Origin of the sequence: Actibacterium atlanticum (assembly GCF_000671395.1) — a bacterium.
GTDB lineage: Bacteria > Pseudomonadota > Alphaproteobacteria > Rhodobacterales > Rhodobacteraceae > Actibacterium_D > Actibacterium_D atlanticum.
This window is the reverse complement of record NZ_AQQY01000002.1, coordinates 223,626-278,031: the sequence shown is the minus strand read 5'-3', so window position 1 is coordinate 278,031 and position 54,406 is coordinate 223,626. Positions and strand designations below refer to the sequence as shown.

Sequence of the window (54,406 nt, the reverse complement as noted above, 5' to 3'; positions counted from 1 at the left end):
TGATTGCGCAGCCAGCTTGCTGCAACCGCCTGATCTCCGCCGACAATCGCGTCAAGCGAGCGGAATATCCGCACAAAATAAGCGGCCATATTGCGGTTCAGCGGGCGGTCAGGAAGCACAGCCCCATGTTTGGCAACAGCCGATATCTTGGCTTCGGACAACCCTAGGATTGCCGCAAGCTCTACCTGACTCACATCCATCAAACTGGCCGCACGCATCACCGCCTTTGTCAGCACGGCATTGGGATCAGGCTGATCTCCACGATCCGAGTTAAACTGGGTGCGCATGAGAAACCTCCCAGAGTTCGGGTTCACCTCATAGGGTGAATATCATACTTAATTGTGAATTTTTCAAGCATTATCTTCACTTGCGAACAAGCATATGATTCAACCCTCCTCAATCCCCATCTCGCCCAGCTTGCGCTTGGTATCGCCCCAGCGCGGTTTGGCCTCGCCGTCGCGCATCACCTCTTCGGGGCGCAGGATGTAGTCGGTGGTGTCTGGCCCGTCGATCAGCTTGGCCAGCCGCATGTGCATGAACGCCCGCAGAACACGGTTCATGCGCGGCTGATAGCCCGGCCCCAGCGCTTTGAAAAACTTCACCACATCCGCGTCCAAGGCAATCGTCACGCGGGTGCGTTTCACATCGCGCTTATCATCGTCATTGCAAATCTGATGCCATTCACTCGGCAACGCCCCCAGCAGGCCCAGACGGCTGTGCAGGTCATGCTCGATCATGTTCAGCGCATCGACGCCGTAACTCCAATGCAGCCGCTCGGTCTTGGTCATCTTGTCGGGTTCTACCTGTCGCATCATGGGCTCCTTTCACCGCCCAATCTGCCGCCCAATGGTTAACGCCCGGGTGCACAATCGTGCGCATGGGTTGTGCATCGGATGTGCATCGCTTGTGCATGCCCTGCCGCAACGTAAATTCGGGCGCCGCTTGACCCCTGCGCAGCTTTGCCCTCCCCTCAAACCATTAACGGGTGGAGGGGATTTTCATGACGCAGGCAGCTATCACCGGCAGCGGGGTGTTCACCCCCGATCAGGTCATCACCAATGATGAGCTGGTCACCGCCTTCAACGCCTACGCCGACCGGGTAAACGCTGAAAATGCCGAGGCCATCGCGTCGGGCGCGGCGCAGCCCGTCCCGCAGTCTTCGACCGAATTCATCATCAAGGCCTCGGGCATAGAACAGCGATATGTGCTTGATAAAAAAGGGATTCTTGACCCGGACATCATGCACCCCGTGCTGGCCGAGCGCCCCGATGACACCCCCAGCGTGATGGCCGAAATGGGCGTGAAAGCCTGCCAGACAGCGCTGGATCAAGCCGGAGTGAACGCCGATCAAGTGGATGCCGTGCTGGTCGCCGCGTCAAACCATGAACGCGCTTACCCGGCGATTGCCGTTGAAATTCAACAACTTCTGGGCTGCGGCGGGTTTGGGTTTGACATGAATGTCGCCTGTTCCTCGGCGACATTCGGCATTCAGGCCGCCGCAGACATGATCAAATCCGGCAGCATTTCCAAAGCCTTAGTCGTGAACCCCGAGATTTGCAGCGCCCATCTGGAATGGCGTGATCGTGACTGTCATTTCATCTTTGGCGACGTCTGCACCGCCGTGTTGCTGGAACGGGTCGCAGACGCAAAGGGCGCTCATTTCGCGATCAGATCGACCCGCTGCGCCACGCAGTTTTCCAATAACATACGGAACAATAACGGCTTTTTGCGCCGCACCCGCCCCGGCGGGATGGAGGATCGCCGTGACATGCAGTTCATGCAAAACGGCCGCAAGGTTTTCAAAGAGGTTCTGCCGTTGGTGTCCGACCACATCCTGACCCACATGAAATCCGAAAACGTCCAAGCCGTTGATCTAAAACGGCTCTGGCTGCATCAGGCCAACAAGACCATGAACGATTTCATCGGCAAAAAGGTGCTTGGCCGCGCGCCGGAACCGGGCCAACAACCCAATATCCTGCAAGACTATGCCAACACCTCTTCCGCAGGGTCGATCATCGCTTTTTCCAAGTATTCCAGCGATTTGGCATCCGGAGACCTGGGGCTGATCTGTTCTTTCGGGGCTGGATATTCTGTTGGCTCTGTCATCCTTGAACGCCGCAGCTGATCCGCGACGCCCGCACAAGACACCTTTGGTAAAGCTTTTGCGCAGAGATTGAAGGCTCCGCATCAACGCTTTGGGCGATGTCAGCCAGACTCTTCTTCAAGGTGAAGTTTCATATCCAACAACACCTCTTGCAGGGCTACGGTTTCACGCAACAGGCGTTTGGCCTCGTTGATGGTGATGATCCCGTCCTCGATCGACTGGCTGTATTCCGACATCAACATGGCAAACCGCTGTGACAACGCCACGACGTCGGAATTGACCCCGCCTGACGAGTCGTCGTTTTTTGACGCCTGCTTGTAAGACAGTGTGATGCCTTTAAGCTCGGCCAATGCCGTCGTGACATAGGGGAAACTCGCCTCTTGCTCTAGCGCCGCAACCGCGTCCACCGGCATGAAACGGTCCGAATGTTCCTCGGCGTCCGAATAGTACCGACCAAGGGTCGCTTTGGAACGACCGGTCAGTTTGCAGGCGGCTTCGATACCCACATCCTTTACCAGCGCCTCGCTATGCTTCTTCAAATAGCTTCCGACCCCTGCCATACTTTTCCACCTGTTAACTCAGTCTTCATTTATGGGCGGGGAATGCCCGCACCCTTTTCCCATTAATAGGGAAAAACACTTTTGTCATATATTAATCAATCCCGTTGCGGCGGGATTGGTGCGAGTAACCGGCCTTTCCCTAACGTCGGTTCGAGTAAAGGCTGCCCCATGGCCCCCCGGGGGAGGGTGCTACTCCGGCCTTGATCGGAAACGTGGCGGCAGCCTTGCCTTGAGCATTATTAGGTGATGTTTATAAGTCTTACAGGCCTGGTCGTTCCCTTCTGCGGGGGCGGTTGGGCCTGTTTTCCGTTTGGCCCTTGAATGCCGCGCTGTGCAGCGGGATAAGCGTATATGGCCAAGCTTTACTTCCATTATTCGACAATGAATGCAGGGAAATCGACAATCCTGCTACAAGCCGCGCATAACTATCGCGAACGCGGAATGGAGCCGTTTCTAATGACGGCGCGGCTGGACAACCGGGCTGGCAAGGGGCGCATCGCCTCCAGAATCGGCATCGGCGATACCGCAGCATTGTTTCAAGAAGATGATGATCTGTTTGCGATCCTCCGCCGCAGATTAGACCAAGGTCCCTGTGCTTGCGTATTTATCGACGAAGCACAATTTTTAAGCAAAGATCAGGTTTGGCAGCTTGCCCGCGCGGTGGATGACCTAAGGGTACCCGTGATGTGTTACGGGCTGCGGGTCGATTTTCGGGGGGAATTGTTTCCCGGTTCGGCCGCCCTTTTGGCGCTGGCAGATGAAATGCGCGAAGTACGCACGATCTGTCATTGCGGTAAGAAGGCCACGATGGTGGTGCGGCTTGGTGAAGATGGCAAAGCGTTGCGTGATGGGGCGCAGGTGCAGATTGGCGGCAATGAAACCTATGTGTCGCTGTGCCGCCGCCACTGGCGTCAAGAGATGGACCGCTAGACCGCGTTCGGCAGGGCCTCGCCCGCCAGATAAGCCCGGATATTATCGACAGCCATCAGGCCCATCGCGGTGCGTACCTCCAGCGCGGCCGTGCCCAGATGCGGCAGCAACGTGACGTTCTGCATCTGGATCAGCGCATCGGGCACCTTGGGTTCAAACTCATACACGTCCAGCCCCGCCCCTCTGATCTGGCCGCTTTGCAACGCGGTGATCAAGGCAGATTCATCCACCACATCGCCACGCGAAATATTCACGAAATGCGCCGATGGCTGCATCGCGGCAAAAACATCTGCCCCGATCAGGTGATGGGTTTGCGTGCCCCCGGGCACAGCCACCACCACCACGTCCGCCTGAGCGGCCACATCATTGATGCTGTCCAGTTGCGTTGCAGGAAGATCTACCGATTTGGCTGAGCGATTAAAGAACACGACATCCATGCCAAACCCAAAATGACAGCGCCGCGCGATGGCTTGCCCGATCCTGCCCATGCCAATGATTCCCACGGTTTTGCCTGACACATGCTGCCCCAGCATCTGGGTCGGGTGCCAGCCTTCCCATTTTCCAGCGCGCAGGGTTCGTTCACCCTCGCCCACGCGGCGGCATGACATCAGGATCAACGTCATCGCGATATCCGCCGTGGCATCTGTGACGGCGCCCGGCGTGTTGGTAACAGCGATGCCTTTCGCCGCGCAGGCCGCCGCGTCGATGTGGTTATAGCCAACCCCGAAATTCGCCAGAAGTCGGGTGCGGGGCTGATCGACAGAGCCCAGGATATCCGCGCTGAACATATCGCCCAACGTCGGCAGGATCACGTCATACCCGATTAACGCGGCGCGCAGTTCATCGCCGGTCATCGGCAGGGTCTGGGGCCGCACGGCCACGTCCCCCAAAGCGCGGGCGGCGTCGATTACGGGGTCCGGTAAGGGGCGCGAGATCAGGATGCGGGTCATCAGAACATCTTCCCGCCAAGCGGCACATCCAGATCGGGGCGCAACAGCACCACTTCGCCATCCTCATCAGGCAGGCCCAGAACCAACACTTCCGACATGACCGGGCCTATCTGGCGGGGCGGGAAGTTCACCACGGCCAGCACCTCTTTTCCGACCAGCTGATCCAGATCGTAATGTTTGGTGATTTGCGCCGACGATTTCTTTTCGCCGATCTCGGGGCCAAAGTTAATCCACAGCTTATAGGCCGGTTTGCGGGCTTCGGGGAAGGGCTCGGCCCGGATGATCCGACCGACGCGGATATCCACTTTGGCGAAGTCATCAAAGCTGATCTGGCTCATCTCGCAAGCTCCCTGCCCCTATCTGCCGCAGCTTTGACCGCGCGGCTCAGCAGATCGGGAAAACCGGTGTCAGGGTTCATCAACACCTCAAGCGCGGCGGCGGTTGTGCCTCCGGGCGAGGTGACATTGACCCGCAGTTGCGCAGGGTCGTCGTCGGCGTCTTCGGCCAGTTGCCCAGCCCCGCCAACCGTGGCCTTGGCCAGTTTCATCGCCAGATCAGCGGGCAGGCCCTGCGCGACGCCAGCAGCGGCAAGCGTTTCGATCAGGTGAAAGACATAGGCAGGCCCCGAGCCTGAAACCGCCGTCACCGCATCCATCTGGTCTTCGCCATCCAGTCGCACGGTTTGCCCGACCGCCGACAGCAGGTCTTCGGCCAGATCCAGCGCATCTTCTCCCGCCTGCGCATTGCCCACGATTGCAGTGATGCCACGTGCAATTGCAGCCGGGGTGTTAGGCATGGCGCGGATGATCGGAGTTTCAGGCCCCAGCATGTCTTCGAACAAAGCAATCGGTGTGCCGGCGGCGACTGAAATGAACAGCGTTGCGCCATCGCCGTATCTGGCGACGTCCGGCAGCGCTTCGCGCATCATTTGCGGCTTTACAGCAACCAAAAGGATGGCGGGGCTGTCGGGCAAACCGTCGTTCAAATGCAAGCCCTGCGTCGTCAGCCCTTGCAGCCAATCCGACGGATAGGGATCAATCACCCAAACCGACGAGGCCGGCACGCCCTGCGCCAGCCAGCCCTGCAACATGGCTGATCCCATCTTACCGCAGCCCAGAAGCCCCAGACCGCGGCGATGTACGTCTTGCATATTCATGGTGAACCCCGTTGTTGATCCGGGGGGCAGGTTAGGCGCGCCCGTAGGCCTCTGCAATGGCAACCTGCATGGCTTCCTCGGGGGATTGATCCGTCCAGGACACCAGTTGGAAAGCGGGGTAGTAGCGCTCGGATGCCCCCACAGCGGCGCCGATCAAACGATCGATCTGTTCGGCGGTGGTGACCTGCCCGCCCGCCATGACCAGACCATAGCGGTAAACCATCAATCGCTGTTCATGCCAGTAGGTGAACGCCCCGGTCCAGCATTGGTCGTTGGCACGGTTCAGCGCCTCGTAAAGTTGGGGAAGCTTGTCTTCGGGCGGGTCCATTTCAAAGGTCGAGATCATCCGAAGCGTTTCATCATAGGCCGACCAGGCCAGGGTGATGGAATAAGTCCGCCACTGGCCCTCTACGGCCATGGCGATCTGATCATCATGCACCCGGTCGAACTCCCAATCATGGTGCTCGGCGATGTGTTCAACGATGTCGATAGGGTGCAATTCTTCGGTGTGAAGGAATTCTTCTGAAAGTGACATGCCCGGCCTCTTTTGTTGTAGCCACGCGGGATGGCAGCCCCACAAGGCTTAGGTGCCTGCTCTAGGTGCGGCGTGTTTCGCCCAACACCCTTACTAGATATGGTGTTACGAAAGGGCGGACCTGTAAAGGGCTAATTTCGAGTTATCAACAGGAAGAGGGGTTTAGCGCGCATTGACGCGCAACAAGTCAGCAACCGGCCAGACGTGTTGAAAAAGGGATGTGAGCATCTGCTAACCGCGCAAAATCGCGTCGCCCATCCAGACCAACCGGCCCAGCAAGCGGGGCTCGGACGCCTTTGTAGAAAAGGCGCGTGCGGGGCGCGCATCCCCCCAGGAAATCACGATCATCTCAGGGTCTTGCCAAGTGATGCGCGCCAGCGCCAACTGCCCGGCCTCAATCAGCCCCCAGATGTGATTGCTGCCGTCACGGGCCGCTTCGCAATCCAACAAAGCGAACCGCTCCCGCCCGTCCCAAGGGGCAATCACCACCGAAAGATGCTCTGGCCGCAGTTCGTTTTCGGTAAGCCAAGCTGCGGACAAGCCCACCGGCGCCATGCCACGTTTGCCACTAGCGGGGTGCCAAGGAAACGGCAGCATCGCACCGGCCTGCCCGGCGGCAGGCTGTTCAAAACTGGTGGAGGATTGAGAAGGTGCGTCTTCGGCCATACCAAACAACTTCTGCCCCGAAGCCGGACCGAATGAGACCGGCACCGAGAGATACTCAAACAATGCGATCAACCGATCAAAGCTGGGCATACGCCCGGCGCGGATGTCGCGAATCAAACCGTCGTGGCCGACAACGTCCATAGAGGCGCGCCGTGCAGACACGCCTTTCTTTGCAAGCCCATCTTCGACGAGCTCACGTATTCTATTGGCCATCGCCGCAGATCGCGCTGGATTTAGCATCATTTCGGCGCACAATGACACGCCGCTCACGACAAATAAATCAGCTAAGGCCCATAAGGCATATTTTCCTTGTCGTTTCAAGATAAATATGCCTTAAGTTGCGCAGATCAAATACAAGATCGCGCATTACGACAGCACCACTCATTGAACAATGTTCATACAGCGAGTAGCAAATTGAACAAAAAAGATAATTCCAAAACCGAGAGCAATGTTATTACGCCCTTGTGGCCGAACACTGCTGCAACCCAGACCGATGTCGAAACGGATCATCTCAGCGATTTGCGTCAAATTCTGCGCGCCGCAGAGCTGGCCCATTTTGCAATGCACAACGCCCAGAACGCGGCCGAAAGAGACAGCGCCACGATCCGTTACTCGCGTACTCTGGAGTCGATGTTCAAACAGCTCAGCGCGCTAAGCCGCGCTGGCGGACTAAGCGCCGGGGAATTTTCGCTGCGCTAATTGGATGCGTTAAGCCTGTTACTTGGCTTCCAGCGCCTCAATCCGGGCTTTCAACGCTTCATTTTCTTCGCGCGCCTTCTGTGCCATGGCCCGCACCGCGTCAAACTCTTCACGGGTTACGAAATCACGATCTGCCAACCAGCGCTCGATCATCGAATTGAACGCGGTCTCGGCTTCGTCCTTGGCGCCTTGCGCCACGCCCATCGCATTGGTCATCAGCTGCGACATGTCATCGAAAAATTTGTTGCGACTCTGCATTTGCGCCTCCGGCGTTACATTTGATCCCTATATGGGCTGCAAGCGACGTAAGCTCAAGGTTGACTTGCGCCGCGCCCAACAGGCAAGAGGCAGATATGCAAGCAATCTGGTCCTACCCCGATATCAGCCCTGAAATCTTCTCGATCTCGCTTTTCGGGTTCGAATTTGCCCTGCGGTGGTACGCGATGGCGTATATCGTTGCGCTGATCGTGGGCTGGCGTCTGGTGGTGCGCCTGATGAAGACGCCGCGCCTTTGGCCCGGACAGACGGCACCGATGACGCCCGAGCAGGTCGAGGAACTTCTGACTTGGGTGATCTTTGGCGTGATCCTGGGCGGGCGACTGGGCTTTGTGCTGTTCTATAAACCGATGCACTACCTGCAGAACCCGTTGGAAATCCCGATACTGTGGCAGGGCGGGATGGCGTTTCACGGCGGGCTGTTGGGTGTGATGCTGGCGCTGATCTGGTTCTGTCGAAAACACGGGATCATACTATTGTCAGCCGCCGATGCTTTGGCTGTGGCGACGCCGTTGGGGCTGTTCTTTGGTCGAATGGCCAACTTTATCAATGGCGAACTTTGGGGGCGCGCCACGGACGTACCCTGGGCGATGATCTTTCCCACCGATCCAATGGGTCTGCCCCGCCATCCCTCACAGCTTTATGAAGCGGCGCTCGAAGGTCTTGTGCTGATGGTGGTGATCCTGTGGCTGGTCTTTGGGCGGCATTGGTTAAAACGCCCCGGGCAAATCACCGGTGTGTTTTTCGCAGGCTACGGTTTGGCGCGCATATTTGTAGAGCTGTTCCGGCAAGCCGATGCACAGTTCGTAACGCCGGACAATCCGGCGGGATGGGTCATCCACTCGGGCGGTGTAGGGCTATCACAGGGTCAGTTACTGTCTCTGCCCATGGTCGCCTTTGGCGTCGCCCTGATCGTGATCGCGCGCCGCAAAGCATGACGGAACTGGCTGACATTCTGAAACGCCGGATCGCGGCGCAGGGGCCGATCAGCCTGTCGGATTATATGGCCGAGTGCCTGCTGCATCCCGATCACGGCTATTACGCCACGCGTGATCCGTTCGGGCGGGGGGGGGATTTCATCACCGCCCCCGAGATCAGCCAGATGTTTGGCGAGATGATCGGGCTTTGGCTGGCGCAGTGCTGGATGGATCAGGGCTGCCCCACCCCCTTTACGCTGGCCGAGCCCGGGCCGGGCCGTGGCACTTTGATGGCGGACATCCTGCGTGTAACGGCTAAGGTGCCCGGCTTTCTAAAGGCGGCCAACGTGCATCTGATCGAAGCCTCTGAAACCCTTGCTGGCATCCAACAAGAACGTCTCGGCGACCACAACGTCACTTGGAGCGATACGATAGACGCTTTGCCACAGGCCCCATTGTTCCTTGTTGCAAACGAGTTCTTCGATGCCCTGCCCATCCGCCAGTTCCAACGCGACGAAAAAGGCTGGCGCGAAGTTCAGGTAGCGTTGAAAGATGGCGCGCTGTCGATGGGTTTGTCGGCGCCCGCGCCCATTGCCGCGCTAGATCACCGGCTGGGGGATACAAACCCGGGCGACATCGTCGAATTTTGCCCGGCCGCCGCCCCGATCACCGCGCAGATCAGCGCCCGAATCGCCGCCCATGGCGGCGCAGCACTGATCTTGGATTACGGCGATTGGCGGTCTTTGGGTGATACGTTTCAGGCATTGCGCGATCACAAACCTGTGGACGCATTGGCAGAGCCGGGTCTTGCGGATCTGACCGCCCATGTCGAGTTTGAAGCCGTCGCAAAGGCGGCGGTGGGCCTGCAAGTGCCGCAGATGACGGCTCAGGGTGTATTTCTGGAACGCCTTGGCATCACCGCACGCGCACAGGCCTTGGCCCAAAAGCTGCGCGGGGAAGCGCTGGAAAATCACATTTCCGCACATCGCCGCTTGACCCATCCCCAGGAAATGGGAACGCTCTTCAAAACGCTGGCGCTGTTGCCCAAAGGCGCGCCTACACCACCCGGATTTGCTTCATGAGCCTTGAAATACTGACAAGCGATGAGTTGCTGCCTCTTAGGCATGGATTTTTCACCCGCCGTGGCGGGGCGTCTTCGGGGGTGTTCTCGGGGCTGAATTGCGGTGCCGGATCGTCGGACCTGTCCGAGGTGGTTCGGATCAACCGTGCCCGCGTAGCGGCCGCGATGGAGGTGGCCCCAGACGCGTTGATCGGGGTGCATCAGGTGCATTCCGGTGATGCGGTAGTCGTTCAGGCGCCGGGCCAAAGCGGTAAAACCGCAGATGCGGTTGTGACCGACAAGCCCGGTCTGGCGCTGACCATCCTGACGGCCGATTGTCAGCCCGTGCTGTTTGCTGATGCCCGGGCGGGCGTGATTGGCGCGGCCCATGCCGGTTGGCGCGGCGCGTTGGATGGTGTTCTGGAAGCGACGTTGGACGCAATGGAGGGGCTGGGCGCCCAGCGCGCCGATACCGTTGCCGTGATCGGGCCCTGTATCAGTCAGGGCGCTTATGAGGTTGGGCAGGAATTCCTTGAGGCCTTCTTGGCAGAAGACCCCGACCACCAACAGTTCTTTGCGAACGGCGCCCGTGACGACAAATACCAGTTCGACCTGCCGTCTTTCGGTTTGCACCGGCTACGCCAAGCGGGTGTTGGGGCGGCCTCTTGGATCAACCATTGCACCTATCACGACCCTGACCGGTTCTATTCTTATCGTCGCACGACCCATGCGGGCGAAGCAGACTATGGTCGGCTGATCTCGGCGATCCGGCTGTAAGGCCATATTTCTTTCACGCCTTGACCCCAAAATGACACATTCCCGGCCACAGACCCGCCCCATTGCGTAATCAATATGGGTCCAACGCCAGTTATGGCACGAGGACAGAAACAATCGCGCAAGCCCAAAGGGCGCGCAGGTCAGGAGAGAGCAGATGAAAAGCAATCGTCGTTGGATGAAGTGGGTTCTGGAAGAAACCGCCAAAGAGACACCCGACCTGCCGTGGACCCGCAGCCAAAAGCAGCGCCGTCGCGAACCGGCCCCGAAACTGCGCGTTGTGGCACGGGCCTGACCCACGCCCACCGCCGACTATTTATACAGCCCCCGCACCCTGTGCGGGGGTTTTTGATTCGGACCGGTGAGAATCAGAATAAGGCGGGATTAACCGCCGTTTCGGAAACAGTGATCTGACACGCCCCGCATTGCGGGCGATCCAAGCGCCAAATCCAGCAAAATTTTGACAGGATCAGACAAATTGAGGCAAATTCAGTCTCAACAAGTTCGTCTGCGTATCCGGTGGGGGCCGTTGCAGATGTGACAGCCTCAAGGACTGTTCGCATGTCGTACCCTCGCCTTCCCGACGCCAGCCTCGCGTCGGATACCCGGGCCTCCAAGCCCACTCTCTCGACGGTTAGTCCAGACCGGCAATCTCTGCGCGCCACGCCTCTGACGCGCAAATATGAGATTGCCGGTCTGACACCTTCCGGCCATCGGATCGACACCACGGTGACGGCCCCGGCCACCCCAGATTTTGAAACTGCTTTCGCCTCCTATGCGCGCGGCACTTTGATCCCGACAGAATACGGCCCGACCGCTGTTGAGGATCTAGAACCCGGCATGGAGATCGAAACCGTAGATAATGGCCTGCAAAAGCTGCTTTGGATCGGCTCTATGCAGGTGTTCCCCGATATGCCCGGCCTGAACAATGACGACAGTCGCCTGATCCGCATTTCAGCAGACACCTTTGGTATCGGGCGTCCGATGCCCGACCTGATGCTGGGACCGCGCGCAAGGATGCTGTTCAAACATCAGGGCTGTACCACGATGTTTGGCACGCCCTCGGCCTTTGCCCCGGCACGCGCATTTGTGGATGGAGTGAACCTGATCGACATACGCCCGGTCACGCCGGTGCGCACCTATCATCTGGCGTTTTACGGGCAGCAAACCCTGCGCGCCAATGGTGTTGAAACCGAAAGCTTCCATCCCGGCGAAAGCGCCGATCAAATGATGGATCGCGCCAGCTGGGATGTGTTCACGGGACTGTTTCCGCATGTGCGCAATATGGCCGACTTTGGCCCGATGCCCCTGCCCCGGATTACGGCGTTTGAATTTGAGGGAATGCGCGCGGCTTAAGCGCTCTGCGCAATCCGCGCTTCCAGCACATCGAACGGCACGCCCGGCTCGTCCTTGGCGCCACGGATCACAAGCGAGGTCTTTACGCTTGCCACATTTTCGGCGGCGGTCAGTTCTTCGGTCAGGAAGGTCTGGAAAGTCGACAAATCCGGCGCCGCGCATTTCAGGATGAAATCCACCTCGCCGTTCAGCATGTGGCATTCACGCACAAGAGGCCATCCCCGGCACCGCTCTTCGAACGCTGACAGATCAGCCTCGGCCTGACTTTGCAGACCGACCATGGCGAACACCTGAACCTCAAAGCCCAGCTCGCGGGCATCGACATCAGCGTGATAGCCCCGGATAAACCCAGATTCTTCCAAGGTGCGAACACGGCGCAAACACGGTGGGGCGGAAATCCCCACACGTCTGGCCAGCTCTACGTTGGTCATTCGCCCATCGGCCTGTAATTCGGCCAAGATCATGCGATCAATCGGATCGAGTTTCGAACCCGGCATCCCTGTCTCCGTTTTTTGCGGATACTACGCCGGGCAATATCCGAGCGCAATAATATTTCGCGGTGGCGCAACTTTTTTAAGTATTCTAAAAACGCGACGCAATGCCCTGCGCAGGGCACTTCTTCGTGATGTGATCTCTCTCTTTAATGCCGCAGGCGACGGGGCTATATGCTCTGGGGATAAAAAACGGAAAGGGGCGGTCATGGGTGACACGCGGCATACCAAACTACTGATCATCGGGTCCGGCCCGGCAGGCTACACGGCGGCGGTATACGGCTCGCGCGCGATGCTGGAGCCCATTCTGGTCCAGGGTATTCAACCCGGTGGACAGCTGACCATTACCACCGAGGTCGAAAACTGGCCCGGCGAAGTCGAAATCCAAGGCCCCGACCTGATGGTCAACATGGAAAAGCACGCCCGAGAAGTCGGAACTGAAATCATCGGGGATCACATCAGTGATCTGGACCTGTCCAAACGCCCCTTTACCGCCAAAGGCGACAGCGGCACGACTTACACGGCCGATGCGGTGATTTTGGCGACCGGCGCACAGGCGCGTTGGCTGGGCATGGAATCGGAAGAAGCGTTCAAAGGTTTCGGCGTGTCGGCCTGTGCCACCTGTGACGGGTTCTTTTACCGTGGTCAGGAAGTGGTCGTCGTGGGGGGCGGCAACACTGCGGTCGAAGAGGCCCTGTTCCTGACAAATTTCGCCTCCAAGGTTACGCTTATCCACCGCCGCGACAGCCTGCGTTCAGAGAAGATCCTGCAAGACCGGATTTTCAAGAATGAAAAGGTTGAGATCCTTTGGGATCATCAGCTGGACGAGGTGTTCGGCACGGACATGCCAAAAGGCGTCGAAGGCGTGCGCGCCAAGAACGTCAAAACCGGCGAAATAACCGAAGTGCCCTGTAAGGGTGTGTTCATCGCGATCGGCCACGCGCCGTCCTCGGAACTGGTGAAAGATCAGCTTGAGACCCATATGGGGGGTTATGTGGTGACCAAGCCGGACAGCACTGAAACCTCAATCCCGGGAGTCTTCGCTGCGGGTGATCTGACCGATCACAAATATCGTCAGGCCGTCACCAGCGCTGGCATGGGCTGCATGGCCGCGCTTGAAGCAGAACGCTTTCTGGCTGGCGCCGAGGACTGAGGCCCGCCGCCAGGCATCCGATAGTGAACAATGATCCCGATCGCGTTTAGACTTTGAGTAGACACTCAATCATGCCCGAGCGCGTCGGGATCGACAGACCATTCTCATCCGTATCCGTGGAATCGTTGAAACCTTGCACGATCTCGATCTCGCCGGACCGGTTGGGTTGTGTCGAACACATCTTTTCGACGCGCGACAAGATTTCGCTATCGCCAGCCAGCGATGGGTTCCACTGAATGATCAGCACACCGACCCCGTTAAAGGATTCGATCCCGGTCACCTTGCGGATACCGATCTGATCATTGGGGTTGGGAAACAGCTTTTGAACTTCGTAGGTGTCGTCAGCTGCGACAGGTGTCGGCGCTGCTGCGAACAAGGCAAATGCACCAACCATGAAAGATGAACATAGTTTTTTCATTTTGATAGGTCCTGTAAGTTCCTAATGGCGTCAGGTTTCTCTCTTTGAAAAACACGTCACTTGATACTTTCACAACAATGTTCAAACCGGTTGTTGACGCGCGACAGGTTTCCCCGGTCGACACTCAAACAACGCAGCCCAAACAGGCCTTCGAACAATTCTGAAGTGTTTAGCGGCACATCATGGCACTGGAGAGTTCAAAATAAGGGCATTGTGAGGGAAATATTTCCAGTTATGGGCGTTTTCGCGTTCTTTATGCCGCAGTTGCAAAACAAGCCGCCCGAGCAGTTGAAATTGCGCCCGAGACGGTTTACGCCGCCTTCAAGCATGCACTTCAGGGGGAAGCATGCTATTTGAATGACCCAAAATCGAGTTACGACATGTCCATGCCAAACCTCGCTCCCATCCCGGAGCTCTATGTTTCCCACGAAAGCGCGCTGAAACTTAAGGACGAAGCTGGCAATCTGCCTAGCTGGGACCTGACACCGCGCCAAATTTGTGACCTTGAGTTGCTTATGAATGGCGGTTTCAACCCGCTGAAAGGCTTTTTGACCGAAGAAGATTACGACGGCGTTGTTGAAAACATGCGTCTGGCCGACGGTTCGCTGTGGCCGATGCCCATCACTCTGGACGTTTCGGAAGAGTTCGCCGAAGGCCTGGAGCCCGGTCAGGACATCGCCCTGCGCGACCAGGAAGGCGTTCTGCTGGCCATCATGTCGGTTACCGACAACTGGGTGCCGAACAAAGCCAAAGAAGCTGAAAAAGTCTTCGGTGCAGACGATCTGGCCCACCCGGCTGTGAACTACCTGCACAACCACGCTGGCAAAGTGTATCTGGGTGGCCCCGTCACCGGTATCCAGCAGCCCGTGCACTATGATTTCCGCGCCCGCCGCGACACTCCCAACGAGCTGCGCGCCTATTTCCGCAAGCTGGGCTGGCGCAAAGTGGTTGCGTTCCAAACCCGCAACCCGCTGCACCGTGCGCACCAGGAACTGACCTTCCGCGCTGCGAAAGACGCGCAGGCGAACCTGCTTATCCACCCCGTTGTCGGCATGACCAAGCCGGGCGACGTGGATCACTTCACCCGCGTGCGCTGCTACGAGGCCGTTCTGGACAAGTACCCGCAGTCGACCACAACCATGTCGCTGCTGCCGCTGGCCATGCGCATGGCTGGCCCGCGCGAAGCTGTTTGGCACGGTCTGATCCGTAAGAACTTTGGCTGCTCGCACATCATCATCGGCCGCGACCACGCAGGCCCGGGTAAAAACTCGGCAGGCGAAGATTTCTATGGCGCCTACGACGCGCAGGATCTGTTCCGCGAAAACGCCGAGGAAATGGGCATCGAAATGGTCGACTTCAAGCACATGGTTTATGTGCAGGAGCGCGCCCAATACGAACCTGCCGACGAGATCGCCGATAAGGACGAAGTCACCATCCTGAACATCTCGGGTACAGAACTGCGCCGCCGTCTGGCCGAAGGTCTGGAAATCCCCGAGTGGTTCTCCTTCCCCGAAGTTGTGAAAGAGCTGCGTCGCACCAAGCCGCCGCGCGCCCAACAGGGTTTCACCGTGTTTTTCACTGGTTTCTCGGGTTCGGGCAAATCGACCATCGCCAACGCGCTGATGGTCAAGCTGATGGAAATGGGCGGTCGCCCGACCACTCTGCTGGATGGCGACGTTGTGCGTAAGCACCTGTCCTCCGAGCTGGGCTTCAGCAAAGAGCACCGCGACCTGAACATTCAGCGTATCGGTTATGTGGCCTCTGAGATCACCAAGAACGGTGGTATCGCCATCTGTGCCCCGATCGCGCCCTATGCTGCGACCCGCCGCACCGTGCGTGAGATGATCGAACAGTATGGCGCTTTCGTCGAGGTCCACGTTGCGACCACCATCGAGGAATGCGAGCGCCGTGACCGCAAAGGCCTGTATAAACTGGCCCGCGAAGGCAAGATCAAAGAGTTCACCGGCATCTCGGATCCCTATGACGTGCCTGAGAACCCCGAACTGCGCGTTGAAACCGAGAATGTCGACGTCGACAACTGCGCACATCAGGTTCTGCTGAAGCTGGAAGCGCTGGGCCTGATCGGCCTGCAGTAAACAGCTGACAGTTAAAATCTTAAAACGCCCGGTCCCGGCCGGGCGTTTTCTATTGCGAAGCGACGGCTTCGTCGCCGTGTTTGGCCTGCCCCAAGTCCCATTTGATCGCCAAATCGCTGAGATGTTTCAGCACCTCGCGCAGCTCCTGCCCGCGCGGACTAAGCGCATAGGACACCTCGGGCGGAATCGTTGGCTTGTAGTCTCGGTTGACGATCCCCGCGTCTTCCAGCTTGCGCAGGCGATCCGTCAACAGACGTGATGAAACCCCGGGCACCAGCCGCTTTAATTCACCAAATCGCAACGTGCCATGGGTCGACAGGCGCCACAGGATGAACGTTGTCCAAGGCCCTGAAATAACGCGCAAAAGCCCGTCCATCGGGCAGGATATCGGTGCTTCTGAAAACTTCATTCGGCCATTCCTCATTTGGTTACTTTAAAATACCTACTTTTATAAAATAATCAAATCGCTACCTGTATCTTCAGATAACAAATTTGGAGAAAATCAATGCCAACCTCCCGCAAAGTTGCTGTGGTCTACCACAGTGGATATGGCCATACGAAAGCTCAGGCCGAAGCCATTTCCGAAGGCGCTGCCTCAATCGAAGGCGTCACCGCCGAGCTGCTGGATGCAGACAGCGCCGCCGCCGACCTGCCCGCATTGGAAAGCGCCGATGCCATCGTGTTTGGCTCGCCGACCTATATGGGCACTGTCTCAGCCCCGTTTAAGGCGTTCATGGATGCCTCCTCGGCCGTATGGATGGAACAGGGCTGGAAGGATAAGATCGCCGGTGGTTTCACCAACTCGGCCGCGCAGGTGGGTGACAAAACCGGCACGTTGCAGACCCTGTCGGTCTTTGCGGCGCAGCACGGGATGATCTGGGTTGGGCTGGACCTGCCGCCGGGCAACAATACGACGCAAAGCTCGGACGACAGCATGAACCGCATGGGCGCCAGCCTGGGCGCGATGGCGCAATCGCTGGCCGATGCCGGCCCCGATATTGCTCCGCCTTCGGCAGATCGCAAAACCGCGCATCACTATGGCGCACGGATTGCCCAGGCCGCCCTGCGCTGGAGCGCATAAACAAAACCGCCCGGGGAATCCCCGGGCGGTTTTCATTGAAATCAATGCTTTAATCAGTGCACGCTGACCGGCGCGAACTCATTCTGACGCGCCAAGATAAACGCCATGTGCCGCTCTTTCACCAGCGCCAGCCGTTCGCCATCGCTGTCATGCACGGCATAGAGCGTCTCTTCGCCCTCCAGCTGTTCTTGGACTTCCTCGGGCAGATCAGACACATCCACTTCGCGGACATAAACGATCCGGTCCTCGGGCCCATCTTCAGCCGAGAAGATAATTTCGTGTTCTGTATCCATCATGAACCCTTTCTACCGCGTACTGATCTTGATTTTTTGGACCACAGTCTCGGGTGCGGCGCGTTCCAGATCCACATGCAACAAGCCGTTTTCCATCGCGGCACCTGCCACATCGACCCCGTCCGCCAACACGAACGAACGCTGAAATTGCCGACCTGCGATACCGCGATGCAGGAACACACGATCACCCGTGTCATCGGCCTGACGTCCGCGGATCACCAATTGGCGGTCTTCTACGGTGATCTCAAGATCATCGTCGCAAAAGCCCGCAACCGCCAGCGTAATTCGATAGCTGTTTTCAGAGGTTTGCTCGATATTGAAGGGCGGGTAGCCTTCATTCCCGGATTTCGCATTGCGTTCCAGAAGACGTTCAAGCTGCTCAAAACCCAAAAGATAAGGGTGCGAGCCAAGGGTAAGTTTTGTCATCGCGCAAGTCCTTGAAGAAGCGACCTGTTTCCAGTGGCCCCGCCCGTGCGGCGACCTTTGGTTAAGATATGGGGAAGAATTGCTGTCATGCAAGGCCACCCTTCCCGCAAGCTCTGAAAAACGCTATGTTACGGGTCTGGACCCTGCCATGAGTAAGCTAACAGCCAATGAACATCGCCAGCGAAATGGAAACCGAAGAGATTCTCCGCATGAAGCTGGAGGTGCTCAAACGGGAACACCGTGATTTGGACGAGGCAATCACCGCCTTGGAAGAACGCGGCGGCCTGTCCGATCAGTTCACGATCCGGCGGTTCAAAAAGCAAAAACTGACGCTCAAAGACCGCATTGCAGCGATCGAAGACCGCCTGACGCCCGACATTATTGCGTAGCCGCCCCATATGGCTATAGTGCGCGCTCTCGCAGCGTAAGAGGGCCGCAATGAGCGACATTTCCGTAGGCATAATCATGGGCAGTCAGTCCGACTGGCCGACCATGAAACTGGCCGCCGATATTCTGGATGAATTGGGTATCGCCTATGAGAAGCGAATCGTCTCGGCACACCGCACCCCGGACCGTCTGTGGGAGTATGGCAAAACCGCCGTGGATCGCGGCCTGAAAGTGATTATCGCAGGGGCTGGCGGTGCGGCGCACCTTCCGGGCATGATGGCGTCCAAGACCCGCGTGCCGGTGGTTGGCGTGCCGGTGCAGACCAAGGCGCTGTCGGGTGTCGATAGCCTTTATTCCATCGTGCAGATGCCCAAGGGGTTTCCAGTGGCGACTATGGCCATCGGCGCAGCAGGCGCGGCCAATGCGGGCCTGATGGCAGCTGGCATTCTGGCCACTTCCGACCCTGAATTGGGCGCACGACTGGACGCATGGCGCGACGCGTTGGCGGCGTCGATCCCCGAGGTGCCCGTCGATGACTAACCCTCTGCCCACTGGCGCGACGATTGGTATTTTGGGCGGCGGTCAGTTGGGCCGGATGCTCTCGGTCGCCGCGTCACGCCTTGGTTTCAAATGCCACATCTTTGAACCGGGTGCGAACCCGCCCGCCGGTCACGTGGCCGATGCGGTCACCACCGCCAGCTACGAAGACGACGCTGCGTTGCGCGCCTTTGCGGATGCGGTCGATGTGATCACCTATGAGTTCGAAAACATCCCGACCTCGGCGCTGGACCTGTTGGAAACCCTGCGTCCGATCCGTCCGGGCCGCGAGGCGTTGCGCGTCAGCCAGGACCGTCTGGTCGAGAAAGAGTTCCTGGCCGGTCTGGGCCTGAAAACCGCCCCTTTTGCCGATGTCGCCAGCCGCGCCGATCTGGACACGGCGATGGAAACCGCTGGCGTGCCCGGCATCCTGAAAACCCGCCGCTTTGGCTATGATGGCAAGGGGCAGGCCCGGATCATGGAAGTCAGCGACGCGGATGCGGCCTTTGAGGCCATGGCCGGTGCCCCCGCCATCTTGGAAGGGTTTGTTGATTTCAGCCACGAGGTGTCCGTGATTGCCGCGCGCGGTGTGAACGGTGAGGTCGCCTGTTTCGACCCCGGCGAAAACGTCCACCGCGATGGCATCCTGCACACCACCACCCTGCCCGCCCGCCTGTCGGGCGCCCAGCGCACCGATGCGGTACTGCTGGCCGGGCAAATCCTGAACGCGCTGGACTATGTCGGTGTGATGGGGGTTGAGCTGTTCGTGACGCCCAAGGGTCTGATCGTGAACGAGATCGCCCCGCGCGTGCACAATTCAGGCCACTGGACACAGGATGGCTGTGTCGTGGACCAGTTCGAACAACACATCCGCGCCGTGGCCGGTTGGCCCTTGGGCGATGGCAGCCGCCATTCGAACGTCGAGATGCTGAACCTGATTGGCGACGATATGGATCAAGTGCCCGAGCTGGCCAAAGACCCCGCCGTCGCGTTGCATCTTTATGGCAAGGCCGAGGTTAAAGCAGGCCGCAAGATGGGTCACGCCAACCGGGTGCTTGGCGCGGCTTAAGCTTTCGCGCGCATCGACAATAGCACGCCGCCCAAAACCAGGGCGGCGGCAATGGCGAAACGGATGTCTGGCAGTTCTGCCAGCACCACAAAACCGCCAAGCGCCGCGATCAAAGGTACTGTCAGCTGGGCGACAGCGCCCCGTGTTGCCCCCAAATCCGGCAAAATCGTGTACCACAACGCATACCCCAGCCCAGAGGTAATCGCGCCCGACAGCACGGCATAGGCCACGCCCAGCCCGGTGATCGCATCGGCACGGAAAGCGAAAACCAGCGCGGCAATCGGTACCGCCAGAATGAAGTTGGCCGCGGTGGCGTTAAGCGGTTTGCTCTCTGCGCGCCCGTTCAACGAGTAAATGCCCCATCCAATGGCAGCGGCCAGCATGAACAACGCAGGCACCGAAGCCGGTGCGGCGGCGCTCCCGGGCCACAAAAGCACAGCCAGCCCCGCAAAAGCCACACCAGACCCGGCCCAGCGCAAAGCGGGAATGGGCTCTTTGGCAAGGACGGCACCAGCAAACATGGTTACCTGCACCCCACCAAACAGCAACAAAGCGCCCAAACCGGCGGGCAGGCTGATATAGGCAAAGGAAAAGCCCAGCATATAGACCGCCAGGGACAACACACCAGTCACACGGCCGGGCGCGCGCAGGCTCAGGCCGCCGGACATGATGCTGAGCCCCGCAAGAACCACCGCACCCGCCACCAATCGGATCAGAGCAAATGCTGCAGGCCCCATGGACGCGTCGGTCAGGGCCAAACGGTTCAGCACCGAATTGGCGGCGAAGGCGATCAGGGTGAGAACGGTCAGAAGGATCAGGCGCATGGGGCGATCATGACTACAGTGCGCCCAGATACCAGCCCCATCTTAGGCGCATACGCAAATGTTATTGCGCCTCGGAAAATGCGTCAGGGTAGCTGAGCGCCGCTTTCAGATGCGCGGCTTCGGGCGCCAAGGGGTAAAACATGGTGTATTCCTTGGCATAGGGCGTGGTCAGGTCCGCCGCCGCGGCTCGCGAGAACCCGAAACGCTCATAATACTCGGGGGCCCCCAACACCACGACGCCTTGGGACTCATGGCTCTGGCGCACCATATCCAAACCATGCTGGATCAGCTTTGAGCCAACGCCCCCGCCTTGGGATTTCTGGCGCACCGCAACCGGGGACAGGGCCCAAATGCTGTCTGGTACCAGCATCCGCGCAAAGGCGATATAGCCCATAATCCCTTCGTCATCTTCGGCCACCAATTCCAGCGCCATCGCGCCTTCATCGCGCAGGCGCTGCACCAAACGTGCCTCGGCAGGGCCTTCAAAGACCGTGTCCAGCAGAATGGATATTTCCAGCACATCGCCTTGTGCCACGGGCCGCAGGTTCATTTTTACAGGCTCTGTTGTTGGTGGAACTGTCACTCTTCGATCCATTTTTCTATGGCCCTGCAGAACAGAAAAGCCGCAATGCTGCACTGCAAAAATTGTAACGCAAATTACTGCAACTGCGAGCTAAAAATTACTCTATTGCACAAACAGCACGCAGAAAGTGAACTGTCCAGTTTGCACTCAACCCACACCCAAAAGAAAAAGGGGCGCCATTTTGGCGCCCCTTCCCTAGTCATTTGACCGGCAGATTACATCATGCCGCCCATGCCGCCCATGTCGGGCATGCCGCCACCGGCCGGAGCTGCGCCCGGCTTCTCGGGCAGGTCAGCAACCATGGCTTCGGTGGTGATCAGCAGGCCAGCAACCGATGCCGCATCTTCCAGAGCGGTACGGGTCACTTTGGCGGGGTCGATCACGCCGAACGAGAACATGTCGCCATATTCTTCGGTCTGTGCGTTGAAGCCAAAGGCAGTGTCGTCGCTTTCGCGAACTTTGCCGGCCACAACAGCACCGTCAACACCAGCGTTTTCAGCGATCTGACGCAGAGGCGCTTCGATGGCTTTCTTGACGATGGTGATACCGGCGTCCTGATCAGCATTTGCGCCGGTCAGACCTTCCAGTGCCTTGCCGCCCTGAACCAGAGCAACACCACCACCAACGATGACGCCTTCCTGCACAGCAGCGCGGGTTGCGTTCAGTGCATCGTCAACGCGGTCTTTACGCTCTTTGACTTCCACTTCGGTCATGCCACCAACGCGGATCACGGCAACACCGCCAGCCAGTTTGGCAACGCGTTCCTGCAGTTTCTCACGGTCGTAGTCCGAGGTGGTCTCTTCGATCTGAGCGCGGATCTGAGCAACACGTGCTTCGATCTCGGCTTTCTCGCCAGCGCCGTCCACAACGGTGGTTTCGTCTTTGGAGATCTGGATCTTCTTGGCGGTGCCCAGCATGTCCATGGTGACGTTTTCCAGCTTCATGCCCAGATCTTCCGAGATGACCTGACCACCGGTCAGGATCGCGATGTCCTGCAGCATGGCCTTGCGGCGATCGCCAAAGCCCGGCGCCTTAACAGCAGCGATTTTCAGGCCGCCACGCAGTTTGTTGACAACCAAGGTCGCCAGCGCTTCGCCTTCAACGTCTTCTGCAATGATCAGCAGCGGTTTTTGCGACTGGATCACCGATTCCAGCAGCGGAACCATGGCTTGCAGCGACGAGAGTTTCTTCTCGTGCAACAGGATCATGCAATCGTCCAGCTCGGCGATCATCTTGTCAGGGTTGGTCACGAAGTAAGGCGACAGGTAGCCGCGGTCGAACTGCATGCCTTCGACAACAGTGGTCTCGGTTTCCAGACCTTTGTTCTCTTCGACGGTGATAACACCTTCGTTGCCGACTTTCTGCATCGCGTCTGCGATCTGACGACCGATTTCGTCTTCGCCGTTGGCCGAGATGGTGCCAACCTGAGCAACTTCGTCGCTGTCTTTAACTTCGCGAGCGGCGTCTTTGATGGCTTCAACAACCTTGGCAGTTGCCAGATCGATGCCGCGCTTCAGGTCCATCGGGTTCAGACCAGCAGCAACCTGCTTGAGGCCTTCTTTCACGATCGACTGGGCCAGAACGGTCGCGGTGGTGGTGCCGTCGCCAGCTTCGTCGTTGGTGCGCGAAGCGACTTCTTTAACCATCTGCGCGCCCATGTTCTCGAACTTGTCTTCCAGCTCGATCTCTTTGGCAACGGAAACGCCGTCTTTGGTGATGCGCGGGGCACCGAACGACTTGTCGATGACAACGTTACGGCCTTTGGGGCCCAGGGTCACTTTCACGGCGTCGGCCAGAATGTTGACGCCTTTCAGCATACGGTTACGGGCGTCGGTATCGAACTTTACGTCCTTAGCAGCCATTGTGCTTGCTCCTGACTAAATTTGAATTCTTTGAGAAAGGGTCTGTCTTACGACAGGATGCCCATGATGTCGGATTCTTTCATCATCAACAGCTCTTTGCCGTCGACAGTGACTTCCTGGCCGTTCCATTTGCCGAACAGCACGCGGTCGCCGGCTTTGACGTCCAGCGCGATGCGCTCGCCGTCTTGGTTTTTCAGGCCTTCGCCAACAGCGATGATCATGCCTTCAGCGGGCTTTTCTTTTGCGCTGTCGGGAATGATCAGACCACCAGCAGTTTTTTCGTCGCTCTCAACGCGCTCGACCAGCACTCGGTCGTGAAGCGGAGTAAATGCCATCTGTGAACGCTCCTTGGTTCATCTGTTGTTTCAGGTATTAGCACTCACCTCCGACGAGTGCTAACGCGAAACAGTTAGGGATAGCGAAGACCCGAGTCAACAGCCTTGAACCGAAAAAGCGCGCCGCGCCGCAGCGCTGAAAACGCCCAGGTGGCAAAAGAAAAACGGGCCCCGTGGGACCCGCATAAAAACCATTGCAGTAATAGCTCTATTGAACACTGGTGACCTCGCCCTTGTAACGGGAACCGCTAGAGGACTTTCGATCATACTTCACGTTCCATCCAATCTCAGGCGCCCAATAAGACGTATACGTCGCTTTGTAGCTGCTGCCATTTATGCCACGCATAACTTCTGTGATTTGGTAGGCTTGGACCGTGCCAAACGCGAGCTTGACCTTTTGCAGCTTTCCAACGGTGATCGTCGACACACGCACCCGGCCGTCTTTCTTGCGCTTAAGGGTGACCTGCACGGTCTTGCCGGTCTCTAGGGGCCAAAGTTCTGCATATGCCTTCTTGTCATAATTGTAGCTATCACCCCCGCACACCCAACAAGCTGGAACAAAGTTTCGGGTCTTGGATTCGCCCTTTCTTTTATATTTGCCAACGTGCCCACGACTGCTGGCCGCCTGCACGGTGTTTGTGCCCTTTTCCCGCGTTCCATCCGAGGAAAGCGCTGACCAGCTCCATGTGATGCGCGTTCCCGGCTTCGCAAAATCAGCCGCCCCGGCTGCGGCAGGATGGGAAACTACGGCAACAAACGCCAACGCACCGAAAAAAGAGCGCAGAAAGTGAAGGGTCATACAAATCTCCTAAAAAACGAGTTCGACAGAATTGTATGAAACGGTACCGGGTATCGGGTTTGCGTCAAGCTTTTCGATCAGAATTGTGAAGCTAAGAAGATGAGTTGCCCAGCGCCTCAACGCCCTTTGGCGTCAGCTGATAAATCCCGGTCTCTACACGTTCGAACCATCCATAATGATCATCTGCCATCATGCGGGTCGCCACGGGCACATCGCAGGCCTTGGCCACGACCGCGCCTTTGGTGGCGCCGTGCAGTTCCAGATACTGCGCGATGCGGATGGCATCTTGTCTATAGGCAGTCATCAGCTTGGTCTTCGAGGTTCCACCGGTGTTTGGATCCCCCTCGCGTCGTGCGAACTCGCGCAGTAAGCGCGCCTTACGCGGTTTGCTTTGGCGCGGGGCATAGGGGCCCGGGTCCAGATGGGGTTCAACCAACCCGTCTTTCAGTCGCACCGTCAATAACCCAAGGCCCAATCGCCGACACAGGGTCTTGTTTTCGGCCAGCGCCTTCTGAAACCGTCGCCCCTGCCCGCGTGGCACCGCGATATAAACCGTATCACTAAGCGACAGCCGCGCGATGGCCTGATGGATCAATGTCAGTGAAAACCCGGTTTTCATTTCCACGATTACCGGTTCTTCTTGGGCTCGACACGCCACAATATCCGCACCACAAACCTCGGATTTCACCTCATAGCCCTGCCCCTCCAGAAATAGCTTGAGGGGCGGATACAGATCGGTTTCGCGCAGATTTACCATAGCACCACTATGGCCTGACCCCTCCACGGCGCGCAAGCACGCGGCATTTATGCGGCACCGCAGCATCCGTTAGCGCCAGCGCTCGTGACAAGCGCCCCCAGCCCCCCTATAAGAGCGCCCAAATCAATCTTCGACACGGGACATATCCTCCATGACGATCCAAGTATTTGGCCACAAATCCCCCGACACCGACTCGACCGGCTCGCCCATTATCTGGGCCTGGTACCTGTCCGAGATCAAAGGCACCCCCGCCGAGGCCAAGCTGTTGGGCGAACCCAACACCGAAGCCGCCTTTGTGCTGGAAAAGTGGAGCCTGGACAAACCCGCCATCATCGACGGTGTCGCCGAGGGCGATGCGGTTGTGATCGTCGACACCAACAACCCGGCGGAACTGCCCGACGCGATCAACGACGCTGATGTGCAGGCGATCATCGACCACCACAAACTGGTTGGCGGTCTGGAAACCAAAGGCCCGATCGACATTACCATCCGCCCGCTGGCCTGTACCGCCACCATCATGTACGACCTGATGGGTGACGACGCTGACAAGATGCCCGACAACATCAAAGGCGCGATGCTGAGCTGCATCCTGTCGGATACGCTGGAATTCCGCTCGCCCACCACCACCGACACCGACAAAGAGCTGGCCACCAAGCTGGCTGCAGAGCTGAACATCGACCTGGGCGCCTATGCCTCGGAAATGTTCGAAGCCAAGTCCGATGTCTCGGCCTTTTCGGATGCTGACCTGATCCGCATGGACAGCAAGCAGTACGAAGTCGATGGCACCAAGTTCCGCGTCTCGGTTCTGGAAACCACCGCGCCGAAACTGGTTCTGGACCGCAAGGACAGCCTGCTGGCCTCGTTCGGCGATGTTGCCTCGGAAGACGGCGTTGACGAAGTTCTGCTGTTCGTTGTCGACATCCTGAACGAAGAAGCCACCCTGTTCGTGCCCAACGATCTGGTCAAAGGCGTTGCCGAGAAGTCGTTCGATGCCACCGTTGACGGCGACACCGTTGTTCTGCCCGGCATTATGTCGCGCAAAAAGCAGATCATCCCGAACCTTAAGGTCTGATTTGTTTTACATCGATTTGGGAAAGGCGTCCTTTGGGGCGCCTTTTTCTTTGCTCGTCGCCATCTGGCTGTGACACAACATCTGTAGTGGAGTGACATCGCCAAGAGGCCCCGATGACCCAAGATCTCACGACAATTGAAAGCGAAGGCTTTCGTGCCACGGTCTCGGCTCTAGGAGCCGAGCTGCAAAGCCTGTCCACACCCGACAACGACCAGTTGCTGTGGCATGGCGACCCAAAGTGGTGGGGCGGGCGGGCACCTTTGCTGTTTCCCATCGTGGGCCGCGCACCAAACGATCAGATCGCCGTGGGCGATCATCGCGCGCCCATGAAACAACATGGCTTTGCCCGCCGAAGCCAGTTCCACCTGGTCGCGCAAACCCCTGAGAGCTGTACCTTCGAGCTGCACGATTCAGAGCAAACCCGCGCGGTCTATCCTTTTGCTTTCTCGCTGGCGGTGCGCTACCGACTGTCGGGAAACAGCCTGCAAACCGCGGTTGAGGTGACCAACAACGACACCGCCCCGATGCCCTTCGGCTTTGGCTTTCATCCCGCCTTTGCGTGGCCCCTGCCGGGGGCCGGGGGGAAAGCACACAGGGTAAAACTGCACAACGGGGCCGAACCACCCATGATCCGCCTGCAAGACGGGCTGGTGCCGCCCGAGCGCCACCCTTCCCCCTTTGTCGCTGGGCAGCTAACGCTGTCGCCCACACAGTTCGATGACGACGCAATGATCTTCCCTGAAGGTGCGGGCGGCACCCTGAGCTATGGTGTGGAAAACGGCCCGCAGTTGCACTTCAGTTTCGAGAACCTGCCGAATCTGGCGCTCTGGACCAAACCCGGCGCACCCTACCTGTGTATCGAGCCTTGGCACGGCATGGCCGCCACAACGGCAGACGACCCAGAAATGGCCCATCGCCCTTACTGCGTCACCCTGGCGCCGGGCGCCACAAGCCGCTTTGCCTTCAACATCACCATCGCCCTTTAACCGCACCACTGGCCAAACCCTTCTGCGCCCCCTAACAAGAGGGCACCCAATTCTGCCCGAGGCGACCATGACCCAGATTATCGAAAACCTATCTGAAATCTCTGCGCAATATGACGCCCTGTTCGTCGACCTTTGGGGCTGTGTCCATGACGGCGTGACCCCGTTTGAAAGCGCCGTCAAAGCGCTGCAGGACTATCGCGCGCAGGGTGGCATTGTGGTGCTTCTGACCAATGCGCCACGCCATCGCGCGTCTGTCGCCGAGCAGTTGGGTATCATCGGGGTTGCCGACGACGCTTGGGACACAATCACCACCTCGGGCGATTCGGCACGGGCCGCGATGTATCGCGGGGCTGTCGGTCAGAACGTGTTTTTTATCGGCAATGCCGAGACCGATCTGAACTTCTTTGACCCGCTGCAAATCATTGAAGACCCGGTTGAGATCACCCGCGTGCCATTGGATCAGGCCGAAGGTGTTGTCTGTACCGGCCCGTTCGACGTGCATGCCGACCCTTCTGCGCTTAAGGCCGAGCTGCTCTATGCGAAAACCAAGGGCATGAAGCTGTTGTGCGCCAACCCTGATATCGTTGTGGATCGGGGTGAAACACGCGAATGGTGCGCAGGTGCTGTGGCGCAGCTTTATTCCGAAATGGGCGGTGAAAGCCTTTATTTCGGCAAACCCCACCCGCCGATCTATGATCTGGCGCGTCGGCGGTTGTCGCAGGTCGCAAAAGTAGCAGATGACCGAATCCTGTGTATTGGTGACGGCATGGCCACGGACGTGCGGGGCGCCATGGGGGAAGATCTGGATTGCTTGTTCATTTCCGGGGGGTTGGCCGCCGCAGAAACCAAAACCGCATATCAGCCTGATCCGACCGCATTGGAGACCTTTCTGGACAAGGAAATGATCGCTCCGCGCTACACAATCGGGAAACTGAGGTAGAGAAACCGCACGGCAAGAAAATTGCGTCGGATATGCACATTTAGTCTTATAATTACCTTTGCATTTGCATAAATGGTCATGCACCTTTATGCTGCACCGCAACATGAGCGACTCGATGAGCGATAGAATGCTGGATAATCTGCCCCGCGGTACAATCTGTATCGAAGACATGGAAATCGGTATGAGCCGGTATCTGCGTAAGGTCATCACGGACGAAGACATCGAAAAATTTGCCGATGTCTCCACCGACCGCAACCCCGTGCACCTGGACGATGACTATGCTGAAAACAGCATGTTCCACGGGCGTATTGCCCATGGCATGCTGACAGCCAGCCTGATTTCGGCTGTGATCGGCGAACAGCTGCCCGGCCACGGTACGGTGTACATGGGGCAGACGCTGAAGTTCATTCGCCCCGTGCGCCCCGGCGATACGGTGCTGGCCGAGGTTAAAGTCACCGACATTGACCATCATAAACGTCGTGTACTGCTTGAATGTGTGTGCACGGTGAACGATAAGCCGGTATTGATAGGCGAAGCCAAAGTACAGGCGCCCAGCCGCAAGCTTGACTGATTTCGTGCCCATCCCGGCACGACCGGGATGACATGAAGACATACACGACCTGGACAACTCATCCTGAATCCGATCGCGGCGCTGTCGTTGCGATCGGCAATTTTGATGGGGTTCATTTGGGCCATCAGACCGTCATCGAGATTACCCGCGCCGAGGCCACGCGACGCAAAGCGCCACTGGGCATTCTGACGTTTGAACCCCACCCGCGCGAGTTTTTCGCGCCCGACGCCCCCGCATTTCGGCTGATGAACGCCAGCGCCAAAGAGCATCGCCTTGCGAAGCTGGGCATTGATCAGCTGTTCCAATTCCCGTTTGACGCGCAGATGGCCGCGCTTAGCCCCGAGGCTTTTGTCCGCGAAGTGCTGGTGGATGGTCTTGGTGTCAGCCATGTGGTGGTGGGCGCCGACTTTTGCTTTGGCAAAGCCCGCGCTGGCAGCGCAGAGGATCTGAAAAGCTTCGGCCAGAAGTTCGGTTTTGGTGTAACACTGGTGCCGCTTTTAGCCGGAGGCAGCGTTACCGTGTCTTCAACCGCGATCCGCAATGCACTGGCGGATGGCCGCCCCAAAGACGCCGCCGCCATGTTGGGCCACTGGCACCGGCTGGAAGGCCCTGTGATCAAAGGGGATCAGCGCGGACGGCATCTGGGCTTTCCCACGGCGAACATATCCCTGGAGGGGCTGCACAAGCCGCGTTACGGCGTCTATGCCGTGCTGGTCGACATCCTTGAGGGCCCGCACAAGGGCACCTACCACGGCGCCGCTTCCATTGGCGTGAAACCGATGTTTGGCGCTGATAGGCCTAATTGTGAAAGCTTCCTGTTCGATTTCGACGGAGATATCTACGGGACTCCGGTCTCGGTCGGACTGATCTCTTATCTGCGCGATGAACAAACCTTCGACAGCGTCGATGCCTTGGTTGAACAGATGGGCAAAGACTGTGCGCGCGCCCGATCCATCCTAAGCGCACTGTGACCCTTTCCCTGTCCTGCCCGGGGCGCTACGGTGCGCAGCCATGAACAAACCGCCCAAAGCCCCCAAGCTGCGCCCCCGGTTCTGGGAGCGCGTGCCCCTGCAAAAGATGTCCCCGCCCGAATGGGAGGCCTTGTGTGATGGCTGCGGCAAGTGTTGCCTGAACAAACTGGAAGACGCCGACACCGGCGAGATGGTGTTTACCCGCGTTGCCTGTCGGCTGCTGGATGATGAAACCTGCCGCTGTACGCACTATGAAATCCGCAAGCAGATCGTTCCCGAATGCGTGGTTCTGACGCCCCAGAACATCGAACAGAACGCTTACTGGATGCCGCGCACCTGCGCCTATCGCCTGCTGTGGCAGGGCAAGCCGTTACAAGATTGGCATCCGTTGATCAGCGGCGATCCGAACAGCGTTCATAAAGCCGGAGTCTCCATGCGCCACGCCACTGTGGGAGAGATGGAGATTCCGGTTGAAGACTGGGAAGATTACGCCGTCGATGACGACCGTATCTAGGCGCTAAAGCTTGCCCTGCAGGTGCAGGTCCAAATGTTCCAGCCGGTCCTGCCCCCAGAATCGTTCATCCCCAACGATATAGAACGGCGCGCCAAAAACACCGGCGCTGACTGCTTCTTCCAGATTACGGGCATAGGTCTCCGCCCCGACAAGCAACCCACTGTCGGCCAACGAAGGGTCAAACCCGGCCTTCGCTAGACAGTCGCGCACCACTGCGTCGTCAGCGATGTCGCGATCCTCGGCCCAGACGGCACGCAGAAAGCTTTGCACCAGCGCGCCGACGTCTCCGCCGCCGGCCTGCTGCGCAGCAATCACGGCATAAGAAGACGGCGCAGCATTGGGCGGAAAGAATTTGGGTTTTTCGTTCAACGGCACGTCATAAAACTTGGCAAGGCGCCGAAGCTCCTGCAGTCGATAGACCTGCCGGTTCTCGTGGCGTTGTGGCGGTGGTGTCCCCCCGGTGCGCGCGAACAAGCCGATCAAATCAAGCGGCTTATAGGTGATCTGGCACCCATGTTTTTGTGCGATTTGCTCCAGACCGTCCCCGGCGAAATAGGTGAAGGGGGAAAAGGTCGAAAAATAGTAGTCAATTTGCGTCATATCGCAGCCTCCCTACCGCTCAAGGTTTGGCAAGACGGTAACCGGGTGGTAAGCGGTGTCAACGTCACGATTCTGTCATCTGGACCCACATAGCAGGACCACGCCATGTCTTCCGTCACCGAACCCAAACTGATCTCGGGCAACGCCAACCGCCCCTTCGCCACAGCCGTCTCGCGCCGCATGTCGATGCACCGCGGCATGAACATCGGCCTGGTCGATGCGCGGGTCGAACGATTTAACGATCAGGAGATTTTCGTCGAGGTCTATGAAAACGTCCGTGGCGAAGACATGTTCATCATCCAGCCGACATCGCGCCCGGCCAATGACAACCTGATGGAACTGCTGATCATCGCCGATGCGATGAAGCGGTCCTCGGCCGGTCGAGTGACCGCCGTGATCCCCTACTTTGGCTATGCCCGCCAGGACCGCCGTACCAAGGCCCGCACGCCGATCAGCGCCAAACTTGTGGCTAACCTGATCGCCGAGGCCGGGATCGAGCGCGTATTGACCATGGACCTGCACGCTGCTCAGATTCAGGGCTTTTTCGACCTGCCGGTAGACAACCTTTATGCCTCGCCGGTGTTCGCGCTGGATATCAAGCACCACTTCAAAGGCAACATGGATGACATCATGGTTGTTTCGCCCGATGTGGGCGGCGTGGCACGTGCCCGCGAACTGGCGCAGCGTATCAATGCACCTTTGTCGATCGTTGATAAGCGCCGTGAAAAGCCAGGTGAAGTGGCCGAAATGACCGTGATCGGCAATGTCGAAGGCAAGCGCTGTATCATCGTGGACGACATGTGCGACACGGCTGGCACGCTGTGCAAAGCCGCCGAGGTGCTGATCGACGCAGGCGCGACCGAAGTTCACGCCTATATCTCGCACGGGGTCATGTCGGGCCCCGCCGTGGAACGGATCACCAATTCTGTCATGAAAAGCCTGGTGATCACCGACTCGATCGAACCCACCGAAGAGGTCAAGAACGCGCCGAACATCCGGATCGTTCCGACCGCGCCGATGTTTGCGCAGGCGATCCTGAACATCTGGCATGGCACCAGCGTGTCGTCGCTGTTCGACACCAAGACGCTCGAGCCGATTTACGAAGGACTGTATTCTATTCAGGACTGATCGGCGCCTAGTATAGCTCCCAGTCATCCTCGTACGGGTGCTCGCCTAGGGCGAACCAACTGGCGCGCACCCGAGCCACTCGGGTGTCGCCCCAGGTTTTGAAAACAATCTCAAACCCATTGGGGGTGATGCGCTCGGCTGAAATGTCAGCGCGCGGGTTGGTCATCTTATCCATATCCCACATCGTCATCGATACCTGAACCAAAGGGGCGGTGCGAAACTTTTGGGAAAAGCGCACAGGCATGCGTGTGGCACGAGGCCCATGCCCCGACCACATAGGGCCGTCATTTTCAAAGTCAGAAAACAGCACTTTGCTGCCCTGCTCGACATTCAGGAAACGCGCATCAATCTTTGGCATCCCTCACTCCTCCTCCCAAGGAATATCGGGCCAATTCGACAAGAATTAGGTCCAAAAAAGGCAAAAGCCCCGCCAAGATAGCGGGGCCTTCGCAAATCGTAAGAGGTCCGACAGGCCCTTAAGCCATATCTGACAGCAGCAGCTCCAGATCGGCGACGAACTTGGCGGCGGCGTCTTTATCTTCTGCGGCGGCGGCCTCAGCGGCGGCTTTCGCGTCGGTGACGACGTCTTCCAGGTCAGCCTTGGTCACCACATCACCCGCATGAGCGCGCTCAGCAATGACCGAAACGGTGCTTTCGGTAATCTCGGCAAAACCGCCGGTGACGACAAAGTCTTTTTCACCGTCGGCGCCCAGAACCTTCACAACACCGGGGCGCAGCGTCGTGATGACCGGGCTGTGACCCGGCATCGCCGTCAGGTCGCCATCGGCGCCCGGGATCTGGACCTCGGTCGCGTCGAACGAAGCAAGGCTCCGCTCGGGCGACACCAGATCAAATTGCATGGTCTCAGCCATGGGTCACTCCTTAGGCTGCTTCAGCAGCCATTTTTTCGGCTTTCTCGATCACTTCATCGATGTCGCCAACCATGTAGAACGCGCCTTCGGGCAGGTGGTCATATTCACCGGCGACCACAGCTTTGAACGAAGCAATGGTTTTTTCCAGCGGAACCTGAACACCGTCCGAGCCAGTGAACACTTTCGCAACGTCGAACGGCTGCGAGAGGAAACGCTGGATCTTACGGGCGCGCGCCACGGTCAGTTTGTCTTCTTCCGACAGTTCGTCCATGCCCAGAATTGCGATGATGTCCTGCAGCGATTTGTAGCGCTGGAGAATACCCTGAACTTCGAAAGCCACGTTATAGTGCTCTTCACCCAGAACAGCCGGGTCCATCAGACGCGACGAGCTGTCCAGCGGGTCCACAGCCGGGTAGATACCCAGTTCCGAAATCGCACGCGACAGAACGGTTGTGGCGTCCAAGTGAGCAAAGGTGGTTGCAGGCGCGGGGTCGGTAAGGTCATCCGCAGGCACATACACGGCCTGGATCGACGTGATCGAACCCGATTTGGTCGAGGTAATACGTTCCTGCATCGCACCCATGTCGGTGGCCAGCGTCGGCTGGTAGCCCACGGCCGAGGGGATACGACCCAGAAGCGCCGACACCTCGGAACCTGCCTGAGTAAAGCGGAAGATGTTGTCGACGAAGAACAGAACGTCGGTACCGGACTGGTCGCGGAACTGCTCGGCCAGGGTCAGGCCGGTCAGAGCAACACGCGCACGGGCCCCCGGAGGTTCGTTCATCTGACCGTAAACCAGAGCAACCTGCGATTCTTCCAGATTGTCGGGCTTGATCACGTTCGATTCGATCATCTCGTGGTACAGGTCGTTCCCTTCACGGGTACGCTCACCAACACCCGCGAACACCGAGAAACCCGAGTGCACTTTTGCGATGTTGTTGATGAGTTCCATGATCAGAACGGTTTTGCCCACGCCGGCGCCGCCGAACAGGCCAATTTTACCACCCTTGGAGTAGGGGGCCAGCAGGTCGATAACCTTGATGCCGGTCACCAGAATTTCCGAAGCAGTCGACTGCTCTTCGAATTCCGGGGCGTCTTGGTGGATCGCGCGGGTCTCGGTTGCGTTTACCGGGCCCTGTTCGTCAACCGGCTCGCCGGTGACGTTCAGGATGCGGCCCAGGGTCGCGTTGCCAACCGGCACCGAAATCGGTGCGCCGGTGTCGGTCACTTCCTGACCGCGGACCAGACCTTCGGTCGCGTCCATTGCGATAGTACGTACAGTGTTTTCACCCAGGTGCTGGGCTACTTCCAGAACCAGGTTCTTACCGTTGTTGTCGGTGGTCAGTGCGTTCAGAATCTCCGGCAGGTGATCCTCGAACTGCACGTCCACAACGGCGCCGATGACCTGGGTCACTTTGCCTTTTGCGTTTGCCATGTCTTGTCTCCGGTTCCTTTAGAGCGCCTCGGCGCCCGAAATAATTTCGATAAGCTCGTTGGTGATGACGGCCTGACGCGAGCGGTTGAACTGAATGGTCAGGTTGTCGATCATGTCGCCAGCGTTGCGCGTTGCGTTGTCCATCGCGCTCATCCGGGCACCCTGTTCAGAAGCGCCGTTCTCCAGCAGTGCAGAGAAGATCTGCGTTGCAACACCACGGGGCAGCAGATCGGCCAGGATTTCCTCTTCCGACGGTTCATAGTCGTAAAGGGTCGAGGCTTCCGCGTCGCCTTCAAAGGCAGCGGGAATGATCTGCTTCGCGGTCGGGACCTGACTGATCACCGACTGGAAGGTGTTGTAGAAGATGGTGGCTACGTCGAACTCGCCGTCGTTGAAACGGGTCAGCAGGCCTTTGGCGATGTCCTGTGCGTTGACATAGCCAACGTTTTTGACTTCGCTCAGGTCCACGTGATCCACGAACAGATCTTCGTAGTCCCGCTTCAGCTGTTCGCGGCCCTTCTTGCCAACGGTCAGGATCTTGACGGTCTTGCCGGCGGCTTTCAGCTCTTCGATCTTGGCGCGTGCCATTTTCACGATCGAGCTGTTGAAACCACCACAAAGGCCGCGCTCAGAGGTCATGACGACCAGCAGCTGAACCTGATCGCTGCCGGTACCCGACAGCAGTTTGGGCGCGCTGTCCGAACCGGCCACCGACGCTGCAAGACCACCCATAACGGCGTTCATGCGATCTGCGTACGGACGACCCTGTTCAGCAGCCTCCTGGGCGCGGCGGAGCTTAGCCGCCGCGACCATCTGCATCGCTTTCGTGATCTTCCGCGTCGACTTGACGCTTTCGATCCGATTTTTGAGGTCCTTAAGGTTAGGCATCTATTCGATCCTTACCCCCGCCCTCAGGCGAAATCTTTCGAGAATTCGTCGAGCGCTGCTTTGATCTTGTCTTCCAGCTCACCTTTAACCTTACGGTCGTTGTTGGTGATGTCGTCCAGCAGATCAGCGTGCTTGGAACGCAGGTGGTTCAGCAGGCCGGCCTCATAGGCGCCAACTTCGGTTACCGGAGTTTTGTCCAGGTAGCCGTTGGTGCCTGCGAAGATGATGCAGACGATCTCAGCGTTGGTCAGCGGCGAGTACTGCGGCTGTTTCATCAGCTCGGTCAGGCGTGCACCACGGTTCAGCAGCTGCTGGGTGGCGGCATCCAGGTCCGAACCGAACTGCGCAAAGGCAGCCATTTCGCGGTACTGAGCCAGCGACAATTTAACCGGGCCAGCAACCGAGGACATCGCTTTGGTCTGAGCCGACGAGCCCACACGCGAAACCGACAGACCGGTGTTCACAGCAGGGCGGATACCCTGGTAGAACAGCTCGGTTTCCAGGAAGATCTGACCGTCGGTGATCGAGATCACGTTGGTCGGAATAAACGCCGAAACGTCGCCACCCTGGGTTTCAATGATCGGCAGTGCGGTCAGCGAGCCTGCGCCATGATCTTCGTTCAGCTTTGCCGAACGTTCCAGCAGACGCGAGTGCAGATAGAAAACGTCACCCGGGTAAGCTTCACGTCCCGGCGGACGACGCAGCAGCAGCGACATCTGACGATAGGACACAGCCTGTTTCGACAGGTCATCATAGATGATCAGGGCGTGCTTGCCGTTGTCACGGAAGTATTCCGCCATCGAGGTTGCGGCGTAGGGGGCCAGGAACTGCATCGGAGCGGGGTCCGAAGCGGTTGCAGCAACAACGATCGAGTATTCAATCGCGCCGGTTTCTTCCAGCTTTTTCACCAGCTGAGCAACGGTCGAACGTTTCTGGCCGACAGCAACGTACACACAGTACAGTTTCTTGCTTTCGTCATCGCCAGCAGCGTCGTTGTACGACTTCTGGTTCAGGATGGCGTCCAGAGCAACGGCGGTTTTACCGGTCTGACGGTCGCCAATGATCAGCTCTCGCTGGCCACGGCCGATCGGGATCATAGCGTCAACTGACTTCAGACCGGTTGCCATCGGCTCGTGCACCGACTTACGCGGGATGATGCCCGGCGCTTTCACGTCAGCGATCGAGCGGTCCGAAGTTGCGATCGGGCCTTTGCCGTCGATCGGGTTGCCCAGACCGTCTACAACACGCCCCAGCAGAGCGTCGCCAACCGGCACGTCCACGATGGCGTTGGTGCGCTTTACGGCGTCACCTTCTTTAATGTCACGGTCCGAACCGAAGATAACAACACCAACGTTGTCGACTTCCAGGTTCAGGGCCATCCCGCGGATACCACCGGGGAATTCGACCATTTCACCAGCCTGAACATTGTCGAGGCCGTGAACACGGGCGATACCGTCACCAACGCTAAGCACGCGGCCCACTTCGGCGACTTCGGCCTCTTGGCCAAAGTTTTTGATCTGCTCCTTGAGGATCGCAGAGATTTCGGCTGCTTGGATACCCATTATCCGACCTCTTTCATGGTGTTCTGGAGTGCGGCAAGCTGCGAACGGATCGACGTGTCGATCATCTTCGAGCCCACTTTGACGATAAGACCGCCGATGAGACTTTCATCGACGGCCAGTTTAACTTTTACATCTTTGCCAACGCTGGCTTTCAGCGACGCGGCAAGTTTGTCTTGTTGCTCAGCGGTCAGCGCCTTGGCGGCGGTGACTTCTGCCGTGGCTTCGCCTTTTTGCTCGGCGATCATATCGCGAAGCGTGGCGGCCAGTTGCGGCAGAACAAACAGGCGACGCTTGTTGGCCATCAGGCCCAGCGTATTTGCCACCAGTGCCGACAGACCCATTTTCTGGGCGACGGCGCCAATAGCGGCGGCCTGCTCTTCGCGGGAGTAAACCGGCGAAGTGATCAGAGCGTCAAATTCAGCGCTGTCAGCCAGGGCGGCCTCCAATGCGTCAAGATCACTCTCAAGTGCTGCAACCTGATTATCTTCATTGGCCAGATCAAATACGGCCTTGGCATAGCGCGCGGCGATGCCGGTTGAGATCGAAGCTGGTTCGGACACGTCCACCCTTTCGATGTCTGCGGCCCCTTGGATGCCGCGAATGCGACGGGGCAGTTCAGGCCTTGCGCTACACACAGCGCAACGGCGAAATCGGCGTGGGTGTAGCAGAGCAAATCAAGCCAAGCAAGCGCCTGAACACCATTATTTGACTGCGCCGCCCGCTTTGATGAAAAGGGCAGCGCTAACAGGTTGGTTAGGACATTTCCGCGCTGCGGCAACCTGTCCAGTTTAGGGTAAGGATTCATTGCGCAAAGCGGGCTTAGCCCCCGGCTTTGCGACCCCTTCCAGAACTTCTAGCGGGCGGCGCACTGCTTGGGTCAATCCGGGCCCTGCAGGGCGATAAACCCGCTTTGAAGCCTCAACCATAACGACGCCACCGGCATAGTAACTGCTCAATTGGCGGCCAAACTTCTCCCAGAAAGGGGATGTGCGCAGCCAGAATCGCTTGGTGCTGGGCGGGGCGTAGAGCGCGGCGCGATGCGATTCTGGTTGAAATCCGTTCGCTTTCAACAGGCCTTCCAACTGCCCTAATGAATAGGGTCGCCCAAACCCAAACGGGGTCGCATCGCGCCGGGCCCACATGCCGGACCGGTTCGGAACCACAAACAGCACCCGACCGCCGGGCCCAAGAACACGTGCGGCTTCGTCAAGCACGCGGGCGGGCTGCTCGCTGGTTTCCAACCCGTGCAGCATCACCAGCTTGTCGACCATACCGTTGGGCAAAGGCCACAGGGTCTCTTCAGCTAAGGTCGAGACATTTTCAGCGCCGGCGGGCCAAGGCATAACCCCTTGCTGGCCGGGCATCAGGCTGATCACACGACGCGCATCTTTCAGATAGGGGCGTAGCAAAGGCGCCGCAAAGCCGAATCCGGCAACGGTTTGCCCTTTGGCCTCGGGCCAGAACTGCAGCACCTGATCACGGATCGCACGCTGCGCCACCCGCCCAAGCTTGGTGCGGTAGTAAAAGTTCCTTAGATCGAGAACATCCAGATGCATTGCGGCGCGGCCCAGGATCAGCGACAGTCATAGTCACCATACCCCGAGCGAAGAAGAATACCATGCCCCTTGAGATCGTCACGCTGCCCGTTCTGAAAGACAACTACGTCTATTTGCTTCACGACGCCCAAACCGGAGCCACGGCGGTGGTCGACGTGCCCGAGGCTGCCCCGGTAATGGCGGCTCTGGATCAGCGAGGCTGGAACCTGTCGCAAATCGTATTGACCCACCACCATTGGGATCACGTTCAGGGCGTTGATGAATTAAAGGCGGCAACCGGCGCTCAGGTGATCGGGGCCAAGGCCGACGCACATCGCCTGCCTGATCTGGACTCGGCAGTGAGCGAAGGAGATACGGTTTCGATTTGTGGAGAACCCGCGCAGGTGCTGGATGTCTCAGGCCATACGGTCGGGCACATTGCCTATCATTTGCCCGAAACCGGCGCAGCTCTGACCGGCGACAGCCTGATGGCTTTGGGGTGTGGGCGGTTGTTTGAAGGCACGCCCGACATGATGTGGAACAGCTTGTCCAAACTGGCCGCCCTGCCCGCTGATACCATCGTCTGTTCGGGCCACGAATATACGCAGGCCAACGGAAACTTTGCCGCAACCATTGAACCGGACAATGCCGCGCTTATGTCACGAAGAGAGGCAGTCTCTGCGGCGCGTGTCGCGGGGCAGCCCACAGTCCCCTCTGTTCTGTCAGAGGAGTTGGCCACGAATCCCTTCCTGCGCGCTTCCCTCCCGCAGGTCAAAGCTTCGCTTGGGATGGCCGACTCCTCTGATGCAGAAGTCTTTGCCGAAATCCGTCGTCGCAAAGATCGTTTCTGACCCTACCCACCGGTTTCACACCCGCAAAAACGCCCAAAATCTGCCCTCTTCTCGCATCTTGAGCAAAATTTGATCAGAAATCACTTGAAGACGGGCCATAAAAACCGAACCTTAAGTCTATGAGGCCACCGTTGGGGTTGGGCCCGACCCACTCCCACCGCCGTACAGGAAAGGAGCACGACTGTGCCTTCGTTTTCGAATTCTCTTGAGCAAGCCATCCATGCCGCACTGGCATTGGCCAACGCACGCCGGCATGAACTGGCGACCCTGGAACACCTGCTTCTTGCCCTGATCGATGAACCAGACGCTGACAAAGTCATGAAAGCTTGTTCAGTTGATCTGGAAGCATTGCGCAACACATTGGTGGAGTTCATCGACGAAGAACTCTCGACTTTGGTAACCGAGATTGAAGGCTCCGAAGCGGTGCCAACCGCCGCCTTCCAGCGCGTCATCCAGCGCGCAGCGATCCATGTTCAAAGTTCAGGGCGCACAGAAGTAACCGGCGCCAATGTGCTGGTCGCGATCTTCGCTGAACGCGAATCCAACGCCGCCTATTTCCTGCAGGAACAGGATATGACCCGCTATGACGCGGTGAACTTTATCGCCCACGGGGTCGCCAAGGACCCCAGCTATGGCGAGGCAAGGCCGGTGTCGGGCGCCCCTGATTCTGAGGAGGTGGAAACCAACACCGCCGCCGAGGGTGAAGATAAAGAAAGCGCACTGGCTAAATACTGTGTCGATCTGAACGCCAAATCACGCGCCGGGGACGTCGACCCGCTGATCGGTCGCAGCCACGAAGTCGAACGTTGCATTCAGGTTCTGTGCCGTCGCCGCAAGAACAACCCGCTTCTGGTGGGAGATCCGGGCGTGGGCAAAACCGCCATCGCCGAAGGTTTGGCCCGCAAGATCGTACAGGGTGAAACCCCCGAGGTTCTGGCCGAATCCATCATCTATTCGCTGGATATGGGCGCGCTGCTGGCCGGCACCCGGTATCGCGGCGATTTTGAAGAACGTCTGAAAGCCGTCATGACTGAACTGGAAGAGCACCCCGACGCGATTCTGTTCATCGACGAAATCCACACTGTTATTGGCGCCGGGGCAACCTCGGGCGGGGCCATGGATGCCTCGAACCTGCTGAAGCCAGCATTGCAGGGCGGCAAGCTGCGTTGCATGGGGTCGACCACTTACAAAGAGTTCCGTCAGCATTTTGAAAAAGATCGCGCGCTCAGCCGCCGGTTCCAAAAGATCGATGTCGTGGAACCCTCGACCGATGATGCGGTGAAAATTCTGAAAGGGCTGAAGCCTTATTTCGAAGATCACCATCAAATCAAGTACACCAATGATGCGATCAAAACCGCAGTGGAACTGTCGGCGCGCTATATTCATGACCGCAAGCTGCCCGACAAAGCGATTGATGTGATCGACGAAGCCGGTGCGGCGCAGCATCTGATCATTGAAAGCAAACGTCGCAAGACCATCGGCGCCAAGGAAATCGAAGCCGTCGTGGCCAAGATTGCACGTATCCCACCCAAGAACGTCAACAAGGACGATGCGGCGGTTCTGAAGGATCTGGAGCCGACGCTTAAACGCGTGGTCTATGGTCAGGATGGTGCGATTGAGGCGCTGACCTCGGCGATCAAACTTGCCCGCGCCGGTCTGCGCGAACCTGAAAAGCCGATCGGGAACTACCTGTTCGCGGGTCCCACCGGGGTCGGCAAAACCGAGGTTGCCAAACAGCTGGCTTCGTCACTTGGAGTTGAGTTGCTGCGGTTTGACATGTCCGAGTACATGGAAAAACACGCTGTTTCCCGTCTGATCGGCGCGCCTCCGGGCTATGTCGGGTTTGATCAGGGTGGCCTGTTGACTGACGGAGTCGATCAACACCCCCATTGCGTCCTGCTGCTGGACGAGATGGAGAAAGCCCACCCCGACGTCTACAACATTCTGTTGCAGGTGATGGATAACGGTCAGCTGACCGACCACAACGGCCGCACGGTAGACTTCCGCAATGTGATCCTGATCATGACCTCGAACGCCGGGGCTGTTGAACAGGCCAAAGCCGCGATCGGCTTTGGGCGCGACCGTCGCGAAGGCGAAGACACCGCCGCGATTGAACGCACCTTCACGCCCGAGTTCCGCAACCGTCTGGACGCGGTGATCTCGTTCGCGCCGCTCAGCAAAGACGTGATTATGCAGGTTGTCGAGAAGTTCGTCCTGCAGCTTGAGGTTCAGTTGATGGACCGCAACGTCACCATCGAGCTGATGCCAAAGGCCGCCGAGTGGCTGGGTGAAAAGGGATATGATGACAAGATGGGCGCGCGTCCTCTGGGCCGCGTGATCCAGGAACACATCAAAAAGCCGCTGGCCGAGGAGCTTCTGTTTGGCAAGTTGGCCAAGGGCGGTGTCGTGAAGGTAGGCGTCAAGGACGACAAGATCGACCTGATGATCGAAGAGCCGGGCAAGCGGCAAATTTCTTCCAAGAAAAAGCCACCGCTGCTCACTGCCGATTGATCCGCGCTGTTTTGATCCCAATATTGCTCTCCCCCGTGGCCTCCGCCGCGGGGGAGTTGCTTTTAAACCAGCCCATCGACTGCGCGCTGGGGGACAACTGCTTTATTCAGCAATTCGTGGACCGCGATCCGGGGCCGGGAGCGGCGGATTTCACCTGTGGGCCCCTCAGCTATGACGGCCATAAAGGCACCGATTTCGCCCTGCCCTCTTTGCGCGCGATGCATGATGGGGTTGATGTTCTCTCTGCGGCGCCCGGCACCGTCACGGCGCTGCGCAACGACATGCCTGACACCGGCAAAGCCGGTGGCGTACCCCAGGGCAAAGACTGCGGCAATGGGATTGTCATTCGCCACGGCGGCGGCTGGGAAACCCAGTATTGCCACCTGAAACAAGGTTCAGTCATCGTGACCAAGGGCCAGCGCGTCGCGAAAGGCACCGTGCTGGGCGAGGTCGGCTTTAGCGGCACGACAGAGTTCCCGCATCTGCACCTTTCGGTTCGCAAAAACGGCGAAGTGGTCGATCCTTTCGCCACCGACCCTGTCACCTGCCAAACCGCGGATGACACCGCACTCTGGCAGCATCCGCTGCCCTATGAACCCGGCGGTTTGATCTCCGTGGGCCTGGCAGACCATGTGCCCGAATACAGCCAGATCCAAGCCGGAGAGGTGCCCACAGCAAGCCTGATGGCGCCGGCGCTGGTCGCTTGGGGCTATGTCTTTGGGGGGCAAAGGGGGGATGAAGTGAAATTGACCATTGAAGGACCCGACGGTCAGATCATTGATCACGCTGCAACGGTCCCCCGCCAACAGGCCCAACTTTTTCGCGCCGCAGGGAAAAAAGCCCCGCCATCAGGCTGGTCTGAGGGGCGCTATACGGTGACGGTCGCCTTACACCGGAACGGGCAGATCATCGACTCCCAGGTGCGCACATTCGAACTGCGCTAGCGTTCCGTCAGTTTCAGCTCGATCCGCCGGTTCTGGGCGCGGGCCTGTGGTGTATTGGCCGGGTTTACCGGCTGGTACTCCCCAAACCCCGTCGCGGCCAGACGGTTGGGCGGAAACCGCAAAACCTGAGTCATGTAGCGCACGACAGAAAGCGCGCGCGCCTGGCTGAGCTCCCAGTTGTCCGCGTAAAGCGCCCCACCAATCAGTGGAATGTTGTCAGTGTGGCCGTCCACACGAATGATCCAGTCGATCTCCGAGGGGATATCACCCGACACCTCGGCCAAAATCGCGGCAACGCGGGCGATCTGCGCGCTGCCAGCGGGCGCCAGATCCGCTGAACCGGGTTCAAACAGCACCTCGGAGGAGAATACGAATCGGTCCCCGACGATCCGCACACCTTCGCGTCCGGCCAAAACCTCGCGCAGTTTGCCGAAAAATTCCGAGCGGTAATTCTCAAGATCTTTCGCCTCGGCCTCAAGGCGTTTGCGCTCGGCTTCCTCCAGATCGGCGCGCGCGCGCTGTTCGGCGGCGACCTGCGCCAAGGCGCTGTTAAGCTGCGAGCCAAGGCTTTCCAGCTGCACCTGTGCTGCGACGTCGCGTTCCTGAGCGGCGTCCAGCAAACCTTGCAGCGATCCCAATTGACCCCGCAATGCGGCGATTTGCTGGTTCAGCAACGCGATCTTGCGCTGGCTTTCTTCCGATTTTGCCTCGGCCCCGGAAAGAGCCGCGCGCGCGGCTGCCAGCAAGGCATCTTGTTTTTCTGTATCGCTCAACAGGGCTTTGGCCGCGTCGAGTTCCTCTCCCATCTGGCTGCGCGCCACTTCAGCGGCAGCCAGAAGAGTCAGGGTTTCTTCGGCCTTGCGGCGTTGTTCTTCCAGCGCCAGTGTCATTGCCGTCAGTTCGGTGTCAGCGTTTTTCAGACGCTCGCGAAGGGCTTCCGCGGCAGCAACTTCGGCCAACCGCGACAACTCTTCTTCGCTCAGCTTTGCTTCCAAGTCCGCGACCTGCGCCGCCAAAGCAGCGTTTGAGCTGGCAGCCTCGGCGGCATTCGCCTGCATCTCTGCGACCATGGCTTCCAGTGCTTCGCGCTGAGCCGCGGCAAGACGGGCAGCCTCTTCCTGCGCGTCCACCTCGTCGCGCGCGGCCGCAAGGGCCAGCTGCAACTGCTCTTGTGCGCTCAACAGCTCTGCGCGTTCGGCTTCCAGCGCCGCCCCCACCGCCAAGGCATCATCGCGTTGCGCCAGAAGGCTTGCCACCTGCGCCTCGAAACTGGTGATCCGAGCCTGCGCCGCATCAAGGGCCTGTTCCCGATCCGACAGCTGTGAATTCAGCGTCGAGATCAAAGCTGCCTGTGCTTCTGCTTGGGTGGTAAGCGTGCCAAGCTCTGTTTCAAGCGCCGCGCCGCGCTGCTGTTCAAGCCCCAACGCCTGCGCCAGTGCGGTCAGTTCGGCGTTCAGTTCGATCAGTTCGTTCTCTTGGCCCGAAATCGTTTCGCGCAGCACGAACTGCACGATCATAAAGATCGACAGTACGAACATCAGAACCAGCAAAAGCGCGGTCATGGCATCCACGAAACCGGGCCAGATAGAGGACTGCAACCGTTGCCCTGTTCGCCGTGTCAGGGCCATGGCTTAACGCTCCGGCACTTCGGTGGCGTCGCGGATCACCTGAATCAGTACCGCCAAGTCGCCACGCAGATCACCCAGCGATTCCTGCCGCCCGGCCGAGATTTCTTCTAGAATCCGCAACAGCTGCACGTCAATCGAGCGCAACCGCATCCGGCTTTCGGCATCCACATGGGCAGCATCTTCGTCAGGGCGCCCTTCCAGCGCAGCGACTATCCGGTCCTGCCCCTGCGCGATTTGCGCCAGTGCCGCGTCTGAGTTGCCCCCGCCGTCCAGCTTGGCGGCCAGATGTTCCACTGCCGTCGCCATCGCCACAGCGCGTTCATCGGCCTGCGCGCTGGCGACCTGCGCCTGCATGACCATGTTTTCAAGGGTTTCAAGGCGGGCCGCCATTTGACCCATCACGCCGTGCATTGCATCGGCGTCGCCACCTTCGGCACTGCTTGACGAATAGCCCAGCGTTGTGATGGTCGATAGCCATTCTTCCAGCTCGCGGTAGAACCGGTTCTGTCCATGGCCGGCAAACAATTCCAGCAGCCCCACGACCAACGACCCAGCCAGCCCCAGCAAAGACGACGAAAACGCCGTGCCCATGCCGCCCAGCTGTGCTTCAAGCCCGCTCATCAAGCGATCAAAGACCTGAACGCCCGTGTCGCTTTCGGATGGCGCAAGAGAGCGGATCGTATCCACCACGGCGGGCACTGTCGTGGCCAAGCCGTAGAACGTGCCCAACAGGCCCAGAAAGATCAGCAGATTTACGATGTAACGGGTGATATCGCGGGCTTCTTCGATCCGGGTGGCCACTGAGTCCAGAATCGAGCTGGCGGCGCTGGCGGGGATCTGCAGGCGCATGTCACGAGAGCGCAACAGTGCCGCCAGAGGCGCCAACAGGCGCGGCGCGTGCGTGAATTCATGCCCGGGCCGCGCCTTGGTAAAGCCCTCGATCCAATTGACAGAACTGATCAGCTGAACCACCTGCCAGAAACAGGCCAACACCCCGATTGCAAAGACAAACAGGATCGCTCCGTTCAGATAGGGATTCGACAAAAATACCGACGCCACGCGCGGCAGCGCGACATAAGCACCAAACCCGACCAACCCGACGACGATCAACATCGTCAGAATTTGGCGCACCGGTTGGGCGAATTTCGGCTCGGCCTCTAAATCGGTCATGCCCATGGGTGGTTTCCTGACCTGTTCATTCTTGGCGCCAGACTAGGCCAAGGCAGTAGTTGCGACAACAAACATTTGTGTAACGGTGTCAGAGGTGCCCGGTTGCCAGTATTTCGCGCACACGCGCGTGCAGCCAGCTTAGCTCTTCATCAGCAACGCCCAACTCTTCCAAATGCAGGGCCGTATTATACAGGTATTCGGTATTCGGGCCGCGCGCGCCATGGGCGCGGGCGATAATATGGGCTTGGTCTTCCAGCGGAATCTGGCCGCAATACTGTGGGTTGGCGCGGTCGATCACATAGGTCACCGCCTGCACGCCCTGCCCGTCGGAAAGTGTCAGATCGTGGTTAATCTCCAGATAGGCGTCTGACACCAACTCCCGTTCGCGCAACCCGGCCAAAGCCACCTGTTCGGTTCCCGGCGCAACCCGAAATGCCAGACCATGGCACGAGGCCCCCTGCGCGCGATCCAGCGCCAAAACCAGCCCCGGCCGTTCCTCGGTTCCGCGGTAATGGAAGGATCGCATGCAAAAAGAGCGATGATAGCCATCCAGCCGCGCCAGCTGTTGTTCGGCCACCTCAAAGCCGGGGTTCCACATCAGTGACCCGTACCCAAACACCCAAAGCGGCTTGTGCGCCATCGCGCTGGTCCTCCATCTTTCAACCCTGTAAACACCAGTGAGCCGGGTAAGAAAAGGATCAACCACGATGCGCCGCATGATTGCTCTTGTTGTGATTGTTTCGGCTCTGTGGGGCGTCTACTGGTTTGTCGCCGCCTCGGGTCTGAAGTCAGCCATTAACACTCAGTTTTCACAATTGCGCACGTTGGGCTGGTCGCTGGAATACGACAGCTTGTCAGTACAAGGTTTTCCCAGCCGGCTGGACACGCGGGTGCAAAATCTTGAACTTACCGCCCCTCGCAATGCCTTCAAATGGCAAGCCCCCTTCTTTCAGGTCTTCGCGCTTAGCTATCGTCCCAACCATGTGATCGCTGTCTGGCCCAACGCGTTTGCAGTGGAAACAACTGCAGGCGCCTACGATGTCACCCATCAGGACCTGCGTGCAAGTCTGCGGCTGGAGGCCAGCACCGATCTGGCGCTGGAGCAACTGGTTATCGTCGGGCAGGACCTGCGGTTTGATTCCGCTGATGTGGGGCAGGCCAGCGTGCAGGCCACACAGCTGTCTGTGCGCCCCCTTCCAGCGCGGCCCGGATATTACGAATCCGCCCTCGAGCTGGATGAGATTGTCCCGATGGCATCCCTTGCCGCGCAGCTTGGCTGGGCCAGCGACACACCCCTTACAATCTCGCGCGCTTTTGTGAACGGCGAATTTCGCTTTGATGCCCCGCTGGATCGTACGGCGTTGACCGACGGCCCCCTGCAACTGCAAGAGGCCACGGTGACCCGCGCACATCTGAGGATCGCGGACACTGTACTCAACCTGTCGGGTGAACTTAGGATCAGCCGTTTCGCCCCGCCTGAAGGCAAGGTGCAGTTGAACGCGACCGGCTGGAAAGCGCTTTTGGCGCAGCTGGACCCCGCCAAGCTGGATACTGAAACACTGACCAAACGGCTGACCGCGATGGTGGGTGAAGATGAAGAGATCGCGCTGAACCTGACTTTGCGCGAAGGTTTCATCCACTTTGGGCCTATTCCCCTGATCCCTGCCCCGGACTGGCGCCTGCCTTAACGGCAGTAAGACCCCGAACCATGTTTGGCAGTGTCAAAGTGGAAATGATCCTTGTGATACTTGTCTGCATCGGGGCCAAGCACCGTGCCAAAGGGGCCGCAGGCCTTGGCATGGATGGTCTTCAACAGCTTGCCTTCGGCTTTGCTGTTCCAGTGTTTCAGAACAGAAATCGACGATCCGTTCTTTAAATTGATCGCGGAAATGTCGATGGCCTTGCCCTTGCCGTGTTCAGAAATCTTGGCTCCGGCCTTGTGGTTGCGGGTCCGGCAGGAATAGTGCGCGGCAACCTGCAACGACGACACGCCGCCGCCCAGCCGCTTCATTGTGGGCTTCACCCCATCCACAACCCAGGTTTTCAGGGCCTTCGCCGTGGTGCAATCCATATGCGAGGGCGTGCTCAGCGCCACCCCGTCAACGCTGAAAACCTCGACCGGGTTCGACACCCCGCAGCCAGACAACTTGCCAGGGATCGGTGCAATCTTGCGGCCCTGAATGCGCTTGTCGCCGCAAATCTTGCCCACCTTGCCTGAAGTCACCGCGACCGTTGGCGCCGGGGTGACCACCGCCGCCTGAACAACTTGTGCCCGGGGGGGGCGCGGGCGCGGGAATGGCGATTTCACAACGCCCCCACGCGCGACCTGCACCGCGACCAGCGGGGCCGGGGCAACCGCCACAACACCGCTTGGGCGCGGGCGCGGGCGCGGCGTGTCTGCTGAGGGGCCGAATACCGGCGGGCGATAGCGACTAAGAGCCGGCTGCGTCTTGGTGATCTCGGGGCGCGGCTTGGGAATGGGAGAACGTTCAAGCGCCAGCGCTCCGGTCGCGGCGATCAGCATGATCGCCATGGCGGAGGTCAGCGCGCGCCGCATCAGTCGCTTGCCTTCGTGCGGCCAAAGTCCGGCGCGGCGGTATCCTGACCCGCTTCGATGATGCCACGGCGAATGGCACGGGTGCGGGTGAAGTAATCAAACAGCTCGTCGCCGCTGCCCGTGCGGATAGCGCGTTGCAGCGCGAACAGCTCTTCGGTGAAACGTCCCAAAATCTCCAGCGTCGCGTCCTTGTTGTTCAGGAACACATCGCGCCACATGGTCGGGTCCGAGGCCGCAATCCGGGTGAAATCCCGGAAACCAGCTGCCGAGTATTTCACCACTTCGCTGTCGGTCACACGGCGCAGATCGTCTGCGACCCCCACCATCGTATACGCAATCAGATGCGGCACATGGCTGGTAACGGCCAGCACCAAATCGTGGTGATCCGGGTCCATCTCTTCGACATTGGCACCCATGCCTTCCCAAAGCGCACGCAAATCCGCGACGGCCTTCGGGTCAGAGCCTTCGACGGGCACGATCAGGCAAAACCGGTTGTCGAACAGTTCGGCAAAGCCGGAGCGCGGGCCCGAATGCTCAGTGCCCGCCAAGGGGTGGGCCGGTATGAAATGCACGCCTTTGGGGACATGCGGGGCGACGGCATCGACCACGGCTTGCTTGACCGAACCAACGTCGGTCACGGTCGCGCCCTTAGACAGATGCGGCCCGATTTCCGCCGCGACCGCAGACATCGCGCCCACGGGCACACAGAGCACGACCAGATCCGCGCCCTGCACGGCCTCGGCGGCGGTTTCTGTAATGCGGTCGCATAAGTTGATTTCGGCTGCGATCTTGCGGGTCTCGGCGGAACGGGCGGTGCCCACGATTTCGCCCGCCAACCCGGCGCGCCGCATGGCATGCGCCATCGACCCGGCGATCAGACCCAGACCAATCAGAGCAACGCGCTGATAGATCACGCTCATGGCGCAACCCCTTTGAACTGCTTGACCGCATACACGACGCGACGGCAACTGGCTTCATCCCCCACCGTGATGCGCAGACAGTTGGGCAGACCATAGCCCCCCACGCGACGTACAATGATGCCTTCCTTCTTCAAGAAAGTATCACAATCGGTGGCTTCCTGCTCCGACGCAAAACGGGCCAGAATGAAATTTGCGGTCGAGGTGTCAGAAGGGATGCCCAGCTCGGCCAGCGCTTCGGCCAGCCACGCACGCAACCGCGTGTTTTCGCTACGGCAACGCTCGACGAACTCGGTATCGCGAATCGCCGCCTCGGCGGTGGCCAGCTGGGCAACCGACAGGTTAAAGGGCTGACGTATACGGTTCATCACATCAATCATGTCTTTGGGACCATAGCCCCAGCCGATGCGCAAACCGCCAAGACCGTGAATTTTGGAGAAGGTCCGGGTCATCAGCACATTGTCACAACTTTCAACCAGACCAGCCCCGCCATCAAAGCCTTCGACATATTCGGTATAGGCGCCGTCATGCACCAGAATACATCCCTTGGGCAGGCCGGTGGCCAGTCGCGCGACCTCGTTGCCGCCAATCATTGTGCCGGTCGGGTTGGCCGGGTTGGCAATGAACACGATCTTAGTCTTGTCCGTACAGGCGTTCAGGATCGCATCGACATCAACGGTACGTTCGCGCTCGGGCACCCGCACAGGCACCGCGCCGACCATATGTGCAAGGATCGGGTACATCGAGAACCCGTGTTCGGTATAGATGATCTCGTCCCCAACCCCGGCATAGGCTTGGGTGACAAACTGCAACACCTCATCCGAGCCAGCACCACAAATGATGCGGCCGGCGTCCAGCTTGTGAACTTCGGCAATGGCTGCGCGCAGGCTGGCGTGATCGGTCGGCGGATAACGATGCAGCTCGTGCCGGGCACGGGCGAAAGCCTCTTTGGCCAGCTCTGAGGTGCCAAACGGATTTTCGTTCGACGACAGTTTCACAACGTCTGTCACGCCCTCGATGTTGGATTGACCGCCCTGATATAACGCGATCTCCATGATCCCGGGCTGAGGTGTGATCTGGGTCATTGCCTTACTCCTAATGTCCCGGTTCTAGCCCCCCAAGCAGGGCAAGACCAGATGCAAAGGGGAAAAGGCTGTGAACCCTTAGTATTTCTTGGCGGATCGGGCTGTCATCCAATCCATGGCGGCCATAAGCACACCCGAGGCAACGAAGACCATATGGATGACAACCATCCATTTTAGTTCGACCTCTTGGACCGGGGAGCCGTTCTTGCCGATCTCCATGAATTGCTTAAGCAAATGGATGGCCGAGATCGCGACGATAGACGCAATCAGCTTCATCTTCAGCCCGCCAAAATCGACCGTGCCCATCCAGCTGGGGCGGTCCCCGCCATCATCGATGTCCAGTTTCGACACGAAGTTTTCGTAGCCAGAAAACAACACAATCACCAAAAGATTGGCGGCCAGTGTCAGGTCAATCAGGGTCAGTACCACAAGGATCGCCTTGTCGGCGGTCATGCTAAGCACCTGCGGGGCGTAATAAAGCAGCTCGCGGCAGAAAACGATCGTCAGCATACCAAGGCTGACCACCAGCCCCAGATACATCGGTGCCATCAACCAGCGCGAGCCAAACAGAGTTTGCTCAAAACTGCGTTCCAAACCCGATTTATCGGCCATTTGCTGCGTCTCCTGTATGTCCCGCTCTGCGTTGCGGTCCTGTCTTAAAAAATAGCAGGCCGCGCCGCAATGCGGCACTGTGTTGCGAACGCAGAAAGTTTCAGGGTGTGACAAAGCCTGTTTCGCAGGGCATTCTCCCGGCCCGGGCCTACGGTTTCATTATTGGTTGCGCGCATCTGGCCTTTGGCGGCCGCGCTTACACAGGCTGTGTTCTGCGTGCCCGGCAACTTTTCAGGACCTGAGCCCGTTCCGCCAGCCCCAATCAGAAAAACCTGCCACAAAGGGCGGGTTCTCCGAAATCATGCGTGATGCGACATAGATGCACGTTCCGGGCGGTACGGCAAAATCCCGTCGATACGCCTACCTGAAATTGCCCCCCGCACATGTCAACGGATCGCACCTCAATCGTCGCGATAACGCAGAAGCCGGACGTCTCCGGTCTCGATCTCAACCGCATACAGCCGGTAAGGGCCTGTGTGCGGGTAACGGCTCTGCTCTGTCCCCAAGGCCTCCAGCAACAGCCACCCATCGCGATACATCAGGGGCGTCAGGGGTGGGCCGTATTCATTGCCAAAATCAAACAGGTCCGTCAGGCCCGGAAAGGACGTAATTGGGATCATGGTGGTTGCTTTGGAGCCGTCCAGGCCAACGATCTTGATCTCGCCCGGGCGCGAAAACGCCCCGGTCAGGACTAAAACCTGATCGCGCGCGTCGAAATGCAGCGTCGCTGCATCATACCCGTCCAGACCGGCGATGATTGACCAATCGCCCGACAGGGTATCGACCGCGTAAATGACCCCTTCGCCACCGTAGGTGACCCCAAAAAGCGTCTGCGACTGGGGATCGTAGGTGCCTTGAACGGGAAGTAAGATATCTGGCATGCTTTCGGGAACCGGAAACCGTGTGGCCCCCGAGCCGTTGCCGAGCGTAAAGCCAGACGGATCAAACACCACCTCCCAGCTGCCCTCCGCGGCACCGGTTTCAAGCCAATGCTTCAATTCAACCGGCAAATCCTTGGTGGCGCCCACATGCGCGCTTAGGGGGTTGCGACCGAATGCCGGTGTCAACAGATCGACCTGATCAATTGTCATGGGCGCACCGCGGAACACGTGCTGGCTTTGAAAGCTGTGAATGCGATGGGTCGCCAAGTCCTGCGTGAGCTGTTCGACCATGGCGCGAAAATCTTTCCCAACCGGTCGATATACCAAAGGCAGATCGGGCATGCGGGTACCAATCATCGGGATTCCTGACAACAGCACTTCGCTGTCTCTTGAGACACGCCCGCCCATGAATATGCCGTCGACAAACGTATCCGGGGTGGTTTCCACCTTCCACCGCAGCGGCCCGCCTCCAAGCAGGATCAGGCTGACATTCTGACCCGGGCGATCAACCAGAACATGGGCCTCGGGCAGCGCATACAAGTCATCGGGTGGCTGCCCTTTTCCCACGGCTACGATATGCACCTCTTGCCCGACCAAGGCAGTGCCGGACATCACCAGCACGGCTATGACTGAAAAGAAAAGCATTCTGACCATGGCAGATCCTGCGCGTCGTCCTGACCGAAAGAGCCGGGCAAGACCAGCCTATCAATTTCCCGGTCTTGCGTCGACTATACGGCGGGCGGGCGCGCGAGGCTGCCAAACGCAACCAACAAAAAACCCGCCACAAAGGGCGGGTTTTCCGTAAACTTGACAGGTGCGGCGAAGATTAGTTCTTCGCGTAGAATTCCACCACCAGGTTGGGTTCCATCATCACCGGGTAAGGCACGTCCGACAGGCCGGGGGTGCGGGTGAAGGTGGCGGTCATTTTGCTGTGGTCAGCTTCGATGTAGTCAGGCACATCGCGCTCGGCCAGCTGAACGGCTTCCAGCAGAACGGCCAGTTGCTTGGAACGATCACGCACCTCAACCACGTCGCCTTCCTGAACGCGGTACGAGGGGATGTTCACGCGCTTACCGTTGACCAGAACATGGCCGTGGTTCACGAACTGACGGGCCGCAAAAACGGTGGGCACAAACTTGGCGCGGTAAACAACAGCGTCCAGACGGCTTTCCAGCAGACCGATCAGGTTTTCACCGGTATCGCCTTTAACACGCTCGGCTTCGCCATAGATGCGGCGGAACTGTTTTTCGGTCAGGTCGCCGTAGTAGCCTTTCAGCTTCTGCTTGGCGCGCAACTGGATACCGAAGTCCGACAGTTTGCCCTTGCGGCGCTGGCCGTGCTGGCCGGGGCCATATTCGCGGCGGTTGACGGGCGACTTGGGGCGACCCCAGATGTTTTCGCCCATGCGGCGGTCAATTTTGTACTTGGCAGACGTGCGTTTGGTCACGGCTGATCTCCTTCGTTAGGGCGCTGCCCGATGGCAGCTATGAAGGGCGTTGTCCTTTGGCCGAAGCCCGACAGGCATCCCCTTGCGAGGGCCACCAACACCAATGAAATACCCGGCCTTTTCAGACCGGGTGGCGCTTATTGTCATCGTCCCGGAACAGAGTCAAGCACCGGGAACGAAAAACGGATTACTGACGCAACCCGCCTTCGTGCTGCAAAATGGCGGCTTCGGATGTGGACAGGTTGCGACGGGCGAAATCGCCATAGCTGAATGGGTCAGCGTCGACACCGGGGCATTGCTCCAGAAGCCGCGATCGTTGATCCGGCAACACCGTATCCAACGAGGTGTTCCCCGGATGGAAGCTTTCGGTTTCAATCCCGTTTGCCCAGACCACCTGATGTCGCTCAAGCATGATATGCACATACGAGACTTCGCGCAGTGTGTGATCCACCAGAATAGAGCGGTCGTTAAGCAAATCTTGCGCCGCGACCAGCACTTCGGGCGTCTGAAACAGCATCTCGGCAGCACGGCCCTTGATCAGCATGCGGTGCTGAGGCGAGACGATAAGATCAGGTTCAGGACGGTCCTGGCCCAAGGCCCCGGCACGAATACGGATCGGGCGCATATGGGGCATGGCGTACAGGCGCGCGCCGGACATCCGGCGCGAACCGGCCCACAGCACTTCTTGCACACCGTCATCTTTGGTGTGCAATTTGTCACCTTCACGCAGGTCTTCGACCCGGCGGCGCCCCTCGGGCGTATCAATCAGCGTTCCCGCGGCAAAGCAGATCACGCCACCCTGCCCGTCATCAGCTTGCGGTTTCGCGGAATGATCAGAAATTTCGCGCACGACCCACATCTGCGTTCCCTCTGCTGGTAATTCGTCGATAAACATCAACAGTGGCGGGCGCCCGGCACCCGTACTGATTTCAGTTGCGGTGTAACTTTGCGCCCCATCAGTCACCACGAACCCGCGATCAAACAAAAGATCGCTGGCCGGATCGTCGATGGATCTGGAAGGGTCCAGTGCTGCACCGACAAGTCGATGCACCGTGCGTGCTGCCCGTTTGCGAAGGTCTGCCTCTCCTTCGGCGCCACCTAACGTGACAAGGTCGCCCGGCCCATCAAGCCGCATGGCCTGACCAACGCGCCGCCAAGATGCGCCAACTTTCAGCACATCAACGGGCGCCGCCCGCACCCCGTCTACTTCTGTTTGCGCCCAAGGAATGACAAACGTGCCGCGATAGCCCGTTTTCATACCTATAAGCCTGCCTCAATTCTTTTTTATTACCGGCAGGTTAACACGCGTTGTTAAAGTTGCAAAGCGTTTGATTGTTTTGAGAGTCAAAAATTCAGCCGCACATTCACTGTGCCTACAACCTGTTCATCGCGCTGCTGATCAAATTCTTTGCTCATCCAGGTCACCCCGTAAAACAAGCCCAGCTTTTCACCCTGCCAGTTGATCCCGGCCCGCAGACGCGAGCGGTGATCGCTGAGCGTATAGCCATCCGAGGCAGGCAGAAGGTTGCTGTGCGACACATAGGCGATATCCCCGCCCAGCACGAAAGAGGTGCCTGTGGCACCATCATAGGTGCCGCTGTAAAGGTGGCCGGTAGCTGCATCGCGGATCAACAG

General features: G+C 58.7%; 64 protein-coding genes (2 of these 64 only partly in view). 25 read left to right on the top strand and 39 right to left on the bottom strand.

Annotated elements, in window-relative coordinates; translation table 11 throughout:
• Window positions 1-287, bottom strand: partial view of an MbcA/ParS/Xre antitoxin family protein gene (locus tag ATO10_RS05340; protein ID WP_035248995.1) — the 5' portion only. It extends 100 nt beyond the left edge of the window; 287 of the gene's 387 nt are visible here — the first part of the coding sequence; the start codon lies at window positions 285-287; its stop codon lies beyond the left edge, outside the window.
• Window positions 288-386: 99 nt separating this feature from the next.
• On the bottom strand, window positions 387-812 hold the full coding sequence (locus ATO10_RS15900) for a BrnA antitoxin family protein (protein WP_051597960.1): 426 nt from the start codon (window positions 810-812) through the stop codon (window positions 387-389).
• Between the two features lie 188 nt (window positions 813-1,000).
• Between ATO10_RS15900 and ATO10_RS05330 the strand changes: the two genes are divergently transcribed.
• Window positions 1,001-2,125: a beta-ketoacyl-ACP synthase III gene (locus tag ATO10_RS05330; protein WP_035248993.1), complete on the top strand. Its 1,125-nt coding sequence runs from the start codon at window positions 1,001-1,003 to the stop codon at window positions 2,123-2,125.
• Between the two features lie 80 nt (window positions 2,126-2,205).
• Here the strand turns inward: ATO10_RS05330 and ATO10_RS05325 are convergent, their stop codons facing one another.
• Entirely contained in the window at window positions 2,206-2,664 is a 459-nt protein-coding gene (locus tag ATO10_RS05325; protein ID WP_035248991.1) for a hypothetical protein, read from the bottom strand.
• Window positions 2,665-3,015: 351 nt separating this feature from the next.
• On the opposite strand from ATO10_RS05325, the gene ATO10_RS05320 reads away from it, so the two are divergent.
• Window positions 3,016-3,594, top strand: coding sequence for a thymidine kinase (locus tag ATO10_RS05320; RefSeq protein WP_035248990.1), 579 nt, complete (start codon window positions 3,016-3,018; stop codon window positions 3,592-3,594).
• Here the strand turns inward: ATO10_RS05320 and ATO10_RS05315 are convergent.
• From ATO10_RS05315 to ATO10_RS05295, 5 genes are all read right to left on the bottom strand, one after another.
• Window positions 3,591-4,544, bottom strand: coding sequence for a 2-hydroxyacid dehydrogenase (locus tag ATO10_RS05315; protein ID WP_035248988.1), 954 nt, complete (start codon window positions 4,542-4,544; stop codon window positions 3,591-3,593). The two genes, ATO10_RS05320 and ATO10_RS05315, sit on opposite strands and share 4 nt — an antisense overlap.
• On the bottom strand, window positions 4,544-4,882 hold the full coding sequence (locus tag ATO10_RS05310) for a tRNA-binding protein (RefSeq protein ID WP_035248984.1): 339 nt from the start codon (window positions 4,880-4,882) through the stop codon (window positions 4,544-4,546). Before ATO10_RS05310 ends, ATO10_RS05315 begins: the two co-directional genes overlap by 1 nt.
• Window positions 4,879-5,700 carry a pyrroline-5-carboxylate reductase gene (gene proC, locus ATO10_RS05305; RefSeq protein WP_035248981.1) on the bottom strand — a complete coding sequence of 274 codons (822 nt, stop codon included), beginning with the start codon at window positions 5,698-5,700 and terminating at the stop codon, window positions 4,879-4,881. Before proC ends, ATO10_RS05310 begins: the two co-directional genes overlap by 4 nt.
• Window positions 5,701-5,731: 31 nt before the next feature.
• Entirely contained in the window at window positions 5,732-6,235 is a 504-nt protein-coding gene (locus ATO10_RS05300; protein ID WP_035248978.1) for a type III secretion system chaperone family protein, read from the bottom strand.
• Between the two features lie 231 nt (window positions 6,236-6,466).
• Window positions 6,467-7,114, bottom strand: coding sequence for a hypothetical protein (locus ATO10_RS05295; protein WP_155886691.1), 648 nt, complete (start codon window positions 7,112-7,114; stop codon window positions 6,467-6,469).
• Between the two features lie 201 nt (window positions 7,115-7,315).
• Here ATO10_RS05295 and ATO10_RS05290 point away from each other — a divergent pair, with 201 nt between their 5' ends.
• Window positions 7,316-7,600, top strand: coding sequence for a hypothetical protein (locus ATO10_RS05290; protein WP_035248974.1), 285 nt, complete (start codon window positions 7,316-7,318; stop codon window positions 7,598-7,600).
• Between the two features lie 18 nt (window positions 7,601-7,618).
• Here the strand turns inward: ATO10_RS05290 and ATO10_RS05285 are convergent, their stop codons facing one another.
• Window positions 7,619-7,858, bottom strand: coding sequence for an accessory factor UbiK family protein (locus ATO10_RS05285; RefSeq protein WP_035248971.1), 240 nt, complete (start codon window positions 7,856-7,858; stop codon window positions 7,619-7,621).
• A 95-nt stretch (window positions 7,859-7,953) separates the two neighbouring features.
• Here ATO10_RS05285 and lgt point away from each other — a divergent pair, with 95 nt between their 5' ends.
• From lgt to ATO10_RS05265, 5 genes are all read left to right on the top strand, one after another.
• Entirely contained in the window at window positions 7,954-8,814 is an 861-nt protein-coding gene (gene lgt, locus ATO10_RS05280) for a prolipoprotein diacylglyceryl transferase (protein WP_035248969.1), read from the top strand.
• Complete coding sequence (locus ATO10_RS05275) at window positions 8,811-9,875, top strand: class I SAM-dependent methyltransferase (protein WP_035248967.1); 1,065 nt, start codon at window positions 8,811-8,813, stop codon at window positions 9,873-9,875. Before lgt ends, ATO10_RS05275 begins: the two co-directional genes overlap by 4 nt.
• Window positions 9,872-10,630, top strand: coding sequence for a peptidoglycan editing factor PgeF (gene pgeF / locus ATO10_RS05270; RefSeq protein ID WP_035248965.1), 759 nt, complete (start codon window positions 9,872-9,874; stop codon window positions 10,628-10,630). Before ATO10_RS05275 ends, pgeF begins: the two co-directional genes overlap by 4 nt.
• Window positions 10,631-10,784: 154 nt before the next feature.
• Window positions 10,785-10,922 (top strand): hypothetical protein, encoded by a 138-nt coding sequence (locus tag ATO10_RS16375; protein WP_155886690.1) that lies wholly within the window; start codon window positions 10,785-10,787, stop codon window positions 10,920-10,922.
• Window positions 10,923-11,188: 266 nt separating this feature from the next.
• Window positions 11,189-11,983 carry a Hint domain-containing protein gene (locus ATO10_RS05265; protein WP_051597959.1) on the top strand — a complete coding sequence of 265 codons (795 nt, stop codon included), beginning with the start codon at window positions 11,189-11,191 and terminating at the stop codon, window positions 11,981-11,983.
• Here the strand turns inward: ATO10_RS05265 and ATO10_RS05260 are convergent.
• Entirely contained in the window at window positions 11,980-12,480 is a 501-nt protein-coding gene (locus ATO10_RS05260; RefSeq protein ID WP_035248963.1) for an Lrp/AsnC family transcriptional regulator, read from the bottom strand. The two genes, ATO10_RS05265 and ATO10_RS05260, sit on opposite strands and share 4 nt — an antisense overlap.
• A 202-nt stretch (window positions 12,481-12,682) precedes the next feature.
• Here ATO10_RS05260 and trxB point away from each other — a divergent pair, with 202 nt between their 5' ends.
• Window positions 12,683-13,627, top strand: a complete 945-nt coding sequence (trxB, locus tag ATO10_RS05255; RefSeq protein ID WP_035248962.1) for a thioredoxin-disulfide reductase — start codon at window positions 12,683-12,685, stop codon at window positions 13,625-13,627.
• A 46-nt stretch (window positions 13,628-13,673) separates the two neighbouring features.
• On the opposite strand, the gene ATO10_RS05250 is transcribed toward trxB, so the two are convergent.
• Complete coding sequence (locus tag ATO10_RS05250; RefSeq protein WP_035248959.1) at window positions 13,674-14,045, bottom strand: hypothetical protein; 372 nt, start codon at window positions 14,043-14,045, stop codon at window positions 13,674-13,676.
• Between the two features lie 380 nt (window positions 14,046-14,425).
• Between ATO10_RS05250 and ATO10_RS05245 the strand changes: the two genes are divergently transcribed.
• Window positions 14,426-16,141, top strand: a complete 1,716-nt coding sequence (locus tag ATO10_RS05245; protein WP_035248956.1) for a bifunctional sulfate adenylyltransferase/adenylylsulfate kinase — start codon at window positions 14,426-14,428, stop codon at window positions 16,139-16,141.
• Window positions 16,142-16,190: 49 nt separating this feature from the next.
• Here ATO10_RS05245 and ATO10_RS05240 read toward each other — a convergent pair whose 3' ends face one another.
• Entirely contained in the window at window positions 16,191-16,550 is a 360-nt protein-coding gene (locus ATO10_RS05240) for a winged helix-turn-helix transcriptional regulator (RefSeq protein WP_035248953.1), read from the bottom strand.
• A gap of 96 nt (window positions 16,551-16,646) precedes the next feature.
• Here ATO10_RS05240 and ATO10_RS05235 point away from each other — a divergent pair, with 96 nt between their 5' ends.
• Window positions 16,647-17,222, top strand: a complete 576-nt coding sequence (locus ATO10_RS05235) for a flavodoxin family protein (protein ID WP_035248950.1) — start codon at window positions 16,647-16,649, stop codon at window positions 17,220-17,222.
• A gap of 53 nt (window positions 17,223-17,275) precedes the next feature.
• On the opposite strand, the gene ATO10_RS05230 is transcribed toward ATO10_RS05235, so the two are convergent.
• Window positions 17,276-17,515 carry a DUF1150 family protein gene (locus ATO10_RS05230; RefSeq protein ID WP_035248947.1) on the bottom strand — a complete coding sequence of 80 codons (240 nt, stop codon included), beginning with the start codon at window positions 17,513-17,515 and terminating at the stop codon, window positions 17,276-17,278.
• Window positions 17,516-17,527: 12 nt separating this feature from the next.
• Window positions 17,528-17,941 carry an Hsp20 family protein gene (locus ATO10_RS05225; protein WP_035248945.1) on the bottom strand — a complete coding sequence of 138 codons (414 nt, stop codon included), beginning with the start codon at window positions 17,939-17,941 and terminating at the stop codon, window positions 17,528-17,530.
• A 167-nt stretch (window positions 17,942-18,108) separates the two neighbouring features.
• Between ATO10_RS05225 and ATO10_RS05220 the strand changes: the two genes are divergently transcribed.
• Genes ATO10_RS05220 through ATO10_RS05210 form a run of 3 tightly spaced genes read left to right on the top strand, consistent with a single transcriptional unit; the run spans window position 18,109 to window position 19,934 of the window.
• A complete protein-coding gene (locus ATO10_RS05220; RefSeq protein ID WP_035248943.1) occupies window positions 18,109-18,330 on the top strand; it encodes a YdcH family protein in 222 nt (73 codons plus the stop codon).
• Window positions 18,331-18,379: 49 nt separating this feature from the next.
• Window positions 18,380-18,868: a 5-(carboxyamino)imidazole ribonucleotide mutase gene (purE, locus tag ATO10_RS05215; protein WP_035248940.1), complete on the top strand. Its 489-nt coding sequence runs from the start codon at window positions 18,380-18,382 to the stop codon at window positions 18,866-18,868.
• Window positions 18,861-19,934, top strand: a complete 1,074-nt coding sequence (locus ATO10_RS05210) for a 5-(carboxyamino)imidazole ribonucleotide synthase (RefSeq protein WP_035248938.1) — start codon at window positions 18,861-18,863, stop codon at window positions 19,932-19,934. The genes purE and ATO10_RS05210 overlap by 8 nt, the downstream gene beginning before the upstream one ends.
• On the opposite strand, the gene ATO10_RS05205 is transcribed toward ATO10_RS05210, so the two are convergent.
• The 6 genes from ATO10_RS05205 to ATO10_RS05180 all read right to left on the bottom strand — a co-directional run bounded on the left by ATO10_RS05205 (window position 19,931) and on the right by ATO10_RS05180 (window position 25,094).
• A complete protein-coding gene (locus ATO10_RS05205; protein ID WP_035248936.1) occupies window positions 19,931-20,758 on the bottom strand; it encodes a DMT family transporter in 828 nt (275 codons plus the stop codon). The two genes, ATO10_RS05210 and ATO10_RS05205, sit on opposite strands and share 4 nt — an antisense overlap.
• A gap of 61 nt (window positions 20,759-20,819) precedes the next feature.
• Complete coding sequence (locus ATO10_RS05200) at window positions 20,820-21,308, bottom strand: GNAT family N-acetyltransferase (protein ID WP_051597958.1); 489 nt, start codon at window positions 21,306-21,308, stop codon at window positions 20,820-20,822.
• A 248-nt stretch (window positions 21,309-21,556) separates the two neighbouring features.
• Window positions 21,557-23,203 (bottom strand): chaperonin GroEL, encoded by a 1,647-nt coding sequence (gene groL / locus ATO10_RS05195; protein WP_035248934.1) that lies wholly within the window; start codon window positions 23,201-23,203, stop codon window positions 21,557-21,559.
• Between the two features lie 47 nt (window positions 23,204-23,250).
• Window positions 23,251-23,538, bottom strand: a complete 288-nt coding sequence (locus ATO10_RS05190; protein WP_035248932.1) for a co-chaperone GroES — start codon at window positions 23,536-23,538, stop codon at window positions 23,251-23,253.
• A 208-nt stretch (window positions 23,539-23,746) separates the two neighbouring features.
• Complete coding sequence (locus ATO10_RS05185; protein WP_035248930.1) at window positions 23,747-24,337, bottom strand: hypothetical protein; 591 nt, start codon at window positions 24,335-24,337, stop codon at window positions 23,747-23,749.
• A 91-nt stretch (window positions 24,338-24,428) separates the two neighbouring features.
• A complete protein-coding gene (locus tag ATO10_RS05180) occupies window positions 24,429-25,094 on the bottom strand; it encodes a DUF2161 domain-containing phosphodiesterase (protein ID WP_035248928.1) in 666 nt (221 codons plus the stop codon).
• A 151-nt stretch (window positions 25,095-25,245) separates the two neighbouring features.
• Between ATO10_RS05180 and ATO10_RS05175 the strand changes: the two genes are divergently transcribed.
• The 6 genes from ATO10_RS05175 to ATO10_RS05150 all read left to right on the top strand — a co-directional run bounded on the left by ATO10_RS05175 (window position 25,246) and on the right by ATO10_RS05150 (window position 30,148).
• Window positions 25,246-26,166, top strand: a complete 921-nt coding sequence (locus ATO10_RS05175; RefSeq protein ID WP_035248926.1) for a manganese-dependent inorganic pyrophosphatase — start codon at window positions 25,246-25,248, stop codon at window positions 26,164-26,166.
• A 113-nt stretch (window positions 26,167-26,279) separates the two neighbouring features.
• On the top strand, window positions 26,280-27,152 hold the full coding sequence (locus ATO10_RS05170) for an aldose 1-epimerase family protein (protein ID WP_051597957.1): 873 nt from the start codon (window positions 26,280-26,282) through the stop codon (window positions 27,150-27,152).
• A 67-nt stretch (window positions 27,153-27,219) separates the two neighbouring features.
• Window positions 27,220-28,092 carry a TIGR01459 family HAD-type hydrolase gene (locus tag ATO10_RS05165; RefSeq protein ID WP_035248924.1) on the top strand — a complete coding sequence of 291 codons (873 nt, stop codon included), beginning with the start codon at window positions 27,220-27,222 and terminating at the stop codon, window positions 28,090-28,092.
• 127 nt (window positions 28,093-28,219) lie between these two features.
• Window positions 28,220-28,663, top strand: a complete 444-nt coding sequence (locus tag ATO10_RS05160) for a MaoC family dehydratase (protein ID WP_035248921.1) — start codon at window positions 28,220-28,222, stop codon at window positions 28,661-28,663.
• Between the two features lie 32 nt (window positions 28,664-28,695).
• Entirely contained in the window at window positions 28,696-29,634 is a 939-nt protein-coding gene (locus ATO10_RS05155) for a bifunctional riboflavin kinase/FAD synthetase (RefSeq protein ID WP_035248918.1), read from the top strand.
• Between the two features lie 40 nt (window positions 29,635-29,674).
• Window positions 29,675-30,148: a YcgN family cysteine cluster protein gene (locus tag ATO10_RS05150; protein WP_035248915.1), complete on the top strand. Its 474-nt coding sequence runs from the start codon at window positions 29,675-29,677 to the stop codon at window positions 30,146-30,148.
• 3 nt (window positions 30,149-30,151) lie between these two features.
• Here ATO10_RS05150 and ATO10_RS05145 read toward each other — a convergent pair whose 3' ends face one another.
• On the bottom strand, window positions 30,152-30,748 hold the full coding sequence (locus tag ATO10_RS05145) for a 2-hydroxychromene-2-carboxylate isomerase (RefSeq protein WP_035248912.1): 597 nt from the start codon (window positions 30,746-30,748) through the stop codon (window positions 30,152-30,154).
• A 105-nt stretch (window positions 30,749-30,853) separates the two neighbouring features.
• Between ATO10_RS05145 and ATO10_RS05140 the strand changes: the two genes are divergently transcribed.
• A complete protein-coding gene (locus ATO10_RS05140; protein ID WP_035248910.1) occupies window positions 30,854-31,876 on the top strand; it encodes a ribose-phosphate pyrophosphokinase in 1,023 nt (340 codons plus the stop codon).
• Between the two features lie 7 nt (window positions 31,877-31,883).
• Here the strand turns inward: ATO10_RS05140 and ATO10_RS05135 are convergent, their stop codons facing one another.
• From ATO10_RS05135 to ATO10_RS05105, 7 genes are all read right to left on the bottom strand, one after another.
• Window positions 31,884-32,234: an H-type lectin domain-containing protein gene (locus ATO10_RS05135; protein WP_035248908.1), complete on the bottom strand. Its 351-nt coding sequence runs from the start codon at window positions 32,232-32,234 to the stop codon at window positions 31,884-31,886.
• Window positions 32,235-32,352: 118 nt separating this feature from the next.
• Complete coding sequence (locus tag ATO10_RS05130; protein ID WP_035248907.1) at window positions 32,353-32,748, bottom strand: F0F1 ATP synthase subunit epsilon; 396 nt, start codon at window positions 32,746-32,748, stop codon at window positions 32,353-32,355.
• A 10-nt stretch (window positions 32,749-32,758) separates the two neighbouring features.
• Window positions 32,759-34,183 (bottom strand): F0F1 ATP synthase subunit beta, encoded by a 1,425-nt coding sequence (gene atpD, locus ATO10_RS05125; protein WP_035248905.1) that lies wholly within the window; start codon window positions 34,181-34,183, stop codon window positions 32,759-32,761.
• A gap of 18 nt (window positions 34,184-34,201) precedes the next feature.
• A complete protein-coding gene (locus ATO10_RS05120; protein ID WP_035248903.1) occupies window positions 34,202-35,071 on the bottom strand; it encodes a F0F1 ATP synthase subunit gamma in 870 nt (289 codons plus the stop codon).
• Window positions 35,072-35,094: 23 nt separating this feature from the next.
• Window positions 35,095-36,633, bottom strand: a complete 1,539-nt coding sequence (gene atpA / locus ATO10_RS05115) for a F0F1 ATP synthase subunit alpha (RefSeq protein WP_035248901.1) — start codon at window positions 36,631-36,633, stop codon at window positions 35,095-35,097.
• Window positions 36,633-37,193 (bottom strand): F0F1 ATP synthase subunit delta, encoded by a 561-nt coding sequence (locus ATO10_RS05110; protein WP_035249264.1) that lies wholly within the window; start codon window positions 37,191-37,193, stop codon window positions 36,633-36,635. Before ATO10_RS05110 ends, atpA begins: the two co-directional genes overlap by 1 nt.
• 228 nt (window positions 37,194-37,421) lie before the next feature.
• Window positions 37,422-38,189 (bottom strand): class I SAM-dependent methyltransferase, encoded by a 768-nt coding sequence (locus ATO10_RS05105; RefSeq protein WP_035248898.1) that lies wholly within the window; start codon window positions 38,187-38,189, stop codon window positions 37,422-37,424.
• Between the two features lie 62 nt (window positions 38,190-38,251).
• On the opposite strand from ATO10_RS05105, the gene gloB reads away from it, so the two are divergent.
• From gloB to ATO10_RS05090, 3 genes are all read left to right on the top strand, one after another.
• Window positions 38,252-39,019, top strand: a complete 768-nt coding sequence (gloB, locus tag ATO10_RS05100; protein ID WP_035248896.1) for a hydroxyacylglutathione hydrolase — start codon at window positions 38,252-38,254, stop codon at window positions 39,017-39,019.
• 183 nt (window positions 39,020-39,202) lie between these two features.
• On the top strand, window positions 39,203-41,530 hold the full coding sequence (gene clpA / locus ATO10_RS05095; protein WP_035248895.1) for an ATP-dependent Clp protease ATP-binding subunit ClpA: 2,328 nt from the start codon (window positions 39,203-39,205) through the stop codon (window positions 41,528-41,530).
• Window positions 41,531-41,586: 56 nt separating this feature from the next.
• Complete coding sequence (locus tag ATO10_RS05090; RefSeq protein WP_238323396.1) at window positions 41,587-42,474, top strand: M23 family metallopeptidase; 888 nt, start codon at window positions 41,587-41,589, stop codon at window positions 42,472-42,474.
• Here ATO10_RS05090 and ATO10_RS05085 read toward each other — a convergent pair.
• The 3 genes from ATO10_RS05085 to ATO10_RS05075 form a co-directional block, all read right to left on the bottom strand.
• Window positions 42,471-44,102 carry a peptidoglycan -binding protein gene (locus ATO10_RS05085; protein WP_035248892.1) on the bottom strand — a complete coding sequence of 544 codons (1,632 nt, stop codon included), beginning with the start codon at window positions 44,100-44,102 and terminating at the stop codon, window positions 42,471-42,473. The two genes, ATO10_RS05090 and ATO10_RS05085, sit on opposite strands and share 4 nt — an antisense overlap.
• 3 nt (window positions 44,103-44,105) lie before the next feature.
• On the bottom strand, window positions 44,106-45,278 hold the full coding sequence (locus ATO10_RS05080; protein WP_035248889.1) for a hypothetical protein: 1,173 nt from the start codon (window positions 45,276-45,278) through the stop codon (window positions 44,106-44,108).
• Between the two features lie 82 nt (window positions 45,279-45,360).
• Window positions 45,361-45,912: a gamma-glutamylcyclotransferase gene (locus tag ATO10_RS05075; protein WP_035248887.1), complete on the bottom strand. Its 552-nt coding sequence runs from the start codon at window positions 45,910-45,912 to the stop codon at window positions 45,361-45,363.
• A gap of 67 nt (window positions 45,913-45,979) precedes the next feature.
• Here ATO10_RS05075 and ATO10_RS05070 point away from each other — a divergent pair, with 67 nt between their 5' ends.
• Window positions 45,980-46,960: a DUF2125 domain-containing protein gene (locus tag ATO10_RS05070; RefSeq protein ID WP_035248884.1), complete on the top strand. Its 981-nt coding sequence runs from the start codon at window positions 45,980-45,982 to the stop codon at window positions 46,958-46,960.
• Here ATO10_RS05070 and ATO10_RS16170 read toward each other — a convergent pair.
• The 8 genes from ATO10_RS16170 to ATO10_RS05025 all read right to left on the bottom strand — a co-directional run.
• On the bottom strand, window positions 46,957-47,829 hold the full coding sequence (locus tag ATO10_RS16170) for an extensin family protein (RefSeq protein ID WP_081806431.1): 873 nt from the start codon (window positions 47,827-47,829) through the stop codon (window positions 46,957-46,959). The genes ATO10_RS05070 and ATO10_RS16170 overlap by 4 nt on opposite strands.
• A complete protein-coding gene (locus ATO10_RS05060) occupies window positions 47,829-48,749 on the bottom strand; it encodes a prephenate/arogenate dehydrogenase family protein (protein ID WP_035248881.1) in 921 nt (306 codons plus the stop codon). Before ATO10_RS05060 ends, ATO10_RS16170 begins: the two co-directional genes overlap by 1 nt.
• Entirely contained in the window at window positions 48,746-49,831 is a 1,086-nt protein-coding gene (gene hisC, locus ATO10_RS05055; protein ID WP_035248878.1) for a histidinol-phosphate transaminase, read from the bottom strand. The genes ATO10_RS05060 and hisC overlap by 4 nt, the downstream gene beginning before the upstream one ends.
• Window positions 49,832-49,909: 78 nt before the next feature.
• Window positions 49,910-50,443 (bottom strand): TIGR00645 family protein, encoded by a 534-nt coding sequence (locus tag ATO10_RS05050; RefSeq protein ID WP_035248877.1) that lies wholly within the window; start codon window positions 50,441-50,443, stop codon window positions 49,910-49,912.
• A 401-nt stretch (window positions 50,444-50,844) separates the two neighbouring features.
• Window positions 50,845-51,978 carry a hypothetical protein gene (locus ATO10_RS05040; RefSeq protein ID WP_035248871.1) on the bottom strand — a complete coding sequence of 378 codons (1,134 nt, stop codon included), beginning with the start codon at window positions 51,976-51,978 and terminating at the stop codon, window positions 50,845-50,847.
• A 172-nt stretch (window positions 51,979-52,150) separates the two neighbouring features.
• Window positions 52,151-52,771, bottom strand: coding sequence for a 30S ribosomal protein S4 (gene rpsD / locus ATO10_RS05035; protein ID WP_035248869.1), 621 nt, complete (start codon window positions 52,769-52,771; stop codon window positions 52,151-52,153).
• Between the two features lie 187 nt (window positions 52,772-52,958).
• On the bottom strand, window positions 52,959-54,029 hold the full coding sequence (locus ATO10_RS05030; RefSeq protein WP_035248866.1) for a Hint domain-containing protein: 1,071 nt from the start codon (window positions 54,027-54,029) through the stop codon (window positions 52,959-52,961).
• An 86-nt stretch (window positions 54,030-54,115) separates the two neighbouring features.
• Window positions 54,116-54,406, bottom strand: partial view of a lipid A-modifier LpxR family protein gene (locus tag ATO10_RS05025; RefSeq protein WP_051597956.1) — the end only. It continues 636 nt past the right edge of the window; the window shows 291 of its 927 coding nt (coding positions 637-927); its start codon lies off the right edge, out of view — the gene reads right to left on this strand; its stop codon occupies window positions 54,116-54,118.

Bases quoted from the DNA above. Each gene is read 5' to 3' on its own strand.
- ATO10_RS05120 (WP_035248903.1), bottom strand. From the start codon at position 35,071: ATGCCTAACCTTAAGGACCTCAAAAATCGGATCGAAAGCGTCAAGTCG.
- ATO10_RS05105 (WP_035248898.1), bottom strand. From the start codon at position 38,189: ATGCATCTGGATGTTCTCGATCTAAGGAACTTTTACTACCGCACCAAG.
- ATO10_RS05030 (WP_035248866.1), bottom strand. From the start codon at position 54,029: ATGAAAACGGGCTATCGCGGCACGTTTGTCATTCCTTGGGCGCAAACA.
- ATO10_RS05180 (WP_035248928.1), bottom strand. From the start codon at position 25,094: ATGGTAAATCTGCGCGAAACCGATCTGTATCCGCCCCTCAAGCTATTT.
- ATO10_RS05225 (WP_035248945.1), bottom strand. From the start codon at position 17,941: ATGACAAAACTTACCCTTGGCTCGCACCCTTATCTTTTGGGTTTTGAG.
- ATO10_RS05240 (WP_035248953.1), bottom strand. From the start codon at position 16,550: ATGAAGTTTTCAGAAGCACCGATATCCTGCCCGATGGACGGGCTTTTG.
- ATO10_RS05070 (WP_035248884.1), top strand. From the start codon at position 45,980: ATGCGCCGCATGATTGCTCTTGTTGTGATTGTTTCGGCTCTGTGGGGC.
- ATO10_RS05315 (WP_035248988.1), bottom strand. From the start codon at position 4,544: ATGACCCGCATCCTGATCTCGCGCCCCTTACCGGACCCCGTAATCGAC.
- ATO10_RS05320 (WP_035248990.1), top strand. From the start codon at position 3,016: ATGGCCAAGCTTTACTTCCATTATTCGACAATGAATGCAGGGAAATCG.
- ATO10_RS15900 (WP_051597960.1), bottom strand. From the start codon at position 812: ATGCGACAGGTAGAACCCGACAAGATGACCAAGACCGAGCGGCTGCAT.
- ATO10_RS05285 (WP_035248971.1), bottom strand. From the start codon at position 7,858: ATGCAGAGTCGCAACAAATTTTTCGATGACATGTCGCAGCTGATGACC.
- ATO10_RS05135 (WP_035248908.1), bottom strand. From the start codon at position 32,234: ATGCCAAAGATTGATGCGCGTTTCCTGAATGTCGAGCAGGGCAGCAAA.
- purE (WP_035248940.1), top strand. From the start codon at position 18,380: ATGAGCGACATTTCCGTAGGCATAATCATGGGCAGTCAGTCCGACTGG.
- proC (WP_035248981.1), bottom strand. From the start codon at position 5,700: ATGAATATGCAAGACGTACATCGCCGCGGTCTGGGGCTTCTGGGCTGC.
- ATO10_RS05210 (WP_035248938.1), top strand. From the start codon at position 18,861: ATGACTAACCCTCTGCCCACTGGCGCGACGATTGGTATTTTGGGCGGC.
- ATO10_RS05310 (WP_035248984.1), bottom strand. From the start codon at position 4,882: ATGAGCCAGATCAGCTTTGATGACTTCGCCAAAGTGGATATCCGCGTC.
- ATO10_RS05325 (WP_035248991.1), bottom strand. From the start codon at position 2,664: ATGGCAGGGGTCGGAAGCTATTTGAAGAAGCATAGCGAGGCGCTGGTA.
- ATO10_RS05140 (WP_035248910.1), top strand. From the start codon at position 30,854: ATGTCTTCCGTCACCGAACCCAAACTGATCTCGGGCAACGCCAACCGC.
- ATO10_RS05265 (WP_051597959.1), top strand. From the start codon at position 11,189: ATGTCGTACCCTCGCCTTCCCGACGCCAGCCTCGCGTCGGATACCCGG.
- ATO10_RS05185 (WP_035248930.1), bottom strand. From the start codon at position 24,337: ATGACCCTTCACTTTCTGCGCTCTTTTTTCGGTGCGTTGGCGTTTGTT.
- ATO10_RS05075 (WP_035248887.1), bottom strand. From the start codon at position 45,912: ATGGCGCACAAGCCGCTTTGGGTGTTTGGGTACGGGTCACTGATGTGG.
- groL (WP_035248934.1), bottom strand. From the start codon at position 23,203: ATGGCTGCTAAGGACGTAAAGTTCGATACCGACGCCCGTAACCGTATG.
- ATO10_RS05205 (WP_035248936.1), bottom strand. From the start codon at position 20,758: ATGCGCCTGATCCTTCTGACCGTTCTCACCCTGATCGCCTTCGCCGCC.
- ATO10_RS16375 (WP_155886690.1), top strand. From the start codon at position 10,785: ATGAAAAGCAATCGTCGTTGGATGAAGTGGGTTCTGGAAGAAACCGCC.
- ATO10_RS05220 (WP_035248943.1), top strand. From the start codon at position 18,109: ATGAACATCGCCAGCGAAATGGAAACCGAAGAGATTCTCCGCATGAAG.
- ATO10_RS05330 (WP_035248993.1), top strand. From the start codon at position 1,001: ATGACGCAGGCAGCTATCACCGGCAGCGGGGTGTTCACCCCCGATCAG.
- ATO10_RS05060 (WP_035248881.1), bottom strand. From the start codon at position 48,749: ATGAGCGTGATCTATCAGCGCGTTGCTCTGATTGGTCTGGGTCTGATC.
- ATO10_RS05250 (WP_035248959.1), bottom strand. From the start codon at position 14,045: ATGAAAAAACTATGTTCATCTTTCATGGTTGGTGCATTTGCCTTGTTC.
- ATO10_RS05160 (WP_035248921.1), top strand. From the start codon at position 28,220: ATGCTGGATAATCTGCCCCGCGGTACAATCTGTATCGAAGACATGGAA.
- atpA (WP_035248901.1), bottom strand. From the start codon at position 36,633: ATGGGTATCCAAGCAGCCGAAATCTCTGCGATCCTCAAGGAGCAGATC.
- atpD (WP_035248905.1), bottom strand. From the start codon at position 34,183: ATGGCAAACGCAAAAGGCAAAGTGACCCAGGTCATCGGCGCCGTTGTG.
- ATO10_RS05080 (WP_035248889.1), bottom strand. From the start codon at position 45,278: ATGGGCATGACCGATTTAGAGGCCGAGCCGAAATTCGCCCAACCGGTG.
- ATO10_RS05040 (WP_035248871.1), bottom strand. From the start codon at position 51,978: ATGGTCAGAATGCTTTTCTTTTCAGTCATAGCCGTGCTGGTGATGTCC.
- ATO10_RS05235 (WP_035248950.1), top strand. From the start codon at position 16,647: ATGCCAACCTCCCGCAAAGTTGCTGTGGTCTACCACAGTGGATATGGC.
- gloB (WP_035248896.1), top strand. From the start codon at position 38,252: ATGCCCCTTGAGATCGTCACGCTGCCCGTTCTGAAAGACAACTACGTC.
- ATO10_RS05190 (WP_035248932.1), bottom strand. From the start codon at position 23,538: ATGGCATTTACTCCGCTTCACGACCGAGTGCTGGTCGAGCGCGTTGAG.
- ATO10_RS16170 (WP_081806431.1), bottom strand. From the start codon at position 47,829: ATGCGGCGCGCGCTGACCTCCGCCATGGCGATCATGCTGATCGCCGCG.
- lgt (WP_035248969.1), top strand. From the start codon at position 7,954: ATGCAAGCAATCTGGTCCTACCCCGATATCAGCCCTGAAATCTTCTCG.
- ATO10_RS05245 (WP_035248956.1), top strand. From the start codon at position 14,426: ATGTCCATGCCAAACCTCGCTCCCATCCCGGAGCTCTATGTTTCCCAC.
- ATO10_RS05130 (WP_035248907.1), bottom strand. From the start codon at position 32,748: ATGGCTGAGACCATGCAATTTGATCTGGTGTCGCCCGAGCGGAGCCTT.
- ATO10_RS05155 (WP_035248918.1), top strand. From the start codon at position 28,696: ATGAAGACATACACGACCTGGACAACTCATCCTGAATCCGATCGCGGC.
- ATO10_RS05050 (WP_035248877.1), bottom strand. From the start codon at position 50,443: ATGGCCGATAAATCGGGTTTGGAACGCAGTTTTGAGCAAACTCTGTTT.
- trxB (WP_035248962.1), top strand. From the start codon at position 12,683: ATGGGTGACACGCGGCATACCAAACTACTGATCATCGGGTCCGGCCCG.
- ATO10_RS05175 (WP_035248926.1), top strand. From the start codon at position 25,246: ATGACGATCCAAGTATTTGGCCACAAATCCCCCGACACCGACTCGACC.
- ATO10_RS05145 (WP_035248912.1), bottom strand. From the start codon at position 30,748: ATGACGCAAATTGACTACTATTTTTCGACCTTTTCCCCCTTCACCTAT.
- ATO10_RS05230 (WP_035248947.1), bottom strand. From the start codon at position 17,515: ATGGATACAGAACACGAAATTATCTTCTCGGCTGAAGATGGGCCCGAG.
- ATO10_RS05300 (WP_035248978.1), bottom strand. From the start codon at position 6,235: ATGTCACTTTCAGAAGAATTCCTTCACACCGAAGAATTGCACCCTATC.
- ATO10_RS05085 (WP_035248892.1), bottom strand. From the start codon at position 44,102: ATGGCCCTGACACGGCGAACAGGGCAACGGTTGCAGTCCTCTATCTGG.
- ATO10_RS05150 (WP_035248915.1), top strand. From the start codon at position 29,675: ATGAACAAACCGCCCAAAGCCCCCAAGCTGCGCCCCCGGTTCTGGGAG.
- ATO10_RS05260 (WP_035248963.1), bottom strand. From the start codon at position 12,480: ATGCCGGGTTCGAAACTCGATCCGATTGATCGCATGATCTTGGCCGAA.
- pgeF (WP_035248965.1), top strand. From the start codon at position 9,872: ATGAGCCTTGAAATACTGACAAGCGATGAGTTGCTGCCTCTTAGGCAT.
- ATO10_RS05295 (WP_155886691.1), bottom strand. From the start codon at position 7,114: ATGGCCAATAGAATACGTGAGCTCGTCGAAGATGGGCTTGCAAAGAAA.
- ATO10_RS05165 (WP_035248924.1), top strand. From the start codon at position 27,220: ATGACCCAGATTATCGAAAACCTATCTGAAATCTCTGCGCAATATGAC.
- ATO10_RS05170 (WP_051597957.1), top strand. From the start codon at position 26,280: ATGACCCAAGATCTCACGACAATTGAAAGCGAAGGCTTTCGTGCCACG.
- ATO10_RS05275 (WP_035248967.1), top strand. From the start codon at position 8,811: ATGACGGAACTGGCTGACATTCTGAAACGCCGGATCGCGGCGCAGGGG.
- ATO10_RS05200 (WP_051597958.1), bottom strand. From the start codon at position 21,308: ATGAACCTGCGGCCCGTGGCACAAGGCGATGTGCTGGAAATATCCATT.
- hisC (WP_035248878.1), bottom strand. From the start codon at position 49,831: ATGACCCAGATCACACCTCAGCCCGGGATCATGGAGATCGCGTTATAT.